The sequence below is a fragment of the Candidatus Desulfosporosinus nitrosoreducens genome, from assembly GCF_030954495.1.
Taxonomy (GTDB): domain Bacteria; phylum Bacillota; class Desulfitobacteriia; order Desulfitobacteriales; family Desulfitobacteriaceae; genus Desulfosporosinus; species Desulfosporosinus nitrosoreducens.
Window position 1 is genome coordinate 1 of record NZ_JAVHUW010000082.1, and the last position, 57,671, is coordinate 57,671.

General features: G+C 50.8%; 51 protein-coding genes (1 of these 51 running past the window's edge). 39 read left to right on the plus strand and 12 right to left on the minus strand.

Going from position 1 to position 57,671, the window contains the following annotated elements; translation table 11 throughout:
- The 4 genes from REC12_RS22805 to REC12_RS22820 all read left to right on the plus strand — a co-directional run.
- The coding region (locus REC12_RS22805) for a helix-turn-helix domain-containing protein (protein ID WP_308898234.1) at window positions 1-558 on the plus strand (558 nt) is incomplete at its 5' end.
- Window positions 559-908: 350 nt separating this feature from the next.
- Window positions 909-2,726 (plus strand): ABC transporter ATP-binding protein, encoded by a 1,818-nt coding sequence (locus REC12_RS22810; RefSeq protein WP_308898236.1) that lies wholly within the window; start codon window positions 909-911, stop codon window positions 2,724-2,726.
- Window positions 2,723-4,453, plus strand: a complete 1,731-nt coding sequence (locus REC12_RS22815; RefSeq protein WP_308898237.1) for an ABC transporter ATP-binding protein — start codon at window positions 2,723-2,725, stop codon at window positions 4,451-4,453. The genes REC12_RS22810 and REC12_RS22815 overlap by 4 nt, the downstream gene beginning before the upstream one ends.
- A gap of 510 nt (window positions 4,454-4,963) precedes the next feature.
- A complete protein-coding gene (locus REC12_RS22820; protein ID WP_308898239.1) occupies window positions 4,964-5,176 on the plus strand; it encodes a LysR family transcriptional regulator in 213 nt (70 codons plus the stop codon).
- A gap of 107 nt (window positions 5,177-5,283) precedes the next feature.
- On the opposite strand, the gene REC12_RS22825 is transcribed toward REC12_RS22820, so the two are convergent.
- Together REC12_RS22825 and REC12_RS22830 are read right to left on the minus strand one after the other, a co-directional pair.
- The gene (locus tag REC12_RS22825; protein ID WP_308898241.1) at window positions 5,284-5,640 is read right to left on the minus strand and encodes a type II toxin-antitoxin system HicB family antitoxin; all 357 of its coding nucleotides are present in this window, start codon (window positions 5,638-5,640) and stop codon (window positions 5,284-5,286) included.
- The gene (locus REC12_RS22830) at window positions 5,624-5,878 is read right to left on the minus strand and encodes a toxin HicA (RefSeq protein WP_308898243.1); all 255 of its coding nucleotides are present in this window, start codon (window positions 5,876-5,878) and stop codon (window positions 5,624-5,626) included. Before REC12_RS22830 ends, REC12_RS22825 begins: the two co-directional genes overlap by 17 nt.
- A 188-nt stretch (window positions 5,879-6,066) precedes the next feature.
- Between REC12_RS22830 and REC12_RS22835 the strand changes: the two genes are divergently transcribed.
- From REC12_RS22835 to REC12_RS22870, 8 genes are all read left to right on the plus strand, one after another.
- Window positions 6,067-6,252, plus strand: a complete 186-nt coding sequence (locus tag REC12_RS22835; protein WP_308898244.1) for a hypothetical protein — start codon at window positions 6,067-6,069, stop codon at window positions 6,250-6,252.
- Window positions 6,253-6,328: 76 nt separating this feature from the next.
- Window positions 6,329-6,697 carry a VOC family protein gene (locus REC12_RS22840; protein ID WP_308898246.1) on the plus strand — a complete coding sequence of 123 codons (369 nt, stop codon included), beginning with the start codon at window positions 6,329-6,331 and terminating at the stop codon, window positions 6,695-6,697.
- A gap of 329 nt (window positions 6,698-7,026) precedes the next feature.
- Window positions 7,027-7,434, plus strand: coding sequence for a MarR family winged helix-turn-helix transcriptional regulator (locus REC12_RS22845; protein WP_308898248.1), 408 nt, complete (start codon window positions 7,027-7,029; stop codon window positions 7,432-7,434).
- A 622-nt stretch (window positions 7,435-8,056) separates the two neighbouring features.
- A complete protein-coding gene (locus tag REC12_RS22850) occupies window positions 8,057-8,659 on the plus strand; it encodes a hypothetical protein (protein WP_308898634.1) in 603 nt (200 codons plus the stop codon).
- Between the two features lie 51 nt (window positions 8,660-8,710).
- Window positions 8,711-9,202: a DUF6933 domain-containing protein gene (locus REC12_RS22855; protein WP_308898250.1), complete on the plus strand. Its 492-nt coding sequence runs from the start codon at window positions 8,711-8,713 to the stop codon at window positions 9,200-9,202.
- A 119-nt stretch (window positions 9,203-9,321) separates the two neighbouring features.
- Window positions 9,322-10,191 carry a PH domain-containing protein gene (locus tag REC12_RS22860; RefSeq protein WP_308898252.1) on the plus strand — a complete coding sequence of 290 codons (870 nt, stop codon included), beginning with the start codon at window positions 9,322-9,324 and terminating at the stop codon, window positions 10,189-10,191.
- A gap of 37 nt (window positions 10,192-10,228) precedes the next feature.
- Entirely contained in the window at window positions 10,229-10,597 is a 369-nt protein-coding gene (locus REC12_RS22865; RefSeq protein ID WP_308898253.1) for a helix-turn-helix domain-containing protein, read from the plus strand.
- An 80-nt stretch (window positions 10,598-10,677) separates the two neighbouring features.
- Window positions 10,678-11,208 carry a YcxB family protein gene (locus REC12_RS22870; protein ID WP_308898256.1) on the plus strand — a complete coding sequence of 177 codons (531 nt, stop codon included), beginning with the start codon at window positions 10,678-10,680 and terminating at the stop codon, window positions 11,206-11,208.
- A 209-nt stretch (window positions 11,209-11,417) separates the two neighbouring features.
- Here REC12_RS22870 and ystJ read toward each other — a convergent pair whose 3' ends face one another.
- The 5 genes from ystJ to REC12_RS22895 all read right to left on the minus strand — a co-directional run bounded on the left by ystJ (window position 11,418) and on the right by REC12_RS22895 (window position 17,936).
- The gene (ystJ, locus tag REC12_RS22875) at window positions 11,418-12,647 is read right to left on the minus strand and encodes an NADP-dependent malic enzyme (RefSeq protein WP_308898257.1); all 1,230 of its coding nucleotides are present in this window, start codon (window positions 12,645-12,647) and stop codon (window positions 11,418-11,420) included.
- Window positions 12,648-12,675: 28 nt separating this feature from the next.
- Window positions 12,676-13,428 (minus strand): succinate dehydrogenase iron-sulfur subunit, encoded by a 753-nt coding sequence (gene sdhB, locus REC12_RS22880; protein WP_308898258.1) that lies wholly within the window; start codon window positions 13,426-13,428, stop codon window positions 12,676-12,678.
- 23 nt (window positions 13,429-13,451) lie between these two features.
- On the minus strand, window positions 13,452-15,176 hold the full coding sequence (gene sdhA, locus REC12_RS22885; RefSeq protein ID WP_308898259.1) for a succinate dehydrogenase flavoprotein subunit: 1,725 nt from the start codon (window positions 15,174-15,176) through the stop codon (window positions 13,452-13,454).
- 120 nt (window positions 15,177-15,296) lie between these two features.
- Window positions 15,297-15,899: a succinate dehydrogenase cytochrome b558 subunit gene (locus REC12_RS22890; RefSeq protein WP_308898260.1), complete on the minus strand. Its 603-nt coding sequence runs from the start codon at window positions 15,897-15,899 to the stop codon at window positions 15,297-15,299.
- A gap of 339 nt (window positions 15,900-16,238) precedes the next feature.
- A complete protein-coding gene (locus tag REC12_RS22895; RefSeq protein WP_308898262.1) occupies window positions 16,239-17,936 on the minus strand; it encodes a sigma 54-interacting transcriptional regulator in 1,698 nt (565 codons plus the stop codon).
- A gap of 349 nt (window positions 17,937-18,285) precedes the next feature.
- On the opposite strand from REC12_RS22895, the gene REC12_RS22900 reads away from it, so the two are divergent.
- The 7 genes from REC12_RS22900 (at window position 18,286) to REC12_RS22930 (ending at window position 26,416) form a co-directional block, all read left to right on the plus strand.
- A complete protein-coding gene (locus tag REC12_RS22900; protein ID WP_308898263.1) occupies window positions 18,286-18,429 on the plus strand; it encodes a hypothetical protein in 144 nt (47 codons plus the stop codon).
- A gap of 151 nt (window positions 18,430-18,580) precedes the next feature.
- On the plus strand, window positions 18,581-19,441 hold the full coding sequence (locus REC12_RS22905; RefSeq protein ID WP_308898265.1) for a fumarate hydratase: 861 nt from the start codon (window positions 18,581-18,583) through the stop codon (window positions 19,439-19,441).
- A complete protein-coding gene (locus REC12_RS22910) occupies window positions 19,438-19,995 on the plus strand; it encodes a Fe-S-containing hydro-lyase (protein ID WP_308898267.1) in 558 nt (185 codons plus the stop codon). Before REC12_RS22905 ends, REC12_RS22910 begins: the two co-directional genes overlap by 4 nt.
- Window positions 19,996-20,386: 391 nt before the next feature.
- Entirely contained in the window at window positions 20,387-21,811 is a 1,425-nt protein-coding gene (locus REC12_RS22915; RefSeq protein ID WP_308898269.1) for an ATP-binding protein, read from the plus strand.
- Window positions 21,804-23,171 (plus strand): sigma-54-dependent transcriptional regulator, encoded by a 1,368-nt coding sequence (locus REC12_RS22920; RefSeq protein WP_308898271.1) that lies wholly within the window; start codon window positions 21,804-21,806, stop codon window positions 23,169-23,171. Before REC12_RS22915 ends, REC12_RS22920 begins: the two co-directional genes overlap by 8 nt.
- A gap of 11 nt (window positions 23,172-23,182) precedes the next feature.
- Complete coding sequence (locus REC12_RS22925; RefSeq protein ID WP_308898272.1) at window positions 23,183-24,595, plus strand: MFS transporter; 1,413 nt, start codon at window positions 23,183-23,185, stop codon at window positions 24,593-24,595.
- 495 nt (window positions 24,596-25,090) lie between these two features.
- Window positions 25,091-26,416: an MFS transporter gene (locus tag REC12_RS22930; RefSeq protein ID WP_308898273.1), complete on the plus strand. Its 1,326-nt coding sequence runs from the start codon at window positions 25,091-25,093 to the stop codon at window positions 26,414-26,416.
- A 353-nt stretch (window positions 26,417-26,769) separates the two neighbouring features.
- On the opposite strand, the gene REC12_RS22935 is transcribed toward REC12_RS22930, so the two are convergent.
- Window positions 26,770-27,552 (minus strand): enoyl-CoA hydratase/isomerase family protein, encoded by a 783-nt coding sequence (locus tag REC12_RS22935; protein WP_308898275.1) that lies wholly within the window; start codon window positions 27,550-27,552, stop codon window positions 26,770-26,772.
- 391 nt (window positions 27,553-27,943) lie between these two features.
- On the minus strand, window positions 27,944-28,816 hold the full coding sequence (locus REC12_RS22940) for a LysR family transcriptional regulator (RefSeq protein ID WP_308898277.1): 873 nt from the start codon (window positions 28,814-28,816) through the stop codon (window positions 27,944-27,946).
- 443 nt (window positions 28,817-29,259) lie between these two features.
- On the opposite strand from REC12_RS22940, the gene REC12_RS22945 reads away from it, so the two are divergent.
- The 4 genes from REC12_RS22945 to REC12_RS22960 all read left to right on the plus strand — a co-directional run bounded on the left by REC12_RS22945 (window position 29,260) and on the right by REC12_RS22960 (window position 34,168).
- Window positions 29,260-30,468, plus strand: a complete 1,209-nt coding sequence (locus tag REC12_RS22945) for a CaiB/BaiF CoA transferase family protein (protein WP_308898279.1) — start codon at window positions 29,260-29,262, stop codon at window positions 30,466-30,468.
- A gap of 52 nt (window positions 30,469-30,520) precedes the next feature.
- Window positions 30,521-31,735: a CaiB/BaiF CoA transferase family protein gene (locus REC12_RS22950; protein WP_308898281.1), complete on the plus strand. Its 1,215-nt coding sequence runs from the start codon at window positions 30,521-30,523 to the stop codon at window positions 31,733-31,735.
- Window positions 31,736-31,915: 180 nt separating this feature from the next.
- Window positions 31,916-33,121 (plus strand): thiolase family protein, encoded by a 1,206-nt coding sequence (locus REC12_RS22955; protein ID WP_308898282.1) that lies wholly within the window; start codon window positions 31,916-31,918, stop codon window positions 33,119-33,121.
- Between the two features lie 192 nt (window positions 33,122-33,313).
- The gene (locus REC12_RS22960; RefSeq protein WP_308898284.1) at window positions 33,314-34,168 is read left to right on the plus strand and encodes a 3-hydroxyacyl-CoA dehydrogenase family protein; all 855 of its coding nucleotides are present in this window, start codon (window positions 33,314-33,316) and stop codon (window positions 34,166-34,168) included.
- 362 nt (window positions 34,169-34,530) lie between these two features.
- Here the strand turns inward: REC12_RS22960 and REC12_RS22965 are convergent, their stop codons facing one another.
- Window positions 34,531-35,421, minus strand: coding sequence for a LysR family transcriptional regulator (locus REC12_RS22965; protein WP_308898285.1), 891 nt, complete (start codon window positions 35,419-35,421; stop codon window positions 34,531-34,533).
- A 338-nt stretch (window positions 35,422-35,759) separates the two neighbouring features.
- Between REC12_RS22965 and REC12_RS22970 the strand changes: the two genes are divergently transcribed.
- The 3 genes from REC12_RS22970 to REC12_RS22980 are packed head-to-tail and all read left to right on the plus strand — an operon-like array spanning window position 35,760 to window position 39,364.
- A complete protein-coding gene (locus REC12_RS22970; protein WP_308898286.1) occupies window positions 35,760-36,470 on the plus strand; it encodes a lactate utilization protein in 711 nt (236 codons plus the stop codon).
- Between the two features lie 22 nt (window positions 36,471-36,492).
- Window positions 36,493-37,938, plus strand: a complete 1,446-nt coding sequence (locus REC12_RS22975; protein ID WP_308898288.1) for an SLC13 family permease — start codon at window positions 36,493-36,495, stop codon at window positions 37,936-37,938.
- 19 nt (window positions 37,939-37,957) lie between these two features.
- The gene (locus REC12_RS22980; protein WP_308898290.1) at window positions 37,958-39,364 is read left to right on the plus strand and encodes an MmgE/PrpD family protein; all 1,407 of its coding nucleotides are present in this window, start codon (window positions 37,958-37,960) and stop codon (window positions 39,362-39,364) included.
- A gap of 252 nt (window positions 39,365-39,616) precedes the next feature.
- Here REC12_RS22980 and REC12_RS22985 read toward each other — a convergent pair whose 3' ends face one another.
- A complete protein-coding gene (locus tag REC12_RS22985) occupies window positions 39,617-40,603 on the minus strand; it encodes a DMT family transporter (protein WP_308898292.1) in 987 nt (328 codons plus the stop codon).
- 137 nt (window positions 40,604-40,740) lie between these two features.
- Between REC12_RS22985 and REC12_RS22990 the strand changes: the two genes are divergently transcribed.
- The gene (locus tag REC12_RS22990; protein WP_308898294.1) at window positions 40,741-41,631 is read left to right on the plus strand and encodes a LysR family transcriptional regulator; all 891 of its coding nucleotides are present in this window, start codon (window positions 40,741-40,743) and stop codon (window positions 41,629-41,631) included.
- Window positions 41,632-41,840: 209 nt separating this feature from the next.
- On the opposite strand, the gene REC12_RS22995 is transcribed toward REC12_RS22990, so the two are convergent.
- The gene (locus REC12_RS22995; protein ID WP_308898295.1) at window positions 41,841-42,713 is read right to left on the minus strand and encodes a LysR family transcriptional regulator; all 873 of its coding nucleotides are present in this window, start codon (window positions 42,711-42,713) and stop codon (window positions 41,841-41,843) included.
- 625 nt (window positions 42,714-43,338) lie between these two features.
- Between REC12_RS22995 and REC12_RS23000 the strand changes: the two genes are divergently transcribed.
- From REC12_RS23000 to REC12_RS23060, 12 genes are all read left to right on the plus strand, one after another.
- Entirely contained in the window at window positions 43,339-44,259 is a 921-nt protein-coding gene (locus REC12_RS23000) for an NAD(P)/FAD-dependent oxidoreductase (RefSeq protein WP_308898296.1), read from the plus strand.
- Between the two features lie 482 nt (window positions 44,260-44,741).
- Window positions 44,742-45,527 carry an enoyl-CoA hydratase/isomerase family protein gene (locus tag REC12_RS23005; protein ID WP_308898297.1) on the plus strand — a complete coding sequence of 262 codons (786 nt, stop codon included), beginning with the start codon at window positions 44,742-44,744 and terminating at the stop codon, window positions 45,525-45,527.
- Window positions 45,528-45,751: 224 nt separating this feature from the next.
- Window positions 45,752-46,996, plus strand: coding sequence for an FAS1-like dehydratase domain-containing protein (locus REC12_RS23010; RefSeq protein ID WP_308898299.1), 1,245 nt, complete (start codon window positions 45,752-45,754; stop codon window positions 46,994-46,996).
- Between the two features lie 15 nt (window positions 46,997-47,011).
- The gene (locus tag REC12_RS23015; protein ID WP_308898300.1) at window positions 47,012-47,932 is read left to right on the plus strand and encodes an NAD(P)/FAD-dependent oxidoreductase; all 921 of its coding nucleotides are present in this window, start codon (window positions 47,012-47,014) and stop codon (window positions 47,930-47,932) included.
- Between the two features lie 457 nt (window positions 47,933-48,389).
- Window positions 48,390-50,099 carry a UGSC family (seleno)protein gene (locus REC12_RS23025; protein WP_445223116.1) on the plus strand — a complete coding sequence of 570 codons (1,710 nt, stop codon included), beginning with the start codon at window positions 48,390-48,392 and terminating at the stop codon, window positions 50,097-50,099.
- Window positions 50,100-50,115: 16 nt separating this feature from the next.
- Window positions 50,116-51,465, plus strand: a complete 1,350-nt coding sequence (locus REC12_RS23030; RefSeq protein ID WP_308898303.1) for an SLC13 family permease — start codon at window positions 50,116-50,118, stop codon at window positions 51,463-51,465.
- A 229-nt stretch (window positions 51,466-51,694) separates the two neighbouring features.
- Window positions 51,695-53,050 (plus strand): MmgE/PrpD family protein, encoded by a 1,356-nt coding sequence (locus REC12_RS23035; protein ID WP_308898305.1) that lies wholly within the window; start codon window positions 51,695-51,697, stop codon window positions 53,048-53,050.
- 265 nt (window positions 53,051-53,315) lie between these two features.
- Window positions 53,316-54,431 carry a methyl-accepting chemotaxis protein gene (locus tag REC12_RS23040; protein ID WP_308898306.1) on the plus strand — a complete coding sequence of 372 codons (1,116 nt, stop codon included), beginning with the start codon at window positions 53,316-53,318 and terminating at the stop codon, window positions 54,429-54,431.
- 216 nt (window positions 54,432-54,647) lie between these two features.
- Window positions 54,648-56,150 (plus strand): UbiD family decarboxylase domain-containing protein, encoded by a 1,503-nt coding sequence (locus REC12_RS23045; protein WP_308898308.1) that lies wholly within the window; start codon window positions 54,648-54,650, stop codon window positions 56,148-56,150.
- A gap of 11 nt (window positions 56,151-56,161) precedes the next feature.
- Complete coding sequence (locus tag REC12_RS23050; protein WP_308898311.1) at window positions 56,162-56,398, plus strand: hypothetical protein; 237 nt, start codon at window positions 56,162-56,164, stop codon at window positions 56,396-56,398.
- Between the two features lie 16 nt (window positions 56,399-56,414).
- Window positions 56,415-56,999, plus strand: coding sequence for a nitroreductase family protein (locus tag REC12_RS23055; protein ID WP_308898313.1), 585 nt, complete (start codon window positions 56,415-56,417; stop codon window positions 56,997-56,999).
- A gap of 108 nt (window positions 57,000-57,107) precedes the next feature.
- Window positions 57,108-57,671, plus strand: partial view of a lactonase family protein gene (locus REC12_RS23060; protein WP_308898314.1) — the beginning only. 594 nt of this gene lie beyond the right edge of the window; only the first 564 of its 1,158 coding nucleotides appear in the window; the start codon lies at window positions 57,108-57,110; its stop codon lies beyond the right edge, outside the window.

A 57,671-nucleotide genomic window follows, 5' to 3' on the forward strand; every position in this document is an offset into this window, starting at 1 on the left:
GACGTTTCTATTGATCTTTACGGACTGCGCGACAAGCTTTGCGCCGACAACCGCTGCTTCATCATGCGCTCCAAGGATTCTGTGGAGCATATTTTTTCTGAGCTTTACAGAATTCCGGATAACATAAAACGGGTTTATTGCAAATTAAGGGTCTTGGAGCTGTTAGTGTTTCTCAGCATTGTCGATGCGGCGGACAATCGGGAACAGCGGCCCTATTTCCAGAAACGGCAGGTGGAAATTGTCAAGGCTATCAAGGAGCATCTGACCGGCAACTTGGAGTGCCAGGAAACTCTGGCTGAGCTGGCTCTTCGCTTTGGCATTTCGCTTACGGCTATGAAACTCTGCTTTAAAGGTGTTTATGGGACGTCCATTTATGCTTTCAGACGCGCTTATCGCCTGCAGGCGGCCGCGGCTTTGCTGAGACAGAGTAGCGATACGGTCTCCGTCATTGCGTCTAAAGTCGGATATGCTAATTCCAGTAAATTCGCTTCCGCCTTCAGAGAAATTATGGGAGTGTCGCCTTTAGAGTACCGCAATAAACACCGTTTGTCTCTATGACCTCAATTCGGAAAGAGAGTAAGGGAGAGGTTAGAGGACTGGGGGCCGGTAATAATCTGCCAACAATCAGTAATTGGGAAATAGGTTGCTGTCCGATTGGAGCGAAACTCAGCCGCATGGAGTAGAGAAAGCAAACTGCATATCTTATAATAGGGATCGGTTAGTCATAACTAACCGATCCCTATTAGTTTTAGCCGCTGACTAATCCGCTCTAAGACTCCTGCCTCGGCAAGCGGTGAGTTAAGATCGGCTAAGTCCCTGGATAAGGGCGACTAAGCTTCAGATGGAGTTAAAACTCCGCCTGGAATCAAGTCTTCTTTAGAGAAAACATTATGGAAAGGAGCTTTTGTATGGAGAAAGGCCAAAAGAATAAGTTGGGATTGCCGCGCCTGCTGGCTATTGCCGGCGGGGAAAAAAGCTTGCTGATCATATCCTCTCTCTTGTCGGCCATTAGTGCCGCCTGCATGTTACTGCCCTTTTTGTCCGTGTATCAAATCCTGGGGGAACTGTTGAAAAACGCGGGCCATTTGTCCGGCGTCAACAGCGGGTTTATGATCCATTGGGGCTGGCTGGCCTTAGGGGGGCTTATTGGAGGTTTACTGTTCCTCTATGCCTCAATTATCTTTTCTCACGTCGCGGCCTTTCGGATTTTGTACGGGATAAAAATGGGGCTGGCAAGACATATCGGCAAATTGCCCCTGGGTTTCTTAAACCGTACGGCAACGGGTACGGTGAAAAAGAACCTGGAACAGGATGTTGACAGGGTGGAGCTGTTCGTGGCCCATACGATCCCGGATCTGGTCAATGCCGCGACTACGGTTGTCGTCATGTTTGCCATATTTTTCAGCTTAAACGGCTGGCTGGCCCTTATTGTGGCCGCTGCCTTTGTCTTAAGTATAGGCATGCAGGCCTCCATGATGTTTGGGAAAGGGTCCCAGGAGACGATGAAAGCTTATTTTGATTCTCTGGAGCGGATTCACGCAGCCGCCATACAGTACGTGCGGGGAATTCCGGTTGTAAAAATCTTCGGTCAGACGGTTCATTCCTTTAAGCGCTTCAACGATGATTTATATGCATACCGGGATTGGGCGGTTAATTATTGTGACAGGTTCGAAAACGGCATGGCGATTTTTACAGTCGTCCTGAATTCCTTTTTGACCTTTATTCTGCCGGCCGGCCTGCTGATGCTTAGCCGGGACCCCGGCAATATGGCCTTTGCCCTTGTTTATCTCTTCTTTATTATCATGGTTCCGGGGGCTTCGGCTCCGCTTTACAAGTTTACCATGCTCGCTTCCGGAACCAAGGAAATATTGGAAGGGGTCAGCCGTCTCGATCATATCTACAGCGAGGAACCCATAAAAGAAGCCCTTTCTCCGCAAAAGCCTGCCGGCTACGATGTTAGCTTTAAACAGGTCAGCTTTGCCTATGAAAACAAGGCCGAGGCCAGCAGAGTAGACGCTTTGTCCAATATCAGCTTCACGGCCAAAGCCGGCCAAATTACCGCCCTTGTCGGACCCTCCGGAGGGGGAAAGTCCACCGTGGCCAACCTGATTCCCCGCTTTTGGGATGTCACTGCGGGGGAAATTCTAATCGGCGGTGTGAACATTAAAGATATGGCCACGGAAGATTTGCTGAACACCGTTTCCTTTGTTTTTCAGGATACGTTTTTGTTTTATGACACCCTCTTGGAAAATATTAAAGTAGGCAATCCTCAAGCCACGGCGGAACAGGTCTACAGGGCGGCCAAGGCGGCACAGTGCCATGAGTTTATCCAAAGTTTGCCCGACGGCTATAATACCCTGATCGGAGAGGGCGGGGTATTCCTTTCCGGCGGCGAGGAGCAGCGGGTTTCGGTTGCTAGGGCTATTTTAAAAAATGCCCCTATTCTTGTCCTGGACGAAGCAACTGCCTTTGCCGATCCGGAAAATGAATATAAGATGCAGCTGGCCTTAAAAGAACTGATCAAAGACAAAACGGTGATCATGATTGCCCACCGCTTAGCTTCTATTAAAAATGCCGATCAGATCATTGTTTTGGAAAAAGGAAAAATGAAGCAGGTTGGCACCCATGAGGAACTGACCGCCAGAGAGGGGCTTTACCAACGGATGTGGAACGCTTACACCAGCGCCTATGACTGGACCTTAAGCATCGGAGGTGTCAAAGGATGAGCATCTTGCAAAATATTACGGTGGGACAGCCGAAAAAATTAATCAAGCCTATCGCTTTTACCATTCTTTCCAACCTTGTCAACATCGTACCTTTTATGCTGTCCATTGAAACGGTAAAAATTATTTTCCATTCCTTTGCTTACCCGGACAAAGGGCTGGACAGCGGCAGGCTATGGGCGATCAGCGCTGTCCTGTTCGCTTATATGCTTGTTATGTTCTGGGCGGAAAAGCCGGCTTACCGTCACAGCTACCGGGATGCCTATGATATTTCCGCGGCCGGCAGAGCAAGTCTGGGCGAGCATCTGCGCAAGCTGCCGCTGGGTTATATAACCGGCCGTGATCCCGGAGATCTGGCCAATATGTTGATGGGAGATTTTACTCTGGTTGAGACCGGAGTATCCCATATTGTTCCGCAATTGTTTGGAGCCTTGGTCATGCCTGTGCTGGCCTTTGTTTCTCTGCTGTTTATTGACTGGCGGATGTCCGTCGCCATGTTTATCGCTTTGCCTGTGGCCGTCGGAATTCTCTGGCTCAACACCAAGACCAATCAGCGTATGGCCGACCGGCAGATGAAATTCAAACTTGATGCGGGCAACCGCCTTCAGGAGTATTTGTTAGGTATTCGGGTCATGAAGGCTTATAACATGGTAGGGGAAAAGTTTGAACGTCTGGAATCCTCCTTCCGCAAACAGATGAAGGAGAGCATTCGCTACGAGGCCCTTTCGGGTCCGGTTATGCTTCTGACCATTACCTTGATTCGCGCCGGGCTTACTTTGATGGTGCTGACAGGCGCTTATCTCCTCGTCGGCGGCAGCCTGGACCTGCTTACTTTCGTCATGTTCCTGGTGATAGGCTCCCGGGTGTATGACCCCTTGACTTCTGCCCTCATGAAATTTGCCGAGCTCCGTTACGATGAGCGGGCGGGGGAACGTATCCTGAACCTGATGAAGGAACCGGAAATGAGCGGCGCCCAAATTCCCGGCGACAACACGGATATTGTTTTCCAAAATGTCTTTTTCGCTTATGGCGACAAAGAGGTGCTGCATGATGTCTCTCTCAGCATGAAGCAGGGGACGCTGACGGCTCTGGTCGGCCCTTCCGGCAGCGGCAAGAGTACGGTTTTGAAACTCTGCGCCCGATTTTATGATCCCAGCTGGGGCAGGGTTACCTTTGGAGGCCTGGACGAGGCGGTGCTTGATCCTGAAAAGCTGATGCAGAAACTATCTATGGTTTTCCAGGACGTCTACCTGTTTCAGGACACGATCGGCAACAATATCCGCTTTGGCAAGGAAAATGCCAGCGAGGCAGAAATCATGGCCGCCGCCAAGAAGGCCTGCTGCTTAGATTTTATCATGGCACTGCCTAAAGGCTTGGAGACAATGGTGGGGGAAGGCGGCTGCACGCTTTCCGGCGGGGAAAAGCAGCGTATTTCCATAGCGCGGGCTATTCTGAAAAACGCTCCCGTTGTGCTTTTGGACGAAGCCACCGCCTCCCTTGATCCGGAAAATGAGCTGGAGGTGCAGAAGGCAATCGGAGAACTGATCACAGGCTGGACTGTGATTGTCATTGCCCATAGGCTGAAAACTATCAGAAACGCAGACAACATTGTGGTCATGGAGGAGGGCAGAGTCGCGGAGCAAGGCACGCACGACGAGTTGATGAGCAGGGAGGGGCTCTATCATAAGCTGTGGACCATTCAAGCCCAAGCCGGCGGCTGGTCGGTGTGACAGAGGTTCCTCAGGCCAAGCTCATAGGTGAAAATGAAGCGTAAGATTATGAAGGTAGCCGCATTTTAAGCCACGCTGCCTTATTTTTCTTGGCTTATTGCAGAAATAATCGAAGGAAATGAAGCGCTAATGTGGAAAGATAAATCAAGAGATAATTTCGGGGATTGGTTCGTCGTTTCTTTCGTGAGCAATGAGGGTTGTTGCTTAAATTAATTGCTATAAAGGAGCAATTTTCGTAACAAATATTTACCAATAAGAAATTAGACTTATAGGTCGTAAACAGGTTTGGAAAAAATATAACGACAATCGCTGGCGTTTAAGGAAATTGAACAGGCTTTGTTTTTGGGCAGGATAGCGCTATGAGACATTTTGCTTCCTCCTTGGGATGGACTGGTTGTGGTAGACTTATTTTATACCAGGGAGGGAAGCACATTGTCTTTATTTATTTTTGCTAAAAGAACGGAAGCTATTTTTCTCGTTTATAGGAAATAATTAAAAGGATGCGATTAGATGGACATCAAACAATTGAGATATTTTATCGCTACGGCAAAGTATTTAAACTTCACTGAAGCGGCCAAACATCTCTACCTGGCACAACCGGCTTTAAGTAGACAAATTGCCGATTTGGAAGACTATTTAGGTACACAACTATTTATCCGCGATAAACGTGGTTTAAAGTTGACAGCTGCGGGTTCAGAGTTACTCATAGGAGCGAAGGAGTGAAGAAGACTATGTAAATTAGCCTGTCGTAAATGCTTTTGTATGTTTAAAGGGACCGACCCTCAATAGAAATAAATTTCTATTTTGAGACAGCCCCTCGCTCTAATTCACTAACCTTTAAATCCGGCACTCCTCGAAAGATGATAAAGGATTAATTGATTAAGACTTATATTTTCCTTTTCGGCGAGTTCGGATAAATACCTATGGAGACTCTTTGGGACCCTTACATTAAATCTTCCAGAGTAGTCATCTTTAGTTGGTTCCGGAATTTCGATACCATCCTCAATACAAGACTCCAACCAGCATTTCTTAGCATCCTCGATCATGGTCAGTGCTTCTTCAGCGGTATCGGCCTGTGTGATGCAGCCAGGCAGTTCTGGAATTGCTACAGCATAGCCACCTTCTGGAGATGGATGAAGCGTTATGCTATACGGTAAACCCATATAATAATCAAGCGTCTTGTTCATCGTCTATCACTCCTTTTAAAGCATTAAGTGCCAATTCAACGTAGGCTTCACCAATATGGGGCTTTTTGAACGGTACAGTTAATCTAGATTCCCCAAGTTTGTATGTATAGTGGCTTGATCCACCTGAGGGTTGCCTCTTTGAAAATCCGTAATGTAGCAGTATCTTATCTAATTCCTCGAATCGTACTTGTCGAGGGTTATTTTTGATTCTCTCAAGTAACTTTTTAAGCTTGCTCAACTATTTCATCCCCTACACGCATAGTACTATATATAGTTACATATATCAAGGCAAGTGTTTCGGCACTTTTGGCGCTAGGCCTTTATATGTTATTTGGGAAACGCGGGTAAATAGGTTGCGAAAATAAATAAATGTATATTGTAAAATATTTCTATCGAGTGTTTGTTTAAAATAGATTTGAAGAATAAGTGACATTGCTTACTCCGGTTGAAATTGCCAAAGAATGGTTTCGCATTTTAAAGCCGGGCGGACAGGTTTCTGCTGTAATAACCCTAAAAAATGGTGACGAAAAGATGGGCGGCGGTCACTACAGTGAGGAGATTGAAAATATGCTGCGAATCTTCTCGTATCATAAAATGACTGGAGCCTCTTGACGTCGAGCGTATAGCTGCTATATACTGTGATTAAGATACTTTAAACGGCAATCCATAATATTGGAGGGATTTGTCTATGAAATTTTGCTGGAGTACATTAAAGGTGAAAAATCTGGAAGAATCGCTAAAGTTTTATCAGGAGATCTTGGGGCTTGAAATAAGGCGCAGATTTTCTGCCGGCCCGAATATGGAAATTGCCTTTTTGGGGATAGAGGACGGAGGCACGGAGATCGAACTGATATGTAATGGGTCCAGCGATGAAATCAAGGTTGGTGAGGATATTTCCTGGGGATTTGAAGTCGATTCCCTCGACAAGGTAATGGCGCTGGTAAAAGAAAAAGGCTTGGCAATCCATAGCGGTCCGTTTCAGCCCAACCCTAATGTAAAGTTTTTCTTTTTGCTGGACCCCAACGGCTTTAAAATTCAGATTGTGGAAAATCTTTAAAACCATAAACTTGAAACAGCATCTGTAATCCGTAGATGCTGTTTCTTTTGTAGCAAAGAAGTTCCAAAGTGAATTACTATAACTTCTTTATGAGTGTTATGAGCCGGACGACTCGCGAAAGATGATCATAAAGTTCTGTAAGTTTTTTTAAGATTAAAAACTTATTTGCGGATTTTTTGACACAATCTCTTCGCCAAATTCAACGTTGCCCACTTCTTGACAGTAGCGTATAGCTGCTATATCATGAAATCATGATGATTTATAATTATTTTAAGCGTGAGAACAAAATAAGTTATAGCCTCTTAGGGGTTATCGGTGAATTTAACGAGATGGAAAAGAAAACTCGTCATTATGGAACCGATGTACCTATTTTTCCTTCGGAAATTAATATGCTCGGTGTCATAAGAGAGAATGAGGGTATCCATATTACTGGACTGGCTGAAAAACTGGGAGTTACAAAGGGTGCCGTTTCTCAAATTCTTATGAAGCTGCAAAAAAAAGGGTTAATAGAAAAGACGGAGGACAGCAGAAATACATCGAAATTAGTGGTTACCCTGACGCCCAAAGGGAAGAAAGCAGATGCCAATCATATGAAGTTTCATGAAAAACTTGATTCTTTAATGGATGGGCTATTAAAAAATGCTACAGAAGAAAACAAACTGTTTCTTCAGGAGTTTTTAAACGGCTTTGCAACACAAATGGGCAGCTTTGAAGAGGGGCTTATTTATAACGAATGATTTGACAGAGTAGTTTATCCTTAAGCGATCATGTTGACAGGCGGTGTGCTTGGCGACTGTTTTGGACGCAAACGTATCTGGCTTTTAGACATCGCTTTCTTCACAGTGGGTTCGGCAATCTGTGCGTTTTCTGCAACGATAACTATGTTTCATTTTGCCGGATGGCACAGTATCTTTCTGATTAATCTTCCATTGGGAATATTTAAAAAGCCTCTTTTAATAACAGGTCCACATATGGGGTAATTGAGTTGCCCATAGCTTTAATGGACCGTCTTTTTAATGGGTAAAGTCAAAATTACTCTTCTTCGTGGTAATTTTGTGTGATTATGGAATCTTTTTATTTTCATGAAACCCAGTATTTATCAGGGCACTGAAAAAGTCTGTTCATTTCGAGTGAATGGGCTTTTTGGCGTAAAAACGGTATAATTATGCATGAAACAATACTAAAAGGTTGGATAAATAACTTTTCCATTACAAAAATCGACATATTAGTTTAAGAAAACTTCTCGATATGTTATATAATTACACAATAATGAGCGTAACTAAAATATAAACCCAGTTGTGAAAAATTTACTGAAAAACCATGTTTGGATACCTGTAAAATAAGGAGGTTATTACCTTGATGAGAATGCCCTTTTCCCCACCCACTGATTATTATTGCCGGGAGTTGGCCCAGGTGGATGAGCAGATTTGCACCTTACTTGCCAAACGTAAAGAGATTTCTAATAACAATCCCGGCTTTCCCGGCCTTGATTTGATCTCGGCCTGGAGTCAGACGTTTGGGCTGGAGGAAGATTGGCTGCGAAGAATCTTTGCCGTTTATATGCTTGGTGAAGAACGTTTTCAGCCGCCTGTCGAACCCGTTGGTTTTTTAAAGTTTGTTCCGGTATTAAAAGCGGTAACAATTGAGAATATGACCTATTCTGTCACGCATCTGAAACAATACAGCAACGCCAGCGTGGTCTATGTCGAAGCCGAATTGAATGCCCCTGACCCCTTCGTTCAGCTTCGACACGCTAATTTTGAACTGTTTATTTCCCCGGAGTATCAGTGCCGGTCCAGCCATGGTAGTGGACATGCTAAAGGGATTCAGCATGCTTTTGTCGTTACACCAACATTGCCGGATGATGTTTCAGGACTCGAATTCCGCTTGGATGTGAAACCTTTTGAAAGGCCGAAATTGCAAGAAATATCCCTGTTGAAAACAAGTGTCACGATCAAGTAAAGAGGAAATTGGCAGGAAAATCAGTTTGCAAAGGTTAAGAGGAGTGCGAAGATGCTCATATTAGAGTGTACTAAAAAATTAGTGGATGAGCTTAAGGTAAGCCTGGATGTTCTGTCATTCCATGGTGATCCACTTTATGAATGGCATGCCAACAAATTTATCTATAGAAGACGCAAGTGCTGTATTTTAATGAATAATAAGACACGGTATTGCATTATTTTATATGGTTTAAAGAAAGAGCATTTCCTTGATTTTGGCAGGACAGTTGTCCTGGCCATTGAAAATAATTTTTTGGCTGAAGGGCTTAAGCCAAAAGTTGTTAGTGGTTATCTGGAAAATATCCAGAAGGTTATTTATACCAAGACTTATGACCGCAGTATACTTGGTCAGATGAATGATATGGTTTTCCTGGCAACTAACGCTTACTTCAAGGATGAAGATTTTTATCAGCTTGAACTAAATAAGAAATTGAACCAGGTACCTTTGCCAAAGTCAAAGTATTTGTACGGAATTCGCGGGTTGCGAGATCAGTTGGAAAATTGAACTTGTATTAAAGTGACCAAAAAGATTCTTCTTGCAGACTGAAAAGAATAGCTTGACGCTGCCAAATTTTAATGTGGCTCATGGAGGACAAAAAATCTAAGATGCCTGGAGGGAGGAACATGTATTTTTCATCCAAACGAGACACCTGGCTGGGCCTACTAATGTGGATTCCTATTGTTTGTGTAATTTATATAAGCGGAAAATCCTTAAGCCAAGGTCAGTTTGTTCCAATTAATCTATGCTTCTTAGTGCTAATTGTGGGGCTTCCGGCCTGGATTTGGTTTGATACAGGATACCGAGTGACTGACGATGAGTTAAAAATTAAGTCCGGCCCGATTCGCCTGACCATTCCTTTGGAAAGAATAACGGCAATCGAGAGGACGAGAAATCCGAGATCTTCACCGGCTCTTTCTTTGGATAGGCTGAAAATAAGCTACAAAGAAGGGAATGACGCGCTAATTTCTCCCCGGGATCAGGAAGGGTTTATTAACCTAATCCTCAGCAAATGTCCCACAGTGGCAATAAACGGCAATAGCGGAAAACCGGATGGTTCAGGAAAAGCCAGCAGCAACTTGACCCGAGGGTTAGTTACTCTTAGCACAATATTAATTTTAGGCGTCGTCGGCACACTCCTTTATTTCAGCAATAAACCGGCGGAATATTTCATTCAGGCCGGCACCTTGAAAATCAGCGGCCAATACGGAGAAACAATTAAACTTTCCGATGTCGAGGGCATAACTCTGAAGGAGCAGATCCCGGAAATCCTGCTTAAAACTAATGGTTCAGGTTTAGGCAGCAAAATGAAGGGCTATTTTAATCTGAAGGGAATCGGGCAGGCAAAATTATTTATCGATACGCAAAAGCCTCCTTTCATTTTCATCGACGCCAAGTCTGGATTGCGGATCGTGAATACTGAAAAAGCCGAGGACACTGCTCAGCTGTACAAGAGGCTATTAGAAGCTTGGCAGCAGCATGCTCCGGCGGATTAGAACTATGTATAGTGATGAACGAAAGGGAGGGGTTGTGATGTTCAAAGAGAAGGCGCTGCCGGTTTCTATTTTCTGTTTGGCAATTTCTTTGCTTATTAGCGCTTTGATCATTGCCGGCGGTATGAAAAGGAATGGGGAATATGTCAGTGCGGGGTTATCCGGTACGGCCCAAAGTTTAAATTATATAGGGAGCAACATAGCCCATAATCCCGCGGCGGATGGCAAGACTGTTTATGACTTGGATAGTGCAGCTTCGTATTTAGGTATTTCTAAGGAAAGTTTAATCAAACTTGCTGATGATCCGGGTTCAGAAATACCCTGTATAAAAATAAGCGGCAACACTTATGTGTTTGGCAAAAGCGCCCTGGATAAATGGCTGGAAACTGCGCGGGTGGAAATTCAATAAAGAAAGTAAAGAAAGAGCAATATTGGACCTTCCGAAGAAAATAGCTTTTCAGGGAATGAGTAAAGGGGGGTGAAAGAGGTTTGAATCTGGAATTTAACATTTCTAATCAGGATTACTTAGAGTTTAATCTTTTTCACCTGGACAACTCCGTACAACTGAGAAAATCCCTATTAATCTCGCGGTTTTTTTTAGCCACAATGGTTATCGGGGTGGCCTTTTTGGCAATGCGTGGTCAAGCCCGCCCGGTAGGGTATATTTATTTTACTGTCTTATTGGTATTAGTCATGACCTTCTTCAAGAGAGGTTTTAAGGCAGTGGTCAGGAAGAAAATGGAGAAGATGATTGAGGATGGGAAAACCATTGGTTTTGTGGGAAACTGCGAATTAACTCTTACGGAGGAGGGGATTACAGCCAATACAGAGAATAATTCCCTGAAAACCACCTGGGGAGGAGTAGAACGAATTGCTGAGAACCGGGATTATATGTTTATTTACGTAGGGGCAGCAGCGGCTTACATTATTCCGGTCCGTGCTTTCAGCGACAGCCGCCAAAAGGAGGAATTTAAAAGTATTATAGACACTAAGCTGAAGAACGTGGAGCGTTCCTCCTGATTGGGGGGAGCATTTCTAGCAGATTTGGCAGTGTGATTTCCGGGATAGGGCGATGAAATTTCGGGATAGGGTAATGAATGAAAGCCGCCGGCAGTTTTCGGTTTTGGACCGAAGGCTGCCGGCGGCTTTAGAGCATCAAGCAATTTCAAGTTCCAACAGGTCTGACAAAGGGCGTGCCGGAAGGGTTCGCTAAGACTATTCCGGGAAGACTACTCCGGGCGGATAGCCCGTACTTTCCGGGAAATTTCCTCCGGGTCAACGGTTATCCGGGCCACACCGCTGTCCATGGCGGCTTTAGCCACGGCTGCCGCCACGGCGGGGGCGACGCGGGGATCGAAGGCTTTGGGGATGACGTACTCAGTGCTGAGCTCCGCGTCGCTGACCAGGCCGGCAATGGCATAGGCAGCGGCGATTTTCATTTCCTCATTAATTTGCGTGGCCTGAACATCCAGAGCGCCCCGGAAAATGCCGGGGAAAGCCGAGACGTTGTTGACTTGGTTGGGATAATCGGAACGTCCGGTTCCCACAACCTTGGCTCCGGCTTCCTTAGCCAGCTCGGGCATGATTTCCGGAACCGGGTTGGCCATGGCAAAGATGATGGGGTCGGCATTCATCGCTTTAACCATCTCGGGGGTTACGGTATTGGCGGCCGAAACACCGATGAAGACATCAGCGCCGACCAAAGCATCGGCCAGGGTGCCCGCCAGCCGCCGCTGATTGGTTATTGCGGCAATGGCGTCTTTGGATTTATTCATCCCGACGGGGCGCCCTTGATAAAGGGTTCCCTTGGTATCGCACATAATCACGTCCTTGACGCCCATACTCAGGAGCAATTTAATGATAGCCACACCGGCGGCGCCGGCGCCATTGGTGACGACGCGAATGTTATCCAGGCGTTTGCCGGTTACTTTAAGGGCATTAATCAGTCCGGCCATGACGACGATTGCCGTGCCGTGCTGGTCATCATGGAAAACGGGGATATTCATTTCTTTTTTCAGCCGCTCTTCAATCTCGAAGCAGGCCGGTGCGCTGATGTCCTCCAGATTGATGCCGCCAAAGGTCGGTTCCAGGAGCTTTACCGTCTCCACAATTTTGTCGATGTCTTCAGTGTTCAGGCAGATCGGGAAAGCATCGACTCCGGCAAAGGTCTTAAAGAGGACGGATTTCCCTTCCATGACGGGCATGGAGGCTTGAGCTCCAATGTTTCCCAGGCCGAGGACTGCCGTGCCGTTGGAGACAACGGCGACAAAATTGCCTTTGTTGGTATAGGTATAAGCCAGGTTATTGTCTTTGGCGATATCCAGGCAAGGTTCGGCAACTCCCGGGGAATAGGCCAGGGATAAGTCCCGGCTGTCCCGGACAGGTACTTTGCTGCGCACTTCCAGTTTTCCCGCATTGCTGCGATGAAGCTCTAAAGCATCTTCTCTTAAGGTTCCCATTTAAATCAAACTCCCTTCGGTAATTTCTCTATTTTCGCAGCCAACGGCTGAGAGCGAATTTGTTGACTTCCCGGTTCAAATCCGCCAGGCTCGTGGTCAGGGGTATATTTTTCGGGCAGGCGCGCACACAGTTCTGGGCATTGCCGCAATCCGCGATGCCGCCTTCATCCAGCAAGGGGGCTAAGCGTTCGTGTTTGTTCATTTCTCCGGTAGGGTGGGCATTAAAGAGACGGACTTGGGATATGGGCGCCGGTCCGATAAATTTGGAGCGTGAATTCACTTGTGGGCAGGCTTCCATACAACAGCCGCAGGTCATGCACTTGGACAGTTCATAAGCCCACTGACGCTTGACTTCAGCCATTCGCGGTCCCGGACCCAGGTTATATGTCCCGTCAATGGGAATCCAGGCGTGGACTTTTTTCAGATTGTCAAACATGATCTGCCGGTCGACCATGAGGTCCCGCACCAGGGGGAATTTGGTCAGCGGCTCCAGGACAACGGGTTGCTCCAAATGGTCGATCAGGGCGGAGCAGGCTTGTTGTGCTTTGCCGTTGATGATCATGGTGCAAGCTCCGCAAACTTCTTCCAGACAGTTGCATTCCCAGACCACAGGTGTCGTCTTTTGGCCGGAGGAGGTGACGGGATTTTTCTGAATCTCCATTAAACAGGAAATGACATTTAATTTTTCCCGGTAGGGAACATCAAATTCTTCCCAACGGCTCGGTTTGCCCGGTCCGTCCTGACGGCGGATTCTAAAATGGATTGTTTTTTGCTGGACCATTCTTTTCTTCGCCTCCTACTTTTCTAATAATGACGCGGACGCGGCGGAATCAGGGAGACATCAACATCCTCGTAACTGAGTTCCGGGCCGTCGGGTGTCCAGCGGGCTATGGTTGTCTTTAAGAAATTGGCGTCATCGCGCTCGGGGTATTCGGGTTTATAATGCGCGCCCCGGCTTTCGTTGCGCTTTAAGGCTCCTAAGGTGATCACCCGGGCCAGCTCCAGCATATTGCGCAGCTGACGGATGAAGGTTCCTTCCTGAGTTCCCCATTCGAGATTATCGCTTCGTCCGATCTTGTGCCAGCGCTGCAAGAGATTCTGCAGTACACGGTCGGTTTCCGCCAGTTTGTCGTTGTAGCGCACAACGGTCACGTTCAGGGTCATAATGTCCCCTAATTCTTTATGGATGAGGTAGGGGTTTTCCGGACCTTTCAGGGCCATGACCTCCGCCCATTTGTCAGCCTGAAGTTTCGTTTCACTTAAGAAGGCCGCTTCGTTGCCCTTGGGGGTTTGAATCTTATTTTTCTTGATGTACTCCATAACTTTAGGCCCGGCGACCATGCCGCCGTAGATGGCGGAAAGCAGGGAGTTGGCGCCCAGGCGGTTGGCGCCGTGGTATTGGTACTCACATTCTCCGGCGGCAAAAAGCCCGGGAATGTTCGTCATCTGGTCGTAATCAACCCACAGTCCGCCCATGGAATAGTGGACGGCCGGGAAAATCCTCATGGGAACTTTCTTGGGATCATCTCCCACGAACTTCTCATAAATCTCCAGAATTCCGCCCAGTTTTACCTGCAAAATGTCCGGATCGATATGGGAGAGATCGAGGTAAACCATGTTTTCACCGTTTATGCCCAGACCTTGGTTGAGGACCACGTCATAAATAGCGCGGGTGGCAATATCGCGGGGAACCAGGTTGCCGTAGTCCGGATACATTTCCTCAAGAAAATACCAGGGCTGTCCGTCTTTGTAGGTCCAAATCCGGCCGCCTTCACCCCGGGCCGATTCCGACATCAGCCTCAGCTTGTCGTCTCCCGGAATGGCGGTAGGGTGGATCTGAATAAATTCGCCGTTGGCATAATGCACGCCTTGCTGATACAAGGCTCCCGCAGCGTTGCCGGTGCAAATGGTGGAATTTGTGCTTTTGCCGAAGATGGCGCCCGCCCCGCCGGTGGCCACAATGACGGCGTCAGCAGCAAAGGCCCGGATGCTCATATCCCGTAAGTTCTGAGCGACAATCCCCCGGCAGACGCCGGCGTCGATGACCGCCGAGAGCAATTCCCACTGTTCATATTTCTGCACCAGACCTTCAGACTCGTAACGCCGGACCTGCTCGTCCAGAGCGTAAAGCAGCTGCTGACCGGTAGTGGCCCCGGCAAAGGCGGTGCGGTGAAACTTAGTTCCGCCGAAACGGCGAAAATCCAGCAGTCCTTCCGGAGTGCGGCTGAACATGACGCCCATGCGGTCCATCATGTGAATGATTGCCGGCGCCGCGTCACACATGCCTTTCACCGGCGGCTGGTTGGCGAGAAAATCCCCGCCGTAGACCGAATCGTCGAAATGCAGCCAGGTGGAGTCTCCTTCTCCTTTGGTATTAACCGCTCCGTTAATCCCCCCCTGAGCACAGACCGAGTGGGACCGTTTAACGGGCACTAATGAAAATAAGTCGACGTGCGTACCGGCTTCAGCCATTTTGATCGTTGCCATCAGCCCGGCAAGGCCGCCGCCTACTACGATGACTTTGCTCATCTCTGACCCTCCTAAAAATTTAATAAGACGATGAACATTAAGGATTTGTGCAAACTGAATATCTCTTCAGAGTGAATACGCCTTCAGACGGATAACCTTTTCAGAATGGACAAAATTCTTTTATAGGAAAGCCGAAAGATCTGTTAAGCCAACTACGGATATAATGATAAAGACTGCCGCCAAAACATAAGACAGCACTTTTTGGGAATGTGGTCCAATCGTAATTCCCCAGGTGATGGCAAAGGCCCATAAGCCGTTGACGAAATGAAAGATGGCCAGCAGGACGCCCAGGGCGTAGAAGATCAGTCCCAGGGGATTGCTTAAGAACTGATGGATTGCCGCGAAACTGGCCTCGCCAAAACGCAGAAGACAAACGTGAGCGATAATAAAGATAACCGTATAAATGCCGGAAATGCGTTGGATGAGGTAAAACCAGTTTCTGGCATACTTGTAGTTCAGGGCATTGCCTTGCCCGGTGTAAACCACCCAGATGCCATAAACAGCGTGCAGGAAAATGGGAATAAAGATGACCACCAGTTCAACGATAATAATCCCGGGAAAGTTGCGCATGGTGCCGATGACCTTGTCATACATCTCCGGCCCCCCGCGGGCGGAAAGATTAAGGAACATGTGAAAGATTAAAAACAGACCGATGGGCACTAACCCTAATAAAGAATGGACTCTGCGAATTAAGAAATGATAAGGCTTTTGCGGTGTACTCATAAATCCCTGATCCTCTCCTCTCAAGTTGTGATATAGCGCATGCGGGAAAGTAAGTAGCAAGCTGTGTGCCAACTTGGGATGATTTGAGCGTATTTAAAAATATTTATCCCGGAGGTTGGGCAAAGCCTGATCTGCCTTGAGGTTCAGCCGCTGAAACATCCGGTTGGGATTTGCGAAAAGGATAAAATAAATTCACATTAATCAAAATTTAAACACAAAAAGATTCTATTATTTAGAATTTAGCAAGGAAAATTCTAAATAATAGAATCAGAGAGAAGACAAGGGTTGGGTTGGACAGGGGCCAGCCGGACAAGGTCGGCTGCCATAGGCTACTGCGGGTCAGGTCATAGTCTTCAGCTTATTATAGAGAGTCGCCAGAGATATCTTCAAGGCCTTGGCAGCTTGCTTCTTTCCCGCGGCAGAGTCGCCGAAGCGGTCTAAGGCCAAGCGGATCATTTGTTTTTCCATGTCCTCAAGGGGCATTAATTCCCCGATCCCGTGGTCCTGAGGAAGGGGAGAGGGGGAATCAAAGAGATTAAGAATGGCTTGATGACTGATTAATTCTTCATCAGAGGTAAGCATGGCGCGTTCCATGACGTTTTGCAGTTCGCGGATGTTGCCGGGCCAGTTATACTTCAGCAGCAACTCTTCGGCCTGACTGGTCAGACTCACGACGTGTTTGCCGAACTTGCGGTTAAACTTGCCGATGAGGGAATGGACATGGGCGGGAATATCTTCTTTGTGGCTGCGCAGCGGCGGCAAGCGCAGTTCGATGACATTGAGCCGGTAATAAAGATCCTCGCGAAAATCCCCCTGTTTGGTCATGGCCGGTAAATTGCGGTTGGTTGCGGCAATGACCCGGACATCCACTTTAATCGTTTTCGTTCCCCCAACCCGTTCGAATTCCATCTCCTGCAAAACGCGCAGAAGCTTGGCCTGCAAATAGGGGTTCATATCCCCGATTTCGTCCAGGAAAATAGTTCCTCCGTTGGCCAGGTCCATTTTCCCCAGTTTGGTTTTTAAGGCTCCGGTAAAGGTGCCTTTTTCATGCCCGAAAAATTCACTTTCCAGTAAGGTCTCGGGAATTGCCGCGCAGTTCACTTTAATGAAAGGCTTGTCAAAGCGCGAACTGGCACTGTGGATGGCATGGGCAAACAGTTCTTTTCCCGTGCCGGATTCCCCGCTTATAAGGACGGTTGAGCTGCTTTGCGCGGCTTTGCGGGCCAAGTTCAAGGCGCTTTTAAATTCCGGGTGACTGCCGATTAAATCATCAAAGGTATAGGAACTGGTGGATATTTGATTGATGCGGCTTTGCAGGTCGTCAATCACCTGATTGGAGGCTTTTAACTGTTCCATCAGCTTGTAAATGTCCGTCAGCGGCTGGAAGACCACGACCGCGCCTGCTATTTTCCCCTCAACGATAATAGGGGAGGCATTGGAAATGACTTCGACCTTGGAGCCGCCAACCTGTGACCTGTGAGCGAACACGGGTTCATGGGTGCGCAAGGCTCTGGCCAAGGCGCCGTCGGGCGAGGCCGCAAAAATATTGCTGCCGATTCTTTGGCTCGCAGGAATGGAAGTCACACGGCTGAAAGAAGGGTTGATATATTTAATTTTCCCGTCAGTCCCTGCGACTTCAATGGCCTCCTGGACCGAGTTGAGAATCGCGTCCAGTTCTCCCTTGAGATGCTTGATGTTGGCCAGCTTTTCGGTTTCTTCAATGATATACATCATCAGGTTGGCGCCTTGGGCTTCAATTAAGGCGCTGGATTTTGCTTTCTTGCGCTCTAATTCTTCTTGTACCTTGGGACTGCCGGTTGCTTCAATAATCACATCGAGATTCGGAACTTTAAGAAAAGCCTCCAGAGTCAGGCAGGTCGCTACACCGTCCTGCCTGGCTGTTTCCAGTCCGGGGTTCTTGTCGCTGCGGTCACAAACCACAATGATCTCGATATGGTCAATTTTGCTCAGGGTTTTATAGACTGCCGTTCCTCCCCGCCCCATGCCTACGATGCCTACTCTTACTTTGAGAGCCATAGATTCCACTCCTGTCGGTTGTTAAATGCTCTTGGTCTGGCAGTTTGGCTTAAGTGCTAGTTCAGGTTAAGTGCTAGTTCAGGTTAAGTTCTAGTTTAGGTTAAGTGCTGATATCAAAGAGTTTCTGTCGTTCAGATGGATATACTGGTTCTTAAACTTGACTACAAATGTTATTAAGAAAGATGTTATTTAAAATATTCGCTATATTAAGTCGGTTTCCTACCTTAAAATCTAATTATTAGAAATTTATTTTGCCACGGATAACCCGGCCTGATCCTAAGGCTGCCTGGCGGTCTGTCTCTGCCGGACTTTTCTACTTTTCTGAATATAAAATATAGAAATTAGAATAATGTCCTCAGGATTTCCGGGGGATACTTCTGAAAACCCGGTCGTTCTGCCTTTTGAGCCATTTCCCGTCTTTGTACTTATTGGCATGGTTCTTGCTACCTTAAAGAAAGAGAAAGCCGTAACACTCTATGCTGAGCCGATATGATCATAGCTTAAAAAGATAAATGCGCCGGCAGATCGGATAAGGGGTTATGGCGGGCAGAATTTGAGACATAGTTCTCAAATGCAGCGCTAAGTAAGAAAGGAGCCAGAATAAAAGAAAACCGGGATTAATACACAATATTGGGGGGAAAAGCATGAAAGAAATGAATGTTGAGGAAATCATTGCGGCGGTTGAAACACTTTGTATAGAGTCCAATTACGACCTTGGCTCAGACATTATGACGGGCTTTCAAAAAGCCTTGCAGGAAGAACGTTCACCCTTAGGGGCCGAGGTGCTGCGGCGGCTGATTGAGAATGCTCAGGTTGCCGAGCGGGAGAGAGTCCCCATGTGCCAGGACACAGGGATGGCCATCATTTTTGTGGAACTGGGTCAGGACTTGCATATCCTCGGCGGCGACTTAAGCGAGGCCATTAATGAAGGCGTGCGCCGCGGCTATGCCAAAGGATATTTGCGCAAATCTGTGGTTGCCGATCCTTTTGAGCGGGTGAATACAGGGGATAACACCCCGGCAATTATTCACTATGATATCGTCCCGGGCGATTCCCTGCGCCTGATCGTGGCTCCTAAAGGGTTCGGCAGTGAAAACATGGGCGGCTTGAAAATGTGCAAGCCTTCGGAGGGTTTAGAAGGGGCTATGCAGTTTGTGGTGGACACCGTCGACCGGGCGGGAGGCAATCCTTGTCCGCCCATCATTGTCGGCGTGGGTGTCGGCGGCTCGATGGAAAAAGCGACCTTGCTGGCCAAAAAGAGCTTGCTCCGAGAGGTAGGCCGGCATAACCCGGAAGAACGTCTGGCGAAGATCGAGGAGGAATTATTGCAGCGCATTAACCGTCTGGGCATTGGCCCCCAGGGCTTCGGCGGCGTGACGACGGCCCTGGCCGTCAACCTGGAAGTCTATCCCACCCATATCGCCGGGATGCCCGTTGCCGTCAACATTGGCTGCCATGCGACCCGGCATAAAGAAATTGTCTTGCAAGGGAGGATAAGCAGATGAGCGAACCCTTACGGATTGAAACTCCCCTGACCCAGGAAAAGCTCAGAAAGCTGAAAGCGGGGGACAGTGTCTTAATCAGCGGCGTCATCTACACCGGGCGCGACGCGGCCCATAAGAAAATGACCGAGGCTTTGGCCCAAGGCGCCGACCTGCCCTTTCCGCTGAAGGACCAAGTTATCTATTTCGTAGGACCGACACCGGCCAAAGAAGGTCAGGTGATCGGCTCCGCCGGCCCGACAACCAGCGGGCGGATGGATGCCTATTCCCCTGCGCTCATCGCTCAGGGGCTAACCGGCATGATCGGCAAGGGACTGCGTTCCGTTGAGGTCGTCGAAGCAATGAAAAAACACGGCGCCGTTTACTTCGGCGCGATTGGCGGAGCGGGCGCCATTATCTCCAAGTGCATTGTTTCCGCCGAAGTGATTGCCTATCCCGAGCTGGGACCGGAGGCGGTGCGGCGCCTGGTCGTCAAGGATTTCCCGGCGATCGTGGTCATTGATTGTTATGGCAGCAATCTTTATGAGATAGGGAAAGCTCAATATCGGAGTTTATAAGGGCATTTTAAAAGTGCCCCAGGGGCTATAAATAAATTTGCAGAAAATTTGCGGAAAAGTTTTAGAGGAATTTCTTGCAAACATCCTGAAAAATTCACGGTTTCCCCAAAGCAGCTTCTCGCACAGGAGTGCACGAATTGCATGGAAAGGCGCTTCGGCCTACTAAGCTTGCAGGAGAAAATGAAGCCATTAGCTCACTTCAGGTATCCCGGAAGTTTGGCGAAGCTTTTACGCAAGTGTCTGGGCGAGCCTTAACGTGCTGAGTGAACGGGTGTGCGGAAAGCTGCTCCTTTGTCATCGTTTGCAAGCTCACTTTATTGTATGCCTTTTCAAAAAACTAAGGGTAACAGGCGAATTATAGTGCAACGACTAAAGATGGAGGCTTACCTAGATGAAGTTCCGCGCCAATCTGATCTTGTCTGTTTTCTTGCTTGTCGTGACGCCCATTGTTATAACCAGTTTAGTCACCATGGAAGCCGCGGACAGGGCTTTACAGGCCCAGAACCTTAAAACGGGGTATCCACTTAGCTTGGAGAAAATAGAGATAGCCCGCTTGCGGGAAAATATAGTCTATATTGTGATCATCGGAACGGTAGTCAGTTTAACCGGCGCGGGAATTTTCACGAGTGAACTGTCCGGATCAGTCAATAAAATCAAACAAGGCCTGGATAATTTAAGTCATGACGCCAATACGGCCATTGACGTGCAGCGGGGGATTATGGGGGAAATCGCCACTTCAATTAATCAACTGGCTGAGAAATTGCGTGAGACCCGCAGTCATAGAGACGCACTGCTGGAGTGCAGTCCTAACGGAATTATTACCATCGATAAATTCGGCAAGATCATTCTCTTTAATCCTGCAGCTTCAAGCTTAAGCGGTATTCCGCCGGGCACGGCTCTGGGAGCAAATTATCAGGAGATTGGTTTACCTCCCGCTTTAGTCCGCCCGCTGGCAGCTGCCTTAACCAAGCAGCCCACCGATATGACGAAGGAAGAAATCATTTCCCGGCCTGATGGAAATTCCATTGCCGTGGCGATCTCCACCTCAAGCTTGCATGATGAGGAAGAGACCGTCGGTGCCTTAGCCATCATCATTGATTTGCGGGAGAAGCGCCTCCTGGAGGCCCAGGTCCTGCGCGCTAACCGGCTTGCAGGTCTGGGAGAATTAGCGGCGGGAATTGCTCACGAAATCCGCAATCCGCTCACGGCGGTCAAAGGATATTCTCAGGTTCTCGATGATGAGTTGGAGCTTGATGACCCGAGACGGGAATACACCGCCGTGATCGTGAAAGAGGTGAATCGTCTTGACCGGATTGTTCAGGGACTTCTGGATTTTGCCAGACCTTCGGCCAGTCGCTTTGAACTCGTCAATCTTAACCAGATTATCGAAGAAACTCTGGTTTTAATCGCAAAGCCGGCTTTTAAGCACCGGATTGAATTGCGGAAGGAGTACGGCGAGAAGGTTTTGGCGGAAGTTGATAAAGATCAAATCAAACAAATCCTGCTCAATTTGTTCATCAACGCCGGGCAAGCCATTCAGGATCAAGGGACGATCAGAATCGTCACCGAGCAGAAAGAGGAGCAGGCCGTTATCAGGATCATTGACTCCGGCCCGGGGATCTCCCAGGCTATTATCGATAAGCTGTTTGACCCTTTCTTTACCACCAAAGAGGAGGGCACCGGCTTAGGTTTGGCCATTGCCCATCAATTGATTGAACTTCACGGCGGAAAAATTGAAATCCACAGCCGACTTAACGCAGGGACAGAATTTAAACTTATTTTACCGCTTCGCCAAGGGAGTGATCTGAATGTCTGAGTCCAAGGGCTCAATCCTGGTTGCTGATGATGAAGAAAGTGTACGCAATTTGACAAGCCGGGTCTTAAGCAAAATGAATTACACGGTCACCACTGTAAAGAACGGTGAAGAAGTTTTGGACAAAGTCAAAAACCGCAGCTTTGACCTCCTGATTATGGATATCCGGATGCCTAAATTAGACGGAATGGAAGCGTTCAAAGCCCTGCGCAACGAGTATCCCGGCCTGCCCATTATTATGATGACGGCCTTCAGTACGGTAGAAACGACTTTAGAGACTATGCGCCTGGGCGCCTTCGATTACCTGACTAAACCGTTTGATATTTCGGAAGTAAAAACCGCTGTCGAAAAGGCCTTTTCCTCCCGGCTGGAGCATGATGTCCAAAGTGCCCCTCCCCAACAGGCAAGCAATTTGCGTAGGGATTCCTTTGTCGGCTCCAGTTCTCTCATGCAGGAAGTGTTGAAGACGATTGGCCGGGTGAGCGCGAGCAATTCCTCGGTTTTAATCCAGGGAGAGAGCGGTACCGGCAAAGAGCTGGTGGCCCGCACCCTGCATCAATACAGTAACCGCAAAAACCAACCTTTTGTGACCGTAAATTGCGGTGCAATTCCGGAAGGAATTCTGGAAAGCGAATTTTTCGGACATGAAAGAGGTGCCTTCACAGGCGCTCACAGCCGGAAAATCGGGAAATTCGAATTTGCCGACGGCGGCACCATCTTTCTGGATGAAATCGGAGAAATGAGTCCGGCGCTGCAGGTTAAGCTTCTCCGGGTGCTGCAGGAGCGTGAATTTGAACGGGTGGGCGGCAATGAAAAATTAGTCGTGGATGTCCGGGTGGTCGCGGCCAGCAACAAAAATTTGCGCAAAAGCATAGCGGAAAAAACCTTTCGGGCGGATCTGTTCTATCGCTTAAATGTTGTGTCCGTTTTTATCCCGCCCTTGCGGGAAAGGAAAGAAGATATTCCTTTGCTGGCCGCCTATTTCCGGGATAAATTCTGCGCTATGCTTGGGAAACAGCCGAAAAAGATCTCCCGGGAGGTTATTGAAGTATTGCAGAATTATGATTGGCCGGGAAATGTGCGGGAATTGGAAAATATTATGGAACATGCGATTGTGATGGGGAACGGACAGGTTATCCTGGCGGAGGACCTGCCCCTGGAAATAGTCCCGGACCCCAAATCCCAGTTCTCCGCTCAAAAAGGAAAGCCGGAGACCCTGCGGGCCATGGTAAAATCTCTCGAAAAAGACGCTATTGCCGCTGCTTTGCAAAAGACAGGGGGAAATAAGCTGCAGACGTCTAAGGTGTTAGGTATCAGCAGACGGGCTTTACAATACAAGATCGAAGAATATGGCATAGAATAGAGAGATAAGCGATGGACAAGAATGATTTGTGCTTCACCTCATTGCCTAAGCAGAAAATAACTGAGCGGGAAGTAGCCCAACAGGAGGTGACCGCCGGAAAGAGAAACTTTTGGCTGCCTGAAAATATTACCCGGCAGCAATGGCTGGTCCTTCTGGCTGCCTGGATCGGCTGGGTTTTTGACTCTATGGATTCCACCATTTACGCTATGGTTTTGCCCTCATCCTTAAAAGACCTTTTGGCATCCGCGGCCAATAAAGCGGATATAGCCTCGCACGGAGGAATTATTTTAGCAATTTTCTTAGTGGGCTGGGCAATCGGAGGAACTCTATTCGGGACGCTGGCGGACTATTTCGGACGCAGCAGAACCCTGGCCATTTCCATTCTCTTTTATGCAGTCTTCACAGGAGTGGCGGCCCTGTCCCAAAGCTGGGAACAGTTGGCGTTTTTTCGCTTCCTCACGGCGCTCGGCATCGGCGGCGAGTGGTCGGCAGGTTCCGCCTTGGTAGCGGAATCCTTTTCAGACAAATACCGGACAAAGGTACTTAGTCTGATGCAAAGCGCCTGGGGGGTAGGCTTTTTCTTCGCGGCCCTAGTCAATTTGGTTGTTGTCCCGCTGGCGAGTGCTCATCAATTTACTCCCTGGCGGGCGGTCTTGATTATCGGCATTTTCCCGGCCGTTTTTGCCGCCTTTATCCGGGAAAAAGTTCAGGAACCCGAGAAATGGCTGGCAGTCAAGAAAAAGCGGGAGATTCTGAAGAATTCGGGCAATACGGCCGCCGTCAGCAAAAATCTGACGGTACTTACCTTAAAGCAGATTTTCTGGCCGGAACTCCGGCGCGATACCATTGTCGGCACGCTCTTGGCCTTTTCCGCTACCTTCGGACTGTGGGCCGTGACGAATTGGACTCCAACTTTCGTCGAGGAGCTGCTGCATGTCCATCATCTGTCGGAAGCGGTTATTTCAGACTATAAGAGTTACGCTATTATGGCCCTGAATACGGGAGCGATCCTCGGCTATGTCTTTTTTGGCCCCATAGCCGATCGTGTCGGACGCAAAAATGCCTTTCTGATTTTTTTTCTGGGCAGTTTTCTCTTAGCACCTTATATTTTTTACAATGTCACAAACTTTACCATGCTGATACTGCTCTTGCCGGTCTTGGGGTTCTTCAACAACGGAATCTTCTCGGGGTTTCCGATTTATCTGGCCGAACTTTACCCGACAAGACTGCGGGCAACCGGACAGGGGTTTTGCTTTAACTTTGGGAGAATTTTAGCCGCCACCGGCCCGCTGCTGACAGGTTTCCTTGTCAATAGCTTCGGCTCTTATGCCAAAGCGGTGGCCGCCGTTTCGGCGATTTACATTATTGGGATTGTCGCCCTTTTTTGGGCGAAGGAAACTAAAGGCAAACCTTTGCCGGATTAAGCGGCGTCCGGGTCTGCTTCCCGCCCATTTGTTCACGCGGCATTTCAGTCTCACTCAGGCGCTCTCAGCGGAGCTTTGCCGAACCTCCGGGTAATCAATAACTCAAGCAAACCTCTGACGTCGCTTTCCCCCGCAAGCTTTCAGGCCGGACCATCTCTCCCAGGAATTCTTTGCTCTTATGCGGGAAGCTTAATGGCTACTTTTTAGGCACACTGCCCAAAAAGTAGCCACATTTTTCTGTCTATTTAGTTTTCTGATTGCGACAAATTCTGCGCCGTTTGGCAGGATATTCAGACAAAACCCAATATTCAAGCGGACTTAAGGCGGGTCGGCTAAGAAAAGATTTTGCTGCGGAAATCCTGGCATGATAATTGCTACTAATATGTTTAGTCTGAATTTTCCGTATAAACAATCAAATAAGAGGAAGGAGGGTCGCTTCAATCATCACCGCTCTGATAGCCGGACAAAGTTTTTCACTGACAGGAAGTAAAGGGGATGAGTATGTTGAAGACAAATTATCGTTGGTTTATTATTTTCATGGTCTTTATTATTACTATGGTAAATTACGTTGACCGCTCGGCAATTGCGTTTGCCATGCCGTTGCTCAGCAAACAGTTTCATATGACTCCGGAGGATATCGGTTTGACTCTGGGCGCCTTTAATATAGGGTACGCAATTATGGTTTTCATAGGCGGACTTATGGTAGATAGGTGGGGTTCCCGCAAGATTTGGATGATCACGGCTTTGGTTTGGTCCTTGAGTATTTTGTCCACAGCCGCGGCTGCCGGTTTTGCCATGTTATATACCGTTCGTTTGATTCTGGGCCTGGCAGAAGGCCCGAACTTCCCGGCTTTGAACCGTGTGGTCGGGGACTGGCTGCCCGGTAAGGAAAGGGCGCTGGCTCTGGGCAATGCCCTGGTGGGCGTACCCCTTGCTCTGGCTTTCGGCGGCCTGATCGTTGCTTTCCTGGCGAATTTATTTAGCTGGCGGGGCATGTTCATTATTCTGGGGGCTTTGGGAATAATCTGGGCTCCGATCTGGTATTTCTGCTTCCGTGATTTTCCGGAGAATTCGGGCAAAGTTAACGATGCCGAACTGAAATATATTAAGGAAAGCGACAAAATTTCCCGCAATTCCGAAAGAGAAACCCGTCGTCAAAGTCATGCCTCCAAGCCGGGCATGTGGAAATTCCTGCTGACCAATCCGACTTTGCTTTCCAACGACTGGGCTTTCTTCGTTTTCGGCTACAATCTCTTCTTCTTTATGGGCTGGCTGCCGACGTTCTTAAACACGACCTATCACATGAACCTCAGTCAGGTCGGCAGTTTCACCTTCCTGCCCTGGATCACGGCGGCCATTATGTTATACCTCGTGGGCGTTATTTCCAATCGCATCCTGAAGTCCACCGGGAAATACCGTCTGGCCCGTTCTCATCCGCTGTGGATTACCCAACTGTTAGGCGCAATTTGTCTTTTGCCGATTCTTTACTATCATTCCGTAGGGGTTGCCTTGCTCTCGATCTCCCTCTGTGTTGGCTTCAATATGGCCCCCAACACTATTTTCTACGCCGTTAACATTGATATTATCAAAGAACGCTCCGGGACGGCCATGGGGATCACGGATTTGTTCTTCGCGGTTGCCGGCTTGATCGCCGCTACCTTAACCGGATTTATTATCCAGGTCAGCGGCTCCTTCCAAGGGGCTTTCATATTGGTGATTGTGCTTAATATCAGCTCGGTGATCGGGGTTATCCTCTTCCATAACCCGGACCGCGAAAATAGCAGGACTCAGGTGACCCAAAGTAAGGAACTGGCTTCCTGAGATAACCGGGGACGCCCGGATGTATCCGGATATAGGATATATTAGATGTATTATTATAGATCATCACCTGCTAAAGCAGCGCCGATGTTTCACAGCCTCCTTCACCGGGGCCGCTGCAAAACCAACGTCAACAGCTCAACATCAGTAGGTCAGCGTCAATAAGTTGAGAAGCCCTAAAGGCATACTAACAAGCTTAGATGCAGTTGGAATGATAAAACGATCATTCCAACTGTTTTTTTACTGCACCAAAGACAGGGGTTCCATTTGCTATTCCTTACAGATACTACAATTTTGCGCTACCTATACTTATAAAGGAAGAAAATGGTCTGTCAAAATCCAGTTTGGAAATCATGCTAATTTCCTTTAAATACCGGCTGCCGTTTCTCTTGAAAAGCCTTTACGCCTTCCTTATGGTCCGCGGTCTCTTTGATGATCGCGTAGTGGGAAGAGATCAGATCCAAAGCCGGTTCCAATTCCATTGTTCGGGCGTAGCGCACGGCTCTTTTGGCCATTCTGATCGCTGTTTGCGGTCCTGCGGCTATTTGGGCTGCCAGCTTCATAGTTTCTGACATGAATTCTTCCGGGGCATAAACCTGATTGACTAACCCTATGGCCAGGGCTTCTGCGGAAGTAATAAATTTGCCTGTCCACAACAGTTCCAAGGCCTTGGCTTCGCCGACGATGTGCGGTAAAAAGAAGGCTCCGCCATCTCCCGGAACCAGACCCACCCGGACATAGCCTTCACTGACCTTAGAGGCACTGACCATGGTCCGGATATCACACATTAAGGCCATATCCAGGCCGGCCCCTACCGCAGGACCGTTAATCGCCGCGATTACCGGCTTATCGATTGTTTTTAAGGTCAGGGGAACCCTGTGAATGGTTTGCCAAAGCTTATTCTTGTTAGCCAGCGGAGATTGGTTTTCCCCCATGCCGTCGACATCACCGCCGGAGCAAAAAGCGTTCCCCGCACCGGTTACCACGATAACATGAACTTGATCGTCAGCCTGAGCATCCTGGAGCGCTTTTACCCATGCTTCGATCATTTCACGGTTGAAGGCATTTTTCTTTTCGGGACGATTGAGGGTAATGATCTGCACATGGTTTTCCAGACTGGTCAAAATAGGTGAGGCCATAGTTATTATCTCTCCTTTGCAACGTGGGATTTCTCTTCTGAAGTGGGGCAGAGGCATGTCCGCGTGTCAATTTAACTTTACTCCCTTCGGGCCGGAGGGAGGAATTAGCTTTATGCTGACGTGCCGTTAACCAAAAGTTCACAGTTAATAAGCTTACTACGCCGGATTTTAACTAATTAATAACGCTGGATTTTAACTGTTCGGAAATATCACACCCGGTTGGGTTGGCGGAATACGGCCTATGTCTATTTATATAGAAATAAAAAAACTTTACACCCCTTATTTGCCGGGGATGTAAAGTTAGCTGCAACACCGTTTGGCTCTTTCTCAATTCGGTGTGTTTTTTAGTTCAGAAGGCACAGAACAAAGAGTGACAAGTGGTCCCGCGCGTTTACGCTTCGGCGTTTTCCTGCGGGTAGAGGTCGTGAACGACCTTGAGAAATTCCCTGACGACCTGGGAAGGCGACTCGCGGTGGAGGATGACCCCCATGGGCACAAGGTCGGTTTCCAGCGGGATGGCGACCAAGGGCTGCATTGAATTGACGAAATAGGCCTTGGAGATGAAAACGCCGTTGTTATAACAGATGTTGATGATATTCTGCAGGTCGTTGTTCGTGAAGATCTCCAGCGCCAGGTCCCGGCAGCATTGGTTTAACTGCGACGAAAGCTCAGTGTTTTTTCTCAGCAGGCCGACACGGTTGCCGGACAGCTCCTCCAGACGGATGGTTTTCTTCCCGGCCAGCGGGTGGCCGGGGGCGACGAGGCATTTATAGGGCATAGGGAAGAGCCTGGTGTATTTTACGCCGGAGCTTTCCAGCTCGGGGTGGTAGGTGCATTCGGCCACGTCGGCGCGGTCGTTGAGGATATCCTCGACAAAATGATTGCTCGCCTGCAGGATCACCTGCTGCTTGATATAAGGAAACCTGCGCGAGAACTCGTTAAAGGCGTTTTCCAGCAACAGGCGCGGATGATAGGGGTTTTCGATGCGGATGATCTGATCGTGAAAGGCGAGCTTCCGGCACCTCTCGCTGACCGAGTCTATTTCAGCGAGTATTTTCCTGGCCCCGCGGCAGAATTCCTCGCCGGCCGGGGTTAAGGAGATACCGTGGCGGGTGCGCATGAGTAAAGAGAAGCCGATCTCTTCCTCCAGGGAGTCGATCTGCTTCTTAATTGCCTGCTTGGAAAGATAAAGGGCTTCTTCGGCCTTACTGAGGCTGCCGCATTCGACTGTTTTAAGCAGTGATTTCAGCTGCTGATCGTTCATATGCACCACCCCAATTATGAAGGTTTAACCGCAATGAGTAAGCATAAAGCTAATTTCACTTGATCGCCCGGTTGGAAAAACATAAAAAATTTTCTTCGCTTTGCTGAAATTGCCGCAGCCTCACTGCTTTAGAGCAGTGATTCAGCTGTTTATGGTTAAAATTCGCCAGATTAATTGTCAACTTTTAGTTAACGACATGTTAGCATAAAGCTAATTCCGCTGTCAAGCCTGGAAGGAGTAAAGTTAACTATAGTCAGACAGGTCTTCTTTACTGTCGCTGTGCAGTCCGCGAAGTACCTGAAGGGCGGGCAGGGCCGGAAAACCTGGGGAAAAATTTCTCCACTGCGCCCCCAAGCGCAGCCAATATGGGCCAGACTGGAGGGGCGCTCAAGATGCGGCTTTCCGGCCCGGTTTGAAATAAGCGTAAGAATGGAGTGAATTGAATGGCAAAGGGACCGCTGAGCGGAGTAAAACTGCTCGAATACTGTAGTTTTGTCACAGGGCCTTATTGCAGCAAACTGTTTGCCGATCTCGGCGCCGAGGTGATAAAGGTCGAAACCCCAAGGGGGGATGAGGCCAGAAGGAGGGGGCCGTTTCTAGGCGATAAACCCGATCCGGAACTTTCGGGGCTTTTTCTCTATCACAATACCAACAAGTTGGGAGTTACCCTCAACCTGGATTCGCCGACAGGACGCAAAATCTTTAAAAAACTGGCAGCCGAAGCCGATATCCTGATCGAGGACAGACCGCCGGGCGAGATGGCCGGACTGGGACTGAATTACGAAGTCCTTAAGCAGGTCAATCCTTCTCTCATCATGGCCTCCATCACCCCCTTCGGCCAGGACGGGCCGTACCGCGACTATAAGGCCTATTGTCTCAATACCTACCACGCCAGCGGCGCCGGCTATGTCTTGCCGGCCAACTCGCCGAACGCGGAGAGGGAACCGATCAAGGGAGGCGGCTTTGTCGGGGAATGTGACGTCAGTGTCTGCGCGGCTGTGAGCATTCTGGGAGCGCTTTTCTGGCGCAATGCCGGGGGAAGCGGACAGTATATCGACATCTCCAAGCAAGAGGCGGAGATGTCCCTGGAGAGGATGAACATCGTTCGCTACTATGAACTCGGGAAGAGTCCCACCCGGGTAAAGATCAACCGTCTCCGCGATACTCTCCTGCGCTGCCGCGACGGCGGTTATGTCAAAGTCGTAGTGCATCCGGACAAGCAATGGCAGGGTCTGGTCGAGGCCCTGGGCACCCCGGAATGGACCAAAGAGGAGAAGTTCAGCAATCATAAACTGCGAGAGGCCAATTTCGATGATCTCGAAGTCCGCCTGGGCAAAGAAGCCCTGAACTATGAGACCGAAGACCTCTTTTTCAGAATCCAAGCCAAAGGCACGGCCTGTGCCCCGGTCTGTTCGGCGGAGCAGGTGTTCAAGTCGCCGCAAACGAAGGCCCGGGACTTTTATCTGGAGATAGAACACCCGGCGGCCGGGGCCTTGATGTACCCCGGGCTGCCCTACAAACTCTCCAGGACCGCCCCGAGTGACAATCAGGGTGCGCCTCTCCTGGGGCAGCATAATGAGGAAGTGTACTGCCACCGCCTTGGATACTCGCAGCAAGACCTGGTCAAATTTAAGGAGGCCGGCGTTATCTAGGGCTGAAGCCGTTTCATGTCAACAGGCTCCGGAACGAAGGAGGATTTTGCAGATGAACAAAGATGCTTTAAAAGGAATAAGAGTTGCCGATTTCAGTTGGGTCTGGGCAGGGCCGTACGCCACCTTGCTGCTTTCTTTTCTGGGCGCGGAAGTGATTAAGATTGAAAGCCGCAAGCGTATTGACCAAACCCGGCAGGGTTCCATTACCATGGGCGAGGATTTCGAGGACATCAACGCTTCTTCGGCTTTCAACAATGCCAACCTGAATAAAAAGAGTATCACCCTTGACCTCAAAAACCCGCAGGGCGTCGAGCTGGCTAAGAGAATCGTCGCCGAGAGCGATGTTGTCGTTGAAAACATGCGCCCCGGGGTGATGGACAAACTGGGACTAGGCTACCCAGAGCTTGTGAAGGTAAAGCCCGATATTATCATGCTTTCGTCATCAGGCTTCGGCTCAGCCGGCCCCTACGGTCACTATGCCGGTTATGCCCCCATATTTGCCGCCTTCGGCGGACTGGCTTACCTCACGGGCTATGAAGGCGGTGAGCCCAATACCATGAGCGGGGTCATGGACCTGAGAGTGGGTACGGTATCGGCCTTTGCCCTGCTCACAGCCCTGATCCACCGGCAAAAAACCGGCGAAGGCCAACATATCGACCTGTCTTCTTCAGAATCTGTCAGCGCTCTCATCGGCAGCGAACTAATGGAGTATACCATGAATAAAAGATCGCCGGGCAGATGCGGGAATCAGGATTCCGTCATGGCGCCCCACAACTGCTATCGCTGCCAAGGCGACGACAAGTGGGTCAGCATTGCCGTGGCCACGGACGAAGAGTGGCAGGCCCTGTGCCAAGCCATGGGAAACCCTGAATGGACAAAGGACGAAGCCTTTGCCGATGTTTACAGCCGCTGGCAGAACCGGGCTCGACTGGACAAATTCCTGGCCGGGTGGACCATCAACTATACGGACTATGAGGTGATGACACTGCTTCAGAGTGCCGGGGTAGCCGCCATGCCGTCCTTCTGCGCCGAGGAAATCCTCTCCGACCCTCACGCCCAGGCGCGCGGTGAGATTACCACGGTGGAGCATCCCGTGATGGGTAAGAAGACAGTCATCAGTCCGCCCTGGAAACTCTCGGAGACGCCTGCCAGGATCAGGAAGGCCTCGCCCCTCTTAGGCGAGGATAATGAGGAGGTCTTTGCTTCTCTGCTCGGCATGTCCAAAGAAGAGATGGAGAAGCTGGCCGCCGAGAAGATTATTTATTAGGGCTATTTCGTCCCTGGGCCTTCTGTCCCTCGACAGCAAATAAACGATATTCAAATTAAATAAGCAGGACGGCCGGCTTTTCAGGAGCCGGCCGGCAGAGAGCATATCCTGTCGCCGCCAAGGGAGAGGCCGGCGGAGCGAAGATATGCTTTTCCTGCCAGGAAAAAAGGAGGAATCACTATGCAGGAAGTAGTCGTTGTGTCCGCGGTCAGGACACCCATCGGGTCGATCGGCGGGACGCTCAAAAGTATGCAGCCGGAGGATCTTCTTGCCTTGGCGCTGGGAGCGGCTGTCGAGCGGTCCGGCGTCGACCGGGAGGTCATCGACGAGGTTATCGCCGGGCAGGCCAAGCAGACTACCGACGCGCCGAATATTGCCCGGGTCTCCGCCCTGGCGATCCGCCTGCCGGAGTCCACGCCTGCCTACACGGTGCACCGCCAGTGCGCCTCTGGCATGCAGGCCCTGCTCAGCGCCGTACAGCAGATTCAGTGCGGGTACTCCGAGGTGGTGCTCGCGGGCGGCGTGGAGAGCATGAGCACGGCGCCCTTTTACGTGCGGGGAGCGCGCTTCGGTGTCGGCAACGGCAATGGAGTTTTTGTGGACCCCAATGTGGAGAGCCAGCCTAAAAGCCAGCCGGAAACGATCTACGGAACCTTTAACATGATTCAGACCGCCGACAATGTGGCGGCAAAGTACGGTGTCAGCCGGGAGGACTGCGACGCCTTCGCTCTGGCGAGCCAGCATAAGGCAGTGGCGGCCATCGACGCCGGCCGCTTCCGGGACGAGGTAGTCCCGGTGGATGTACCGCGGCGGAAGGGCGACCCTCTCCGCTTCGAGACCGACGAATATCCCAAACGGGACACCGGTGTGGAGAAAATGGCTAAGCTCCGTCCCATTTTCCCAGGCGGCGTCACTACCGCCGGCAACGCCTCGGGGCGGAACGACGGTGCGGCGGCTCTGCTTCTCATGAGTGCGGAGAAGGCCGCCCAGCTGGGCTTAAAGCCGCTGGCGGCTATTCTGGGCGGCGCGGCGGCCGGCGTGGAACCGCAGTACATGGGCATCGGGCCCGTGCTTGCCACGCGCAAGCTCATGAGCCGTCTCACACCGCAGACAGGTCTGAAGCTGGGAGACTTCGGCCTCGTGGAGATCAACGAGGCCTTTGCGGCCCAGTCCGTGGCTTGCGTCCGGGAGCTGGGTCTCGATCCGGAGATTGTCAATGTCAACGGCGGGGCCATTGCCCTGGGGCATCCTCTGGGCTGCTCCGGAGCGCGGATTTGCACAACGCTACTCTATGAAATGCGCCGGTGCGGCACGAAGCACGGCCTCGCCACCATCTGTGTGGCCGGCGGGCTCGGCATGTCTATGGCCTTTGAAATTAGGGAATAGGTATAAGGACTAGACGCGGGAACTAGAAACAGGGAATTTGCGGGCAGAGACAGTTTGAGATAAGAGATAGGCTGAAGATTTAGGGCACGGTGTACTTGGCCTGGATTAAAGATTAAAGATTTAAGATTTAAGATTAAAAAACTAAACAATACTCAATGACAAAAAACAAACGATGAAAGGAAGGTCAGAGCAGTGAAAAAGCTTGGAGTAGTGGGCAGCGGCAGCATGGGCAACGGCATCGGTCAGACCGCCGCCCTCAACGGCTATGACGTGATTCTCTATGATGTTGCGGAAGCCCAGCTGGCAAAGGCGCGGCAATCTATTGCAACTTCCCTGCGCAAGCGCGTGGAGAAGGGCAGGATGGCGCAGGAGGAGATGGACCGGGCGCTTGCGGCGATCCGCTGCAGTGTTGACCTCGCGGAGCTGGCCGACCGCGATGTGATCGTAGAAGCCGTGGTGGAAAAAGTGGAGATCAAGCAGAAGGTCTTCAGCCAATTGGAGGATCTGGTGGGCGCGGACTGCCTCCTGGGCACGAACACTTCCAGCCTCTCCCTGGCGGAGATCGCCTCCGGCATGAAAGACCCCACCCGGCTCGTGGGGATTCATTTCTTCAATCCTGTGCCGGCCATGAAGCTCGTGGAGATCGTGCGCACCGCGCTGGTGCGGCGGTCCGTGGCGGAGCAGGCCAAAGCGTTTGCGGAGTCCTTGGGCAAAGTGACGATTCAGGCGCCGGACTCTCCCGGATTCGTGGTCAACTACCTGCAGTACCCCTTCCGCTTGAACGCTATGCGCATGGTGGAAAAAGGCATCGCCACACCCGAGGATATCGACACGGCAGCCAAGCTGGGTCTGGGACACCCCATGGGTCCCCTGGAGCTTCAGGATATGGTTGGCCTGGATGTCACCTATTATGCCACGTCTTCTATCTATGAGAAGACTCATGACCCGGCCATGGAGCCGCCGGAGATTTTGCGCCGCATGGTGGAGGAGGGCAAGCTGGGCCGCAAGAGCGGTCAGGGTTTTTACGACTACAGGGAGAAGAAGTAACCCGCTTAAGAGAAAATGTTGATCTTGTTGGAAATAGCCCCCTGGTGCTCCGGCCTTGCTGCCGAGTCTCTTGGGGGCTATGCGACTTGGCTGCAAAACGGCTGGTCATCCTATCTGCGGCCTGAACTTGTACATCAAACGGGAGTGTATATCAACTAGTTCTACCCATGGATACAAATAATTAAGCCCACCTTTTTAGGGTAGGCTTCTTTGTTATGCTCTTTTTTAGTTTAAAGTGCAGAAGTTTTCAGGGCAGTCCACTCAAAAAAGCGGGTCTTTTCCGGTTGCCTCACTTCGTAAAGGGTTCACGGATCAGAAGCGAAAGATTTCCTGGAAATTCCGTTTCAAATACTGCGTTGCGTTTACTGGCAGCTCAGGTTGTCCTGGATGAACGACAGAAACCTCTCTTCCGCGGCGTTGAGATCGCGCTTTTTATAAATCAAGGTCAGATACTTCTCGATGGTCGGTTCCAGATTGACGATTTGGACACCGGGCGTGCAGTAGGACCGGAAGCGCTCTTTGTCCAGTAATGTAATGCCAGTCCCCTGGGATACAATATCCAGCATATAGTAGCGACGCTCCGTGTAGGTCAACACCTTTGGCTTGTAGCCCGCCTCTCGAAAAAGATTCATACAGACCTTGTACATAGCAGAGCCATTTCTTGATGGTAAGATGTAGTTCTCGTTTTGCAGCTGTCGAAGAGTGACGCGTTCTTTTTCCGCAAGAGGATGCTTGGTGGGAAGAGCGATCACAATCGTGTCTTTCATAAGGCGCATCAACTGAAGGCCGCTGTTGTCAAAGAAGGCGTATTCGTAGCAAAAGGAAAAATTGCATTCTTTGTTTTTGGCCATCCGCCAGAGTGATTCTGAGTTGTTTTCGGTGAGGAGGACGGTGATATCCGGGTTTTCGCGGCGGAAACGAACAAGGTAATCCATGATGCCGTAATCCGTGACGGATTGAGCAAAGCCGATCGTCAACTTCTGCCGGGTGAGAGCATCATCCACAACCAGTAGGCTGGCATATTCCGCCATGGCGGACGTTACCTTCTCGGCGTAAGGAACAAGCAAAGTACCCGCTTCGCTGAGCGAAATGTTTCTGGAACCCCGGTGGAACAACTTAACGCCAAGTTCGTTTTCCAGCGACATAATATGACGAGAGAGCGTCGATTCGGAAAGAAATATGTTCTCCGCGGCGGTGGTGTAGTTACTAGCCTTTGCCAGCATCAGAAACTCTTCCAGGTATTTCAGCTTCATTGACCTACCTCCGATGCATTTTATGCATTGAAGTATATCAAAAAACGGTTTGCTTTGCATTTAGCAATATGAAAAAATAGCAAACGATAAGGCATTTTGCTGGATTAATTAAGCAACTTTTTCTCAAAGTGCAGCTGTTTTGAGCTATCCGGAAACGCCTGAAACACAGAAAAAATGCCTGCTCTATATGTGAGAGAGAATCAGGAAGGAGGAAAAATGAATCAAGATCCCCCAAATGATGTTTGCACAGCCAGGCCTGGGTGGTAGCGTTGCCATTGAACTGGTATGAGTTGATGAGAACCGTCCGCTAAAAACTAATAGGCAAAGGAGATAGTCTAATGAGTGCTGACACTACTATTTGCTCTGAACTGAACCAGTTCTACGAAATACGCGCGAAAGCCGCGATAAAAAACTTGGAAAGAAAGAACATGGATGGGTACTTCGTGCACAATCGCCAGGAAGCCCTGGAGCTTGTCATGTCTCTGATTCCTCTTGAAGCCGTTGTTGGTCGCGGTGATTCGGTGACACTGAACCAGATAGGCATTATTGAAGAGCTCCAAAGACGTGGACAGAACAGAATCATTAATCCTGTGGAAACGGACGATGAGGGGCATCACCCTCCTAAGGAGGAAAGGCGGCAGCGGCAGCGAGAAGCGCTCTTATCCGATGTGTACTTGACCAGCACCAACGCGTTGACGCTTGGGGGATCACTGGTCAACATAGACGGTGCCGGGAACAGAGTCGCTGCAATGTCGTTTGGCCCGAAGAAGGTTGTCGTCATCGCCGGAGGCAACAAAATTGTTAATGATGTCGAAGAAGCGCTGCAGCGAATACATAACTCCATTTCGATAATCAATTCTCTGCGGCATTACGCGAAGCACGGGCAGGCCGAAGCAATCGAGCGCCCATGCATCAAGCTGGGAAAATGCACGGATTGCTTTTATGAATGGAGGGTTTGCCGGCATACGTCCATCATCGATGGATGCCAGCCGGCGGAGAAAGGGCGAATCAGTGTGATTCTGGTCTGCGAGAATCTGGGCATATCGTGATTTAGGGAGGAGAATTTGAACGATGGCAGAACTTGCTAAGAAAAATGAGAAATCTTCAACCTCGTATATCATCCACGTGATCATTATGCTTGCGCTGCAGTTTTTATTCGGGTTTTTACCGCCGCTGGGCGGCTTGCCTGTGACAGGCATGAAAGTGATCGGCGCCTTCGCAGGCACGATATACGGCTGGGTATTCGTCGGGTTGGGCATATCGAATGTCTTCGGTCTGGTCGCCCTAGCGATGAGCGGCTACACGAATATTAACGGCGTGATCCAGACCAGCTTCGGCAATTCCACAGTGGGTCTGATCATTGTCCTTTTCCTGATTACGGCCTATATCGAGCATGAGAACCTGCATACTGCAATCGTCAATTACTTACTGAGCAGAAAGTTCCTCCGGAACCGCCCTTGGATGTTTATCTTGTTCTTCCTTCTGGCCGTGGTCATCGTCGACATTGCGAGCCAGCAATGGGTCTGCATCCTGTTCTTTATCTCTTTGATTCGGGATATGTGTGAGAAAACGGGCATGAAACCGAAATCCAAGGAGTCTAGCGCGCTTATGCATATGATGGTCATAACGGCGTTCATAGGGTCCTATTGCATGGCGTTCAAGGATCAGCCCGTTTCCCGGATAGCGGTTTACACCGCGGCGACCGGAAAAACCGTCGACGCGCTTCAATATACACTTTTTGCGCTGCCTCTGTGCGTCGTCCTGATCCTGGGGGTCTACCTGGTGGCCAGGTACATCCTGCGCATAGACTTCTCTTGTCTGGGCGATATTGACGTGGTGGACGCCACGAAAGTCGGACTGGACAAAAAGCAGAAGACGGCTGTCAAGTTTCTGATTGCGCTGGCCGTTGCCATGCTCCTGCCCAGCTTTGTTCCGGTGTCGTTTCCCGTCATCGGGACACTCGGCTCGACCGGTTGCGCTTTCCTTATTCTAGCCTTGCTGCTGGTGTGGAGGCAAGATGGTGAGCAAGTCACCACGCTTAAAGAGATTGGGAAATACGTGAACTGGAATGTTTTGATTCAGGTGGCTACCTTGATGGCGCTCATAACCGCCCTCACCAGCAAGAACGTCGGTCTCACGACTTTGGTCTCCAGCAAACTCTCCGGCCTGATGAGCCTGGCTCCGTTTCCCTTTGTGTTCGTGGTCTGTATATTGAGCGGTTTGCTCTCGCAGTTTCTGACCATTGGCCCTTGCGATTCCGTGTTTGTTTCCGGCCTCTGTGTGATGGCTAAAGTTCTTCCCGCGGGCATTGACATGGGCGGCCTTACGGTCCTGCTTGCCATCACGACCTCCGCGGCCATATGGATGCCTTCTTGCACCTCCGCGGTGGCAATGATATATGGAGAAACCGATATTGTGGAATTCAAGTATTTATTTAAATACGGTTTTGTGCAGACGCTCGTCGCGCTGGTGCTGTGCGGCACGGTCGGCTATCTGCTGCTGAGAATTGTATTTTAATGTGAAGGAGAAATCAATCATGGTTACAACAATAACAAAATTGGCGGATTTCATTGACGGCATCACGTTTGCCGATTTGCCGGCGAACGTTGTCCACGAGACAAAGCGGCTTCTTCTGGACTCTTTAGGCTGTGCTCTGGCCGGGGTGACCAGCGACAAGGGCAAGTGGGGGATCGAGTTTTCACGGAAATTCTTTGCCGGCTCTCCTCAGGCCACGGTGCTCGGGCTGGGCGACCGGATGTCTGCCGTGGGCGCCGCGTTCGTCAACGGCGAACTGATTAACGCGCTGGATTACGATGCGGCAGGGAAGCACTTGCCACCGTTTGTCATCCCGCCAAGCCTGGCTACAGCCGAGATGAACCGGGTAAGCGGCAAGGAGCTTATCACCGCCTGCGCCCTGGCTCTTGAAGTGGGTATGCGCATTGGCTTGGCTTTGGGGTCCTATCGGGATATTAAAGACGACAAGACCTCACTGCCCCCGGTTACCGGCCACAGCAGCGCAGTCTTCGGCGGCGCGGCAGGTGTTGCAAAGCTGGAGGGATTTTCCGGGGACGAGGTGGCGCAAGCATTAGGCATGGCCGGCCTCATCTCTCCAGTGCAAACTCAGACCCCTATGCACAAAGACCTGCCGACAAACTCCGGCAAGTATCTAATGGCTGGCTGGGCGTCCCAGGCCGCAATAACTGCCCCATATCTTATCAAAGCGGGGCACCGCGGCGATATCGTCATTCTCGATGGGGATTACGGTTACTGGCGTTTTACCGGCTCTACCAGATGGGACCCCGATTGGGTGGTTTCCGGGCTGGGCGAGGAGTGGCGCTTTGTGCGAAAGGTCCCTATCAAGCAGTATCCTTGTTGCCGCATGATGCATGGAGGGCTTGACTGCCTGGCAGCCATCCTTGAAGAGAATAAGCTCCGGCCTGAGGAGATTGACGGTATCCATGCTTATCTCGAGGCAACCTGCGTTGAGCCTCTATTCAACAATCCTAACATAGCAAACCAAATTGATGCCCAATTCAGCGTGGCTTATAACATGTCTGTACTCGCATTCGGTATTAAACCAGGCGCTCGGTGGCAGGATTTGGACACAATGAATGATCCGCAAATACGTCAGTTTATGAAGAAGGTTACCTTCGAACCACATCCGGAGTATGTTGACTCTCTGAAGAAAGACGCCAATACGCGGATATCCAAAGTGGAGGTAGCGGCCAGGGGCAGAACCTTCGTTGCGGAAAGGGCCTTCATTAAGGGAACCATCACTGCAGATCCTGCCACGTACATCACTGATGATGAGCTGATGGCGAAGTTCAAGGATAATGCTTCTCGCATTCTGCCTTCTCGAAAGGTGAACGAAGCCTGTAGCCGGCTGATAGATTTGGACAGTGCCGATGATGTGACCAAGGTCATAGAGATGCTTCATCTCTAAAGGTTGTTTTTAGCAAGAAATACCCGCCGAGAGATAACTTCTTCTCGGCGGGCTACTCTATCGAAAAGGTTCAGCGCAAGCTGTGTTTTTTAGACTTGCTTCCTCTGTTTTGCTGAAGTTGCAGCATTCCACTGTTTTAAGCGGTGATTTTAGCTGTGGATAGTGCCTATGCACTCTCCATATGTTTTAAATTTAACTGATAGCTGAGGTTGTAATAGTGATTCATTCGTCAGGATTTGCCGCTGGTTTCCTTCACTTCGAACTTGAGCTCATTTGCAGTCTGCGCTGATAATTCACTCTGGAACCCTTCTTTGGCGGCAGTTTAAAGGCTGGCATAAGGGAAACAAGGGAACCGGCAAGGATCAGAACAATCCCAACAGCCATTGGGGCGGTAATCGGCTCATGAATGAGCAGGAGAGCCAGCAGCGGCGCGAGGGCCGGTTTGATAAAAAAGACAAGGGAGGCAGTCGCGGTTGAGGTTTCTTCCATGGCCAGGAAATAAAAAGCGTAGCCCAGGCCCGTAACCCCAATGCCGATATAAATCAGGGCCGGCAGGGTTCGGCCGTTAATTCCCTGCAGAATCGGAACGGCCGCAAAGGATTTCAGGCCGACACCCGTGAAAAAGGCGGCAACGCCGCTGATTCTTGTGATGAAGATGAGGATCAGCATTTCCAAACTGCCAAATAAGAAGCTGAAACAGGTGAGAGCGACACCGCCGTAATCTTTGCTGCGCTTGCGGCCGATCACACTGTACAGAGCAAAGGTAACAGCCGCCAAGATAGCTAAGATAAAGCCTGTTGCGTTGCCGCTCAGATGCAACGGGTCCATGATCACAATAATACCGCTCATGCTGATTAAGAGGGAGACGACTGTACGCATGTATATTTTTTCACGTAATAGCCCAAAAGCAAAGAGGATGACGAATAGCGGGTTGCAGCTGAACAGAACCGCGACCACAGAGGCCTGCGCTGAGAGGATGGCCATCTGATAAAGAATCATACTGACGATGACGCAAATAAAGCCTGTCAGAGCAAAGAAGGTAAAATCTGTCCGCTGCAAATGATAATTTCGCGCCCTTAACCCTTTGAGGGCAAGGGGAAACAAGATGATGCCGCCGATGATAAAGCGGAGAAAGGTGATCTGGATGGGATTGAAGTCGCCGGAGACAACTTTCAGCGCAATTTCCATGGTACTGAACATGAGGGTGGACAGCAGAATATAAAGCATGCCTTTTTTCAAAATAAACTCATCTCCTACAATTAACTTGACAAATGTCAGGGCCTCTGGTTGCCTTTATTATAGGAGATGCAGTACTATATTAAAAATATCTGTTTCGTCTCAGGCTATATGAAACGGATATAGAAGGAGCGTGATCCATGGATATCAGACAGTTGCGCTATTTTCTGGCCGTGGCCCAGGAAGGGCAGTTTACGAAAGCGGCCGAACGTTTAAATATGGCTCAGCCTCCGCTCAGCCAGCAAATCAAATTGCTGGAAGAGGAACTGGGTGTGACGCTGTTCAAGCGCGGGGGCAAGTACATTGAGCTGACCGATGCCGGGCAGGTTCTGGTCGTACGCGGGGAACAAATCCTGGAACTCGTCAATTCCACTCAAAAAGCACTGGAAGACTTGGGCAAGGGAAAACAGGGCACGGTGTCCATCGGAACCGTTTCTTCCTGCGGCACCTTCCTTCTGCCCAAATATATCAGCAGCTTCCAGGAAAAATTTCCGGGGGTCACCTTTCGGATCTGGGAAGGCGACACGCATCGTATTATGGATCTGGTCAACAAAGGCATTGTGGAGATCGGGATCGTACGTACGCCCTTCAAACTTGAGATCTACAATTATATGTTTCACTCCGCCGTGGAGAAGAACGATCCAATGGTTATACTCTATGCGGGGAAGTGGGAGCGGTTTATACCGGAAGGCCCCATCACCCTGGAGGCCCTTAAAGATGTTCCCCTGATTGTCCACCGCCGGTATCAAAAGATCATCGCCGACAATTGCCGCAAGCTCTGCTTTGAACCGAATATATTCTGTGAAGGCGACGACACCCGTTCGATCATGTCCTGGGCCGGCATCGGCCTTGGTGTAGCCATCGTACCTAAGCCGTCGGCGTCTATTTTCGAGACCGGCAAGATGCGCTGCCGTGAAATCGAGGACCACTCACTGGAAACCAGGACCGCGGTTATTTGGCTGAAAAATACCTACTTGTCCGCCGTCAGCAAAAATTTTATTAAGACCATTGAATCTCTTGATGGGAATTAACTTGTGAGAGTTAAGGGCAGATGCTTAAATTCCCTGGTATTTCTGAAGGGAAAGTAGGGGAATCCTCAGGCACCAAAAAGAGCTACCGGAGAACATCCAATAGCTCGGTCAACCTCTAACCAACGAGGTCCTTAAAGGATTCGGATTCCTATCTTTTTTCAGTGGATGAGTGATACGTCACGGTGCAAACGGGAAATAGCTCCGCTTGTTCACGGCCCGGCGCTTCCCTGCGGGTAGAGGTCCTGGACGACTTTAAGAAACTCCCTGACGACCTGTGAAGGCGACTCGCGGTGAAGGATGACCCCCATGGGCACGAGGTCAGTCTCCAGCGGGATGGCGACCAAGGGCTGCATTGAATTGATGAAGGACGCTTTGGAGATGAAAACACCGTTGTTATAACAGATGTTGATGATGCTCTGCAGGTCGTTGCTTGTAAAGATCTCCGGCTCAAGGTCCTGGCAGCACTGGCTCAGCTGCGACAAAAGCTCGGTGTTTTTTCTCAGCAGGCCGACACGGTTGCCGGACAGCTCTTCCAGACGGATGGTTTTCTTCCCGGCCAGCGGGTGGCTGGGCGTGATCAGGCATTTATAGGGCATAGGGAAGAGCTTGGTGTATTTCACGCCGGAGCTTTCCAGCTCGGGGTGGTAAGTGCATTCGGCCACGTCGGCGCGGTCGTTGAGGATATCCTCGACAAAATGATTGCTCGCCTGCAGGATCACCTTCTGCTTAATGTCGGGGAACCTGCGCGCAAACTCGTTGAAGGCGTTTTCCAGCAGCAGATGCGGATGATAGGGGTTTTCGATGCGGATGGTCTGCTGATGAAAGGCGAGCTCCTTGCATCTTTGGGTGACCGAGTCTATTTCGGCGAGTATTTTCCTGGCCCCGCGGCAGAATTCCTCGCCGGCGGGGGTTAAGGAGATGCCATGGCGAGTGCGCATGAGTAAAGAGAAGCCGACCTCTTCCTCCAGGGAGTCGATTTGCTTTTTAATTGCCTGCTTGGAAAGATAAAGGGCCTCCTCCGCTTTGCTGAGGCTGCCGCATTCAACTGTTTTGAGCAGTGATTTCAGTTGCTGATCGTTCATATGCACCACCCCAATCGTAAACGTATGGTTGACGATAAGTTAAGTTAAGCAGTCTGGTTGATTGTGCCCTTTTGGGGATAGTACTTGACTTCTCTATAACTCCAAGGGTTGTGCTTCCAGGCAAACCGCACGTGGTTGAATCACAGGACAGGGGTGCTTATTTACAGTAAGTATATAAAAATAGCCGGGGAATAGCAACAATAATTATTATACATATCTTAATTGCAATAAAATTCAGATGGATATAATAAAGTTTGCCACCTTATTCTAAAGGAAACCGACATTGTGGTGCCAAAAAGTCTGCCGCAACTTTGAGGGAGTTGCGGCTACCAGAATATAATCCGAACCTTGCTCTGCTTGGAGAGAGGTTTGGATTTTTTGTTTGTTGTGAACTTTTAGTTAACAATTAAGTTAATGAACATAAAGTCAATTCCAGTGCCGCTTGTTTTGTATTAAATTTAGAATAAATAAAACAAACCGAAGTACTTGAAGGCCTGGGAACAATGCTCAGGGCAAGGCCGCACCAAGAGCGATGTCAGCACCAAGCCTCTTTCCCAAAAGGAACAGGGTGAAACCCTGTAATTAACCCGGCAGCGAAAAGCAAAACGCTCAGAGGAGGAAAACTATGTTTACAGATTATGACGTGATTATCATCGGCTCCGGCTGCGCCGGGTTGGCGGCAGGTATCTATACGAGCCGTGCCGGTCTCAGCACCGGCATCCTGGAAAAAGGGGGCATGGGCGGCGAGATGATGAGCCGGCAGCTGATCGAAAATTACCCCGGCTTTGCCAACGGCGTGATGGGGCCGGATCTTGGCTCCGCCATGCTGGCCCAGGCCTCAAATGCCGGAGCCGAGGTCGAGTCCGGTGAAGTCACCGGCGTCCAAGACAAGGGCAGCTACAAAATCGTCAAGACGCTTAACGGCTCCCTCACCTGCAAGGGTGTCATCATCGCCGGCGGCTCCCACCCGAGGCTGCTGCAGGTGCCCGGCGAGCAGGAGCTGGCGCACAAGGGTGTGTTTTACTGCGCCACCTGTGACGGTGTCCTATGTGCCGGTAAACCGGTCGTCGTGGCCGGCGCGGGGGACAGCGGGATAACCGAAGCGCTGTACCTGGAGAGACTGGGCTGCAAGGTAACGATTGTCGAGCTTATGCCTCAGCCCAAAGCAGCCAAGATTTTGCTGGACAGGGCCGCTGCCAACCCCAACCTGGAAATCAGCTGCGGCACCAAGATAGAGGCCATTGTCGGGGACGAATGGGTCAGCGCTGTTGATATTCAGGACGTAGCCACAGGCGCCAGGAGCCGCCTGGAAGCAGGCGGGATTTTTGTCCGTATCGGACTGATTCCCAATACGCAGTTCCTGCAGGACCTCTTGCCCCTGGACCCCGGCGGCCAGATTCCGGTCAACGCAACCATGGAGACTGCTGTTCCCGGGATTTTCGCCGCCGGAGACGTTCGCTTCCACTCACCGGCGCAGATGGCCACCGCGGTCGGCGACGGCGTCACCGCAGCCATGGCCTTGGGACGCTATCTTGCTTCCCTCTAAATGTCTGGTTAAGAGAACAGCGGCACCGGCAAAGCCGGCTACCCGGGAGTGATTGATGTCTTTGCGGAGACCGGCAGATTTCAAGAACTTGACCCGCTGCTCACTTTCGCCGCTGGCATCTCAAAGCAAGCAAAACCGAGCCTTTTTCCGCTGGGAGAGAGGTTCGGTTTTTGTTTTTTAAAAGTGATTTCAGTTCCGGTCATTTATAGGCATCACCCTAATCGTGAACTTTTGGTTGACAATGAGTTAGCTTAAAGCTAATTCCGCAGTAAATACCGGGATAGTAAAATATGAAATACATAATACAGCTGACAAGCAGGCCTGGAGCGACACTGGAAGAGCGGCGATCCATTCGCCCGGACCCTCCTCACTGCCGCCGGGAAATTCGTGCAGAACGAATGGGGCCAAGAGCGGGGAAGGGTCTCCGCGGCTGCGATTCCAAAGCGCAGCCTGGTATTAGCAAGACTGGAGGTAGGTACGAGATGGATTATCAGTTCATTCTGTACGAGAAGAGCGAGGGGATCGCGACTATTACCATTAACCGGCCCGAGCTGCGCAACGCACTGACACAGGCGCTTATGGCCGAGCTCGGAGAGGCGATAGATCAGGCAGACCTGGATGAGGAGGTGAAGGTGCTTATTCTGACGGGGGCGGGAGATCGCTCTTTTGTCGCCGGTGCGGACATCAACGAGGTGGGCGCACGCAATACCTTATCCGAGCTGGGACCGAACAGCCGCTTGCGCCGCGCGGTACTCTCGGGCCTGGAGCACTTATCCAAGCCCAGTATTGCCGCTGTAAACGGCTACGCCCTGGGCGGCGGCTGTGAACTGGCCCTGGCCTGCACCCTCAGGATCGCGGCGGACTCGGCGCGGTTCGGCCAGCCCGAGATTAACCTCGGCATCATCCCGGGGTTAGGGGGGACGCAGCGCCTTGCCCGGCTGATAGGGAAGGGCCGGACGATGGAAATGGTTCTCCTGGGAGAATTAATTGACGCCCAGGAGGCTTTCCGCATCGGCCTTGTCAACAGGGTGGTGCCCGTTGCCCATCTGCTGGAGGAAGCAAGAGCTTTGGCCAAGAAACTGGCTGCCAAGCCGCCCCTGGCCTTGAGGGCGGCCAAAGATGCGGTGGACTATGGCACAGACATGAGCCTGGAGACAGCCCTGGAGTTCGAAAACCGGCTCTTCGCCATTGTTTCGGGCAGTGCCGACAAGGCGGAAGGAGTAGCCGCCTTTCTGGAAAAGCGTAAGCCTGAGTGGCGGGGCCGCTAGGTGATAATGAACTTCCCTTGCTGTGCCCAAATGGATTTATTGGCTATCCGGTAAGTAAAAGATAGCGCGTTGCCATCGAACTGGAAGGAGTTGATGAGAACCGCTGCCGGCAGCTAAAGAGGTGCCTGAAATCGAACAGATTAAGAGGGATGTGGCCAAAAAGCAGTCTAACCCTCCTGCCCACAGATACTGAGGGAATATCGGCTGAAAAGGAGACAGAAAAAATGTCGGAGAACACTGCCAAATTTGATTGGGACAGTCTGAGCGACGAAGAATGGAACAAGAGGCTGGACGAGCGCGTTGCCGAGTTCAATGAGGGCCGCGGTGAAATGAAGCTCCCGCCTCCGGCCATTGCGATTATGGACGAAGAGTATACACGGGGGATCAACAACAAATTGGTGACCGAGGATCTTATCAGGCACTATGCCGATGCCATTGGCGATCCGAATCCCTTCTGGCGCGATCCCACCTATGCTGCCAGCACCCGTTGGGGCGGCATTATCGCACCTCCGACGTATGAATCCTGCATCGCCTTCGGTTCCGCTTTCGGCGGCCGTTTGCGCATGCCCGGGATTGCCCGTCTGGCCGGCGGCAGCAAGCACGTCTATAATAAACCCATTCGCCCGGGCGACACCTTCTCTATTTACGACAAATACGAGGGATTTGTGGAAAAGCAGGTCACGGGCAAGAACTACCGGATGTTCATCGAAAGTGTCCCCCGCTACTATGTCAATCAGAGAGATGAAGTTGCCGCTATTGAAATCCACCGCAACATCTATATGGCAACGCCGCCCGGCAAGAGAAATTTATCGAAAAAAGCCAAGGAAAATAAGATGTATCAGGACAAGGTGCGTCATCTTTACAGCAAGGCAGAGCTTGACGTTATCCATCAGAATTATGACGACCAGCTCGCCGGTGTTTTTCGCCGCGGCGCTAAGACCCGCTACTGGGAGGATGTTGCCGAGGGGGAGGAAATCCCGACTATCATCAAGGGACCGGTCGACGTCTCGGATGCCTGCGCCCGCACTGTCGTAAGCTGCTACCAATACGCCTATGCCATCAAGTGGGCCTGCATGAGAGGACACCTCGCTACCCACCCCATCGACCCGGAAACCGGCGAATATTTCATGCGCCGCGATTGGCACTACACGGATCACGCAGCCCAGGTTCTGGGATATCCCTACGCCAATTCGGCCGGTATTCAGAACGAAATGATGCTCGTTCACGCGGCGACGGACTGGATGGGGGATGATGGTTTCGTAAAATCTATGGACGCGCAGGACAGACGCATGGTCTTCTTCGGGGATATGACCTTTGTCAAGGGAAAAGTCGGGAGAAAGTTCGTGGAGAACGGTGAACACCTCGTGGAACTGAACGTCTGGGGTGAGAATCAGGATGGCGTTGTCCATACCAAGGCTGATTTTATTGTCAAGCTCGTTTCGAGAGCCGAATACGACAAACCGCTTTAATTCGGAGGAGAAATTATGTATACAGACTATGATGTGATTATTATCGGCTCCGGCTGCGCCGGCTTGGCGGCAGGTATCTACACGAGCCGCGCCGGACTCCAAACCCTCATCCTAGAAAAAGAAACCATGGGCGGCGAGATGATGAGCCGGCAGCTGATTGAGAATTACCCCGGCTTTGCCACGGGCGTGATGGGACCGGACCTCGGCTCTGCCATGCTGGAGCAGGCGGCGAATGCCGGGGCTGAAATCGAGACCGGCGAAGTCAGCGCTTTAAAGGACAAAGCAGGCGTCAAACTAGTTAAGACTGCCGACCAGACCTACACCTGCAAAGGCGTCATCCTCGCCAGCGGCTCCCACCCGCGGAAGCTGCAAGTGCCCGGTGAGCAGGAGCTGGCCAACAGGGGCGTGTTCTACTGCGCCACCTGCGACGGCGCCCAGTGTGCTGGTAAAGCAGTTGTCGTGGCCGGAGCAGGGGACAGCGGCATAACCGAAGCGCTGTATCTGGAAAGACTGGGCTGCAAGGTAACGATTGTCGAGCTCATGTCCCAGCCCAAAGCGTCCAAGGTCTTGCTGGACAGAGCCGCTGCCAACCCTAATATAGAAATCATCTGCGGCACCAGGATAGAGGCCATTGTTGGAGAGGAATGGGTCACTGGCGTTGATATTCAGGATGCAGCCACGGGCGCCAAGAGCCGCCTGGAAGTAGAAGGGATTTTTGTGCGTATCGGACTGATTCCCAACACGCAGTTCCTACAGGACCTCTTGACACCCGGCCCCGGCGGTCAGATTCCGGTCAGCGAAACCATGGAGACTGCTGTTCCCGGGATTTTCGCTGCCGGAGACATTCGCTTCCACTCACCGGCGCAAATGGCCACTGCCGTCGGCGACGGCGTCACCGCGGCCATGGCCTTGGGACGCTATCTTGCTTCACTTTAGGGCATTAATAAAAAATAAGAAATCATTTCATTGTAATTTACAGACAGACGTATCCCTTGAACTATGTTTTTAATTGTGCACTATAAAACAACAAAAACATGGCAAGGGATACAGAAATATGATCTTGTATTTTGGGAAATGCCAAGATCTTCACAAGGAAAGCCCCAATAGACTTAAAGGTTGTACGACACATTTTGCTTTAGCAAGAGTTCATAAAACGATAGCCATTTATAACCAAAAAAGTCAGAAAAGAGCGACAAGGCGGAACAGTTATATAAGGAAGAAAAATTATATAATTTATGAGTTTAAGGACTTACACCTGTTAGGGCGACCGCATGAGTGAGGGCTTATAGCAGCGGGAAAGAAGGCTGTCTGCCGGATTTCCTGCCGCATAAATAAGCAGGCCCAAGCGCTTGATGTTTGGGTGTTAGCTAATAATAATTGGGGGGATAGTTCTATGAAAGAAGCAAATGTTTATGATGTTGTCTGGCCTAGCGGCAAGAGTACGGTGTCAGGTGCAAAACTTGCGAAGCGTTTGGATACGCTGGAAGGCAAAGTGGTCGCCGAGTTATGGGACTGGGTTTTCAAAGGCGACATCATGTGTGAAGCCTTTGAAGAAGAATTGCCGAAACGATACCCGGGAATCAAGCTCATCAGCTGGCGGGAATTCGGCGAAATTCACGGACCCCATGAGAAAGAGGTACTGGCGGCTCTTCCCCAGAAATTAAAGGAGTTTGGCGTTGAAGCCGTCATCTGTGGCGTCGGCTGTTGAGGGAGCTGTATAGCCGCCGTGACGCGGACAAGCATCCTGGTTGAAAAACTGGGAATTCCCACAGTAACCTTGTGTTGTGATGGTTTTCATACGGCAGGCCGCTTTACGGCCAAGGGAGAAGGGTATCCTAATCTGCCCTATGCCGTTCATCCGGGCCATGTCAATACAACGCCCAATGAAGAGGTTTATAAACATGCCGCCGAAATTATGACGGATCAGGTGGTCAAAGCTTTGACGGTACAGCCGGCGGATGCGAAACCACCCAGAGAGCCGGGCCTGAGAGATGTCATCTTCAGCGGCAGCTTCGAAGAAGTCAACGACTTTTTCTATGATCGTGAATGGAGTGAAGGCATGCCTGTTGTGCCGCCTACCGTCGAGAAGGTGGAACAATTCCTCAAATTCACACCACGTTCTGCTGACGAGGTTCTGGGGATTCTTAAGCCGGAAAACCGTCAGGCCACCATCTGGAATATTGCCGTCAACGGGGTGATGTGCGGCTGCCGGCCGGAGTATATGCCGGTGCTGATCGCGATTGTCGAGGCTTTATGCGATCCGGCATTTTCCCACGAGTCGCTGGGGCATACGCCCGGCACAGAGACCCTGATAGTCCTCAGCGGCAAAATTATCAAGGAGTTGGACTTCAACTACACCCAGGGGGTTCTCCGTCCCGGATTCCGGGCCAACACCAGCATTGGCCGTTTCTTCCGCATGTATCTCAGGAATGTGGCGGGATTCCTGCCGCATAAGACTGACAAAGGCTGCTACGGAGATAACTTCAGAATAGTTCTGGCCGAAAATGAAGATTATCTTGCCAGTGTGGGCTGGGAGACGTACAGTGTTGACCGGGGCTTCCAGGCAGGGGACAACGTCATAACCATTCTCAGCTGCACGGAAAGAACCCAGGCTATCGAAGCGGGCTGGCCAACGGCGGAAGGGATTCTCCTAAACATCGAAAACCGCATGGCGGACAACCACCTCTTTATCCAGTTCTTTTTCCGGGGAGACCATACAAAACCCATGATTATTATGACCCCTCTCATCGTCGACTCTCTGGTCAAAGAGGGGTACACAAAAGCTATGGTGAAAGAGCATTTCTTTAAGAATGCCAAGCTGAGGCTGAGCAACCTGAGCGGCAGGATGGTCGAACGCTTCCAGAAGGGCATTGAAGATGGCAATTATCCCGAATTGCTGGGCACCTCCAAAGATATGAGTGAGGGCCGCTTTGTTCAGATGGTTGCCTGCCCGGAGGATATCCAGATTGTCGTCAGTGGTGACCCGGGCAGAGATCATGTCCTCGTCTGCGCCGAAAACGGATTTATAGGCCCACCGACAAGCAAAAAGATAGACTTGCCGGCAAACTGGGAGGAGTTGCTGAGAACGTCTACCAACAACTAGAGAGGGGAAAGAATAAATGAGCAACACTGCAGTATTGTGGAGCTGCCTGATCGCAATCGGAATTAGTATTGCCGTCACCTACAAGTGGAAGGTCAATTTAGGTTTTATGGCCATGAGTTTCGCCTTTCTGATCGGCTGTATGTTCCAGGGGGATACGGTTGCCACAGTTTTCGGTTTTTGGCCGAATAGCATTGTATTTTTCCTGATCGCCGCCTGCCTTTTATTTGGCTTCGCAGCGGAAAACGGCACAATGAAAATGTTCGGCGACAAGCTCCTGTGGCGATTCCGCAAGAATATCAATTTCATCCCCATTCTGATTTTTCTTGTCGCCATGCTCTTAGGTTTTCTGGGCGCCGGTTCGTCGACGATGGTCATTGTGACCCCTATTGCTTACTCCATTGGCATAGCCGCCGGCGTGGACCCTATGTTAATTGTCTTTGGAGTCGGCATGGGCTATATCACCGGCGGGTACAACCCCTGGACCGGTACGGGCGTCATTATGCTGGGATTGATTGAAAAGAACGCAGCGGCAGTGGGAGCTGCCTCGGCGTCCCAGATCTATATGAGAGTCTGGTTAACCTTTGTTATCAAGCAGATTATCTTTATGGCTATTTTCTATGTCTTCTATAATGTCATCAAAAAGAAACGGAATAAGGGCCTGCAGGGAAATGAGTCCCGGGAGATCAAAATCGAGAAACCCGCAGATTATACGCCAGTGCAAAAGAAAACTCTCATTTTGATCCTGATTTCCTGCTTGGTGATCGTGATTCCAAGCCTCGTCAGCACTTGGTTCCATCCTAAAGGCTGGTTCTTTACCGATCTGGTCAATCTGTGCAAGCCGCAAGCTATTTTAGTGATCGCCGCTGTTATCGCCAATATTATGAAACTGGCCGATCCTAAAAAAGTCATCAACAGACTGCCGATGGGCGCTATCCTGATGATTGTCGGCGTCTCCTTCCTGATGGGAATTGCCACGAAAGCCGGACTGCTCGATGTTTTGGTGAGTTTGTTCAAGAACGAGGCCTTGCCCGCTTTCCTGGTTGCCCCGCTCCTCTCCATCCTGGCCAGCTTCCTGACGATCTTCACCAGCGCCAACTTCGTGGTTGCGCCCTTGTTATTCTCCATGGTGCCGGCGCTGAGCGCCGCGATGGGGCTGAATCCTGTCGGCCTTTATGCTTCCATTATGATCGGAGCGGACGCTACCTCCATATCGCCTTTCAGTGATGCCGGCGCCCAGTTGATTGCCTTTGCTCCTGACGAACTGAAGGACCGCATGGTTACTAAACAGTTCGGCATGGTTTTTGTGGTCTGGGGCATGTGCGCCTTAGCGGCGCTGCTTGGCCTGTGGAGCGTCTTCCCGGTATAAAACCCCAGCGCCGGGCGCAGGAAAGGGAGGAAATTTATAGTGACAACAGACGGACACTCTGTTGCCGTGATGATTCCCCCCGACCCTGGCGTCAGATGAAGACGCTGAACTGAGACGGAAATATAGTTTCCTACTATATTATAGAAGATGTTTTTAGCAACGACTACCCGCCGAGAGATAAATTTCCCTCGGCGGGTCAGCCTATCGAAGAGAAAAAGGAGGGAATGTCATGGTAACCACTGAAAAAGTAGCCAAGCTTATCGTAGATTTCAATTACGACTCCATCCCCGAGCGGGGTATAAAACAGTCCAAGGCCGCGATCATCGACTCTATCGGCGCAGGCCTTCTGGGTTACAGGGAGCCGGTAGGGCAGGCTATGACGCAGGTCGTCAGCGGCCGGGGCGGAGAGCCTGAGGCACGTCTCTGGGCAACGGGCCAGCGCACCTCTCTGCTGAATGCCGCCTTGATCAACTCCGTCTGCCTGCATGCCATGGACTATGACAACGGCGGTTCCCTCGGACATCCTGCCGCCGTGATGATTCCCCCGGCCCTGGCACTGGGTGAAAAATACAAACTCTCCGGCAAAAAGATCATCGAAGCTTACGCCGTAGCCTATGAGCTTGGCGCCAGGCTCCGGAACAGCCTCGGCGATCTCCAGTTCGGCGCGGGCTTCCACGCAACCGCCCTTCTGGGAGTGATCTGCTCGGCGGCAGAATCCGCCAAGCTGATGGGACTGGACCTTCAGAAAACGCGGATGGCCATGTCCATCGCAACGTCACTGAGCTCCGGTATGCTCCAGAGTTTCGGCTGGGACAGCAAGCCGATTCAGGTCGCGCGGGCAGCTGAAAGCGGCGTGCTGGCGGCTCTGCTGGCTCGGGAAGGCAGCACCGGCGATCCCTATATTTTCGAAGAGAGCAAAGGTTTTTATTACGTTTACGGGCAGGAGGAGGCCTCGATCAAGCAGTTGACTGAAAACTTCGGCAAGCCTCTGGCGGTTGCTGCGGAGAGAGGACATTTTAAGCAATGGGCCTGCTGCGGCGGGAACTACGAAGTTCTGAGCGCCCTGTACGATTTGCTGGCCGGGCAGGATATCCCGGCGGATCAGATCACGGAGATTGTCGTTGCCACCTCTATGACGCCTCCCGGCCCTGCTTTCCGCCTTCAGCCCAGAACCCCCATGGAGGGCCGCTTCAGCATTACTTACAATATCGCTAGCTGCCTGATCGATGGTTTCGTCAATCTGAACACCTTTAGCGCTGGGAAATTCAACCGTCCCGAAGTCCATGAACTGATGAACAAGATCCAGGTGATCCAGCATCCCGAATGCGCCGGCAAGCCCCGCAGGCTGCAGGGTGAATCCCGTTTTGTGACGATCGATATCCGTCTCCGGGACGGCCGTCTCATTTCCAAGCGGCAAGAGGCCGCGAACCGAAAACAGCTGGCGGATGAAGAGATTTACGTCAAATTCGCGGAAAATGCCCGCAGCACCGGACTGGCCGAAGACAAGATCGCGAAGGCCGTTGAACGGGTTAAATCTTTGGAGAATTGCGATGATGTGACGGAGCTGATCGACCTGATCTGCTGATGCGGTAAAAGGAAAAACAGAATAATCACTTAAGTCTCTTTGTAACGTAAGTGTTCAGCCGACTTTCCAACCAGTAACCAGGGCCTGGTATGCCAATCCCCGGATAGTTACGCTTTGGTAAGCCGGCTTATTTAATGACCAGTTTAGAAAAGAGAAAACCATTCTTTAAAGGAAGATAACCGGTTGTTTCTTAAAGGCACTGCTTTATGAACGGAGGGGAAAGGTTCTGGAAGAGAATAAAATCAGACTGAAGGATCTTGACGCCTTGAAAATTTTATTTAGTCAGCTTGTCAAAACTTATGAAAGCGGAGCTGCCTTCTTTCTGCATGACAGAGAAAAGTTAATCTTTGTGACCGCTAATAATTTCACCTCGCAGAAATTTGAAATAGGACATCGCAATACCAAAGGGGGCCTTGCCGACCAAATTATCGAAAGTCAGGCAGAAAAGAGGGGAAAGCGCAGTGCCGAAGTGTCCGGCGGCAGGGATACTATGTTGGGCGGCCCTATCTGGGCCGACGACAAATCCTCTGTCGAGGGATGCTGGATCTTAAGGATGCAGCACAGGCATAAACTGGTCGAAGCCTTTGATCAGTTTGCGCCGATAATGACGGAGATGTTTACGGAAGGCGGCCTGCTTTTCCTTTCGGATAAGGAGAAATACGTGACAAGACAGGGTTCGAAGAAATTTGATATAGCGAGGATACAGAAAGGCGCTGAACTTGAGAAGACAGCCGTGGAAACCATAAGAAGCAAAAAAGAGATAACGAGAGACATGCCGGAATCGGTATACGGTGTCCCGGTTCAGGTATCCTATTTTCCTTTGTTCGACGACGATAACTCGGAGGTTGTAGGAACTTTCGGCCTGATGCTGCCCAGGTCTTTGGCCCAGGAGCTGAAAGTAATGGCCAACACTCTGGGGCGCGGGCTGACAGAGGTATCGGCGGCCATGGAGGAAATCGCGGCCTCGGCTTCAAATGTCAGCGACAACCAAAACCAATTAAATCAAGAGATCAAAAAAGTTCAGGAATTAACCGAAAAAATTGACCAAGTCATGGTCTTTACCAAAGAAGTGGCGGATCAGACCAAAATGCTGGGCCTCAATGCCGCCATAGAGGCGGCGAGAGCCGGGGACGCGGGCCGGGGCTTTGGAATTGTCGCCGAAGAAATCAGGAAGCTTTCCGAAGAATCCAAGCAGAATGCCCTGCGCATAAAAGAGTTGACAGCCCACATAAGTCAATCAATTGCCAGTACAACCCTGTCATCTGCGGGAACACTGGAAACCGTCGCCGAAGTGGCCGGGGCTACCCAGGAGGTGACGGCCACGCTTGAAGAAATGGCGAGCCTGGCGGAAAAGCTGGATAAGGTGGCCGTATCACTCTAAAGTGGCTGTCACTTCCTAAAGCATGCCTGCCACAGGAAAGATTGCCTTCAACGGTTGTCAACCTATGGTTAACAAGCTATTAGCCTAAAGTTAATTCCGCCCTCAGCGGATGCGGTGTACCTTTCTAAATAAGCAGGCAAAGGGATAACTGGGCGAAGCGCCCGGCATGAGTTAAGTACGAAAACTATGACACAGAAATTAAGGGAGGTTCTGTCCATGAGCAGTCAGAAGGTCGCAGTCACAGATTTACGCTCAGCTTTGGAGCTGTTAAAATCCATCCCCGGACAATTAATCGAAACGGATGAGCCGGTACAGCCCCACGCGGAATTGTCCGGGGTTTACCGTTACATCGGAGCAGGCGGCACCGTGCAGCGCCCCACGCGGATCGGGCCGGCCATGATTTTTAATCACGTCATTGGGCATGAAAACGCCAAAGTAGTGATTGGCTTGCTGGCCAGCCGGGAAAGGGTGGGCTATCTGCTGGACACGACGCCGGAAAAGCTGGGCTGCCTTTTGAAAGATGCCGTTAAAACGCCGCTGGCGCCGATTGTCATCCCCCCGGAAAAAGCAGTTTGCCAGGAAGTTGTTTATTATGCGGATGATCCGGGCTTTGATCTGCGCCGATTAATCCCTGCTCCGACGAATACCGAGCAGGACGCCGGCCCTTATATCACCATGGGTATGTGCTATGCCAGCGATCTTGAGACAGGGGAATCGGATGTGACGATTCACCGGCTCTGTCTGCAAAGCCGGGATGAACTCTCAATCTGGATTACCCCGGGTGCCCGTCATATTGGGGCCTTCTATGAGAAGGCGGAGGCCGCCGGGAAGCCTCTGCCCATTTCGATCAGTATAGGAGTTGATCCGGCCATTGAAATCGGCTCCTGTTTTGAGGCGCCAACGACTCCCTTGGGTTATAACGAGCTGAGTGTGGCCGGAGCGATCAGAAAACGTCCCGTGGAGCTGGTTCAATGTCTGACGATTGAGGAAAAGGCTATTGCCAATGCCGAGTATGTGATCGAAGGCGAACTGCTTCCCGGTGTTCGGGTGAGAGAAGATCAAAATACCAATACCGGTATGGCCATGCCGGAGTTTCCCGGTTATACCGGACCGGCGGCTTCCATACCGGTCATTAAGGTCAAAGCGGTGACCCACCGCCGCAACCCGATTATGCAGACGGTTATCGGACCCAGTGAAGAGCATGTCAGTATGGCGGGGATACCTACGGAAGCCAGTATCCTGGATATGGTGGAACGCGCCATGCCCGGCCGCCTCCTGAATGTTTACGCCCACCCGGCCGGCGGCGGAAAATATATGGCGGTCATGCAATTCAAGAAAACCGTGCCCAGTGACGAGGGTCGGCAAAGACAGGCCGCCTTGCTGGGCTTCTCCGCCTTTTCCGAGTTAAAACACATCATATTGGTGGATGAAGACGTGGACCCTTTTGACAGCAATGATGTGCTGTGGGCCCTTAATACACGCTATCAGGGGGATATCGATACCGTCTTTATTCCCGGAGTGCGCTGTCATCCCCTGGACCCCACGCAGAGTCCCCTGTACAATCCTTTGCTGCGCGATAAAGGGGTTTCCTGCAAGGTTATTTTTGATTGTACTGTGCCCTTTCACCTCAAAGAGCATTTCAAACGCTCAAAATTTAAAGAAGTCGATGTCAGCCGTTTTCTGCCCCGAGCAGATGGAACAAGGAAGCATGCAACCTGAGAGAAACGCCATTGCACCGCGGGCCCATCCGCCTGATGGGGCTTGCGGCTGAGGCGGGAGCCGTTATCGTGCCGCCGGTCCCCATGTTTTATCACCTGCCCCGAACCAGCGAAGATTTGGTGAATCGGACCGTGGGCTGCTTATTAGATCAGGCCGGCATCGACGGGCCGGCTGCCAAACGCTGGGGCGAGGAAAAGGGGACGGTTGCGCCGGCCTCCGGGAGTCAGGCAGGAGGTTCGAAAAAATAAATCAGGAGGTCAAAGGATGATTCAGAATGAAGTACTCGCTTGTATCCGTGCGCGGCGAAGCACCCGTAAATTTCAGAAAGAGCAGATTAAAGATGCGGAACTGGAAGCATTACTGGAAGCAGCTACCTGGGCGCCCAGCGGAGGCAACAGCCAAAGCTGGCTCTTCACCGCAGTCCAGAACAAAGAAGCTCTTGCCAGGATTAACGAACTGCTGAAGACGGGATTTCAAAACTGGATTCCTGATGACGGTTATCCCGGCAAAATCAGTGCTAAAGCCGCTGCGCAAAAGGAAAGTTTTGATTTCTTCTACCAGGCGCCGACTCTGATCATTGCCTCGAATCGGCCGAATTATCAAAATGCCCTGGCAGACTGTGCCCTGGCTCTGGAAAACCTTTTTTTAGCGGCGCAATCCCTGGGCTTGGGCAGCTGTTATCTTAATCAGCTGCACTGGCTGAGAAATGATCCTCAATTGCGCGAATATCTTTTTCAGTTGGGCATCCCCAGAGAACATACCATCTGCGCTTCGGCAGCGGTTGGGTACATTGCCAGGGAATCAAGCGCGCCGCCCCGTAAGGACGGCACGATTAATATTGTAAAGTAAGTATCAAACACCAGGAATGGAGATAACTGACCGGCAAATCAGGATCAAGCGGCTTTGCCTAAAGCAAGGCCCGGAAAATAAATTGTGCATTTAAAGGAGACCGTGACGATGGGGAAGTCGTATGTTTACGTAGGCAACCGGCGAACGGAGAAACAGCCGCTAAGCGGCATAGCCATATGCGGGTATGAGGAGGAAAGCGGCAAACTCCAACACCTGAAAAATGTTTATCAAACCCTGGGCATTGGCGCTGTGTATCTTGATACGAAGCGCAATGTGCTGTACTGCACGGACGAGCTGGTGGATTATCCGGGCCTGCGGGCGGGCGGCGGCGGACAGGTGGTGGCATTTGCCCTCAATCCCGCAAACGGAGATCTGACCGAAATAAACCGCCGGCCTTCTTACGGGGCCAAACCTTCTTCTCTCGTGACGGACCCGGCCGGGCATTATCTGCTGGTTACCAACCACGGCTATAGGAACACCGTTACCCAAACCGAACAGGATGCTTTCGGCAAGCTCTTTCTCAGGGTCCTGCGTGACGAGTCCTCTGTTGTTCTTTATCCGCTGAGGGAAGACGGCTCTATCGGGGAGCCTTGTGACATTTTCCGCCTTAGCGGTGAAGGCCCCGAGCCCTTCCAGCTGAGTGCCCACGCCCATTCCATCCGCAGGTCTCCG

Coding starts and splice junctions, on each gene's coding strand:
- REC12_RS22890 (WP_308898260.1), bottom strand. CDS start 15,899: ATGAGTACACCGCAAAAGCCTTATCATTTCTTAATTCGCAGAGTCCAT.
- REC12_RS22900 (WP_308898263.1), top strand. CDS start 18,286: ATGTCCTCAGGATTTCCGGGGGATACTTCTGAAAACCCGGTCGTTCTG.
- REC12_RS22995 (WP_308898295.1), bottom strand. CDS start 42,713: ATGAACGATCAGCAACTGAAATCACTGCTCAAAACAGTTGAATGCGGC.
- sdhA (WP_308898259.1), bottom strand. CDS start 15,176: ATGAGCAAAGTCATCGTAGTAGGCGGCGGCCTTGCCGGGCTGATGGCA.
- REC12_RS23055 (WP_308898313.1), top strand. CDS start 56,415: ATGATTCAGAATGAAGTACTCGCTTGTATCCGTGCGCGGCGAAGCACC.
- REC12_RS22925 (WP_308898272.1), top strand. CDS start 23,183: ATGGACAAGAATGATTTGTGCTTCACCTCATTGCCTAAGCAGAAAATA.
- REC12_RS22840 (WP_308898246.1), top strand. CDS start 6,329: ATGAAATTTTGCTGGAGTACATTAAAGGTGAAAAATCTGGAAGAATCG.
- REC12_RS22860 (WP_308898252.1), top strand. CDS start 9,322: ATGTATTTTTCATCCAAACGAGACACCTGGCTGGGCCTACTAATGTGG.
- REC12_RS23015 (WP_308898300.1), top strand. CDS start 47,012: ATGTATACAGACTATGATGTGATTATTATCGGCTCCGGCTGCGCCGGC.
- REC12_RS22955 (WP_308898282.1), top strand. CDS start 31,916: ATGCAGGAAGTAGTCGTTGTGTCCGCGGTCAGGACACCCATCGGGTCG.
- REC12_RS22905 (WP_308898265.1), top strand. CDS start 18,581: ATGAAAGAAATGAATGTTGAGGAAATCATTGCGGCGGTTGAAACACTT.
- REC12_RS23005 (WP_308898297.1), top strand. CDS start 44,742: ATGGATTATCAGTTCATTCTGTACGAGAAGAGCGAGGGGATCGCGACT.
- REC12_RS22910 (WP_308898267.1), top strand. CDS start 19,438: ATGAGCGAACCCTTACGGATTGAAACTCCCCTGACCCAGGAAAAGCTC.
- REC12_RS22940 (WP_308898277.1), bottom strand. CDS start 28,816: ATGAACGATCAGCAGCTGAAATCACTGCTTAAAACAGTCGAATGCGGC.
- REC12_RS22825 (WP_308898241.1), bottom strand. CDS start 5,640: ATGAACAAGACGCTTGATTATTATATGGGTTTACCGTATAGCATAACG.
- REC12_RS22850 (WP_308898634.1), top strand. CDS start 8,057: ATGAGAATGCCCTTTTCCCCACCCACTGATTATTATTGCCGGGAGTTG.
- REC12_RS23010 (WP_308898299.1), top strand. CDS start 45,752: ATGTCGGAGAACACTGCCAAATTTGATTGGGACAGTCTGAGCGACGAA.
- REC12_RS22915 (WP_308898269.1), top strand. CDS start 20,387: ATGAAGTTCCGCGCCAATCTGATCTTGTCTGTTTTCTTGCTTGTCGTG.
- REC12_RS22935 (WP_308898275.1), bottom strand. CDS start 27,552: ATGGCCTCACCTATTTTGACCAGTCTGGAAAACCATGTGCAGATCATT.
- REC12_RS23045 (WP_308898308.1), top strand. CDS start 54,648: ATGAGCAGTCAGAAGGTCGCAGTCACAGATTTACGCTCAGCTTTGGAG.
- REC12_RS22970 (WP_308898286.1), top strand. CDS start 35,760: ATGAGTGCTGACACTACTATTTGCTCTGAACTGAACCAGTTCTACGAA.
- REC12_RS22965 (WP_308898285.1), bottom strand. CDS start 35,421: ATGAAGCTGAAATACCTGGAAGAGTTTCTGATGCTGGCAAAGGCTAGT.
- REC12_RS22975 (WP_308898288.1), top strand. CDS start 36,493: ATGGCAGAACTTGCTAAGAAAAATGAGAAATCTTCAACCTCGTATATC.
- REC12_RS22845 (WP_308898248.1), top strand. CDS start 7,027: ATGGAAAAGAAAACTCGTCATTATGGAACCGATGTACCTATTTTTCCT.
- REC12_RS22950 (WP_308898281.1), top strand. CDS start 30,521: ATGAACAAAGATGCTTTAAAAGGAATAAGAGTTGCCGATTTCAGTTGG.
- REC12_RS22815 (WP_308898237.1), top strand. CDS start 2,723: ATGAGCATCTTGCAAAATATTACGGTGGGACAGCCGAAAAAATTAATC.
- REC12_RS22990 (WP_308898294.1), top strand. CDS start 40,741: ATGGATATCAGACAGTTGCGCTATTTTCTGGCCGTGGCCCAGGAAGGG.
- REC12_RS23030 (WP_308898303.1), top strand. CDS start 50,116: ATGAGCAACACTGCAGTATTGTGGAGCTGCCTGATCGCAATCGGAATT.
- REC12_RS22930 (WP_308898273.1), top strand. CDS start 25,091: ATGAGTATGTTGAAGACAAATTATCGTTGGTTTATTATTTTCATGGTC.
- REC12_RS22920 (WP_308898271.1), top strand. CDS start 21,804: ATGTCTGAGTCCAAGGGCTCAATCCTGGTTGCTGATGATGAAGAAAGT.
- REC12_RS22945 (WP_308898279.1), top strand. CDS start 29,260: ATGGCAAAGGGACCGCTGAGCGGAGTAAAACTGCTCGAATACTGTAGT.
- REC12_RS23035 (WP_308898305.1), top strand. CDS start 51,695: ATGGTAACCACTGAAAAAGTAGCCAAGCTTATCGTAGATTTCAATTAC.
- REC12_RS22855 (WP_308898250.1), top strand. CDS start 8,711: ATGCTCATATTAGAGTGTACTAAAAAATTAGTGGATGAGCTTAAGGTA.
- REC12_RS23000 (WP_308898296.1), top strand. CDS start 43,339: ATGTTTACAGATTATGACGTGATTATCATCGGCTCCGGCTGCGCCGGG.
- ystJ (WP_308898257.1), bottom strand. CDS start 12,647: ATGGGAACCTTAAGAGAAGATGCTTTAGAGCTTCATCGCAGCAATGCG.
- REC12_RS22820 (WP_308898239.1), top strand. CDS start 4,964: ATGGACATCAAACAATTGAGATATTTTATCGCTACGGCAAAGTATTTA.
- REC12_RS22980 (WP_308898290.1), top strand. CDS start 37,958: ATGGTTACAACAATAACAAAATTGGCGGATTTCATTGACGGCATCACG.
- sdhB (WP_308898258.1), bottom strand. CDS start 13,428: ATGGTCCAGCAAAAAACAATCCATTTTAGAATCCGCCGTCAGGACGGA.
- REC12_RS22810 (WP_308898236.1), top strand. CDS start 909: ATGGAGAAAGGCCAAAAGAATAAGTTGGGATTGCCGCGCCTGCTGGCT.
- REC12_RS22865 (WP_308898253.1), top strand. CDS start 10,229: ATGTTCAAAGAGAAGGCGCTGCCGGTTTCTATTTTCTGTTTGGCAATT.
- REC12_RS22895 (WP_308898262.1), bottom strand. CDS start 17,936: ATGGCTCTCAAAGTAAGAGTAGGCATCGTAGGCATGGGGCGGGGAGGA.